General features: G+C 37.6%; 38 protein-coding genes (1 of these 38 running past the window's edge). 24 read left to right on the top strand and 14 right to left on the bottom strand.

What is annotated here, in order from left to right; all coding sequences use genetic code 11:
- On the bottom strand, positions 1–72 hold the beginning of the coding sequence (locus tag BZG01_RS06555; protein WP_101309035.1) for a CHASE domain-containing protein. Its footprint begins 3693 nt before the window's first position; 72 of the gene's 3765 nt are visible here — the first part of the coding sequence; it begins with the start codon at positions 70–72; its stop codon lies off the left edge, out of view.
- Between the two features lie 655 nt (positions 73–727).
- Between BZG01_RS06555 and BZG01_RS06545 the strand changes: the two genes are divergently transcribed.
- Positions 728–3202 (top strand): TonB-dependent receptor, encoded by a 2475-nt coding sequence (locus tag BZG01_RS06545; RefSeq protein ID WP_101309033.1) that lies wholly within the window; start codon positions 728–730, stop codon positions 3200–3202.
- Positions 3203–3342: 140 nt separating this feature from the next.
- Complete coding sequence (locus BZG01_RS06540) at positions 3343–4122, top strand: 4Fe-4S binding protein (RefSeq protein WP_101309032.1); 780 nt, start codon at positions 3343–3345, stop codon at positions 4120–4122.
- A gap of 477 nt (positions 4123–4599) precedes the next feature.
- Here the strand turns inward: BZG01_RS06540 and BZG01_RS06535 are convergent, their stop codons facing one another.
- Together BZG01_RS06535 and BZG01_RS06530 are read right to left on the bottom strand one after the other, a co-directional pair.
- Entirely contained in the window at positions 4600–4935 is a 336-nt protein-coding gene (locus BZG01_RS06535) for a hypothetical protein (protein ID WP_101309031.1), read from the bottom strand.
- Positions 4936–4969: 34 nt separating this feature from the next.
- On the bottom strand, positions 4970–5350 hold the full coding sequence (locus tag BZG01_RS06530; protein WP_101309030.1) for a hypothetical protein: 381 nt from the start codon (positions 5348–5350) through the stop codon (positions 4970–4972).
- A 341-nt stretch (positions 5351–5691) separates the two neighbouring features.
- On the opposite strand from BZG01_RS06530, the gene aqpZ reads away from it, so the two are divergent.
- From aqpZ to BZG01_RS06490, 8 genes are all read left to right on the top strand, one after another.
- On the top strand, positions 5692–6378 hold the full coding sequence (gene aqpZ / locus BZG01_RS06525; protein ID WP_101309029.1) for an aquaporin Z: 687 nt from the start codon (positions 5692–5694) through the stop codon (positions 6376–6378).
- 250 nt (positions 6379–6628) lie between these two features.
- Positions 6629–7582: a calcium/sodium antiporter gene (locus BZG01_RS06520; protein WP_101309028.1), complete on the top strand. Its 954-nt coding sequence runs from the start codon at positions 6629–6631 to the stop codon at positions 7580–7582.
- 99 nt (positions 7583–7681) lie between these two features.
- Positions 7682–8266, top strand: coding sequence for a DUF1287 domain-containing protein (locus BZG01_RS06515; protein ID WP_101309096.1), 585 nt, complete (start codon positions 7682–7684; stop codon positions 8264–8266).
- A 221-nt stretch (positions 8267–8487) separates the two neighbouring features.
- Positions 8488–9066 carry a TetR/AcrR family transcriptional regulator gene (locus BZG01_RS06510; protein WP_101309027.1) on the top strand — a complete coding sequence of 193 codons (579 nt, stop codon included), beginning with the start codon at positions 8488–8490 and terminating at the stop codon, positions 9064–9066.
- 7 nt (positions 9067–9073) lie between these two features.
- Positions 9074–9736 carry an NAD(P)H-binding protein gene (locus BZG01_RS06505; RefSeq protein ID WP_101309026.1) on the top strand — a complete coding sequence of 221 codons (663 nt, stop codon included), beginning with the start codon at positions 9074–9076 and terminating at the stop codon, positions 9734–9736.
- A gap of 70 nt (positions 9737–9806) precedes the next feature.
- Positions 9807–10799 (top strand): NADP-dependent oxidoreductase, encoded by a 993-nt coding sequence (locus tag BZG01_RS06500; RefSeq protein ID WP_101309025.1) that lies wholly within the window; start codon positions 9807–9809, stop codon positions 10797–10799.
- Between the two features lie 36 nt (positions 10800–10835).
- Complete coding sequence (locus BZG01_RS06495; protein WP_101309024.1) at positions 10836–11540, top strand: type 1 glutamine amidotransferase domain-containing protein; 705 nt, start codon at positions 10836–10838, stop codon at positions 11538–11540.
- Positions 11541–11676: 136 nt separating this feature from the next.
- Positions 11677–11919, top strand: coding sequence for a hypothetical protein (locus BZG01_RS06490; protein ID WP_101309023.1), 243 nt, complete (start codon positions 11677–11679; stop codon positions 11917–11919).
- 73 nt (positions 11920–11992) lie between these two features.
- On the opposite strand, the gene BZG01_RS06485 is transcribed toward BZG01_RS06490, so the two are convergent.
- From BZG01_RS06485 to BZG01_RS06470, 4 genes are all read right to left on the bottom strand, one after another.
- Positions 11993–13246, bottom strand: coding sequence for a S41 family peptidase (locus tag BZG01_RS06485; RefSeq protein WP_180327239.1), 1254 nt, complete (start codon positions 13244–13246; stop codon positions 11993–11995).
- Positions 13247–13478: 232 nt separating this feature from the next.
- Positions 13479–14504, bottom strand: a complete 1026-nt coding sequence (locus BZG01_RS06480; RefSeq protein WP_101309021.1) for a hypothetical protein — start codon at positions 14502–14504, stop codon at positions 13479–13481.
- Positions 14505–14542: 38 nt separating this feature from the next.
- Positions 14543–15259, bottom strand: a complete 717-nt coding sequence (locus BZG01_RS06475; protein ID WP_101309020.1) for a hypothetical protein — start codon at positions 15257–15259, stop codon at positions 14543–14545.
- On the bottom strand, positions 15243–15785 hold the full coding sequence (locus BZG01_RS06470) for an RNA polymerase sigma factor (RefSeq protein WP_101309019.1): 543 nt from the start codon (positions 15783–15785) through the stop codon (positions 15243–15245). Before BZG01_RS06470 ends, BZG01_RS06475 begins: the two co-directional genes overlap by 17 nt.
- A 337-nt stretch (positions 15786–16122) precedes the next feature.
- Here BZG01_RS06470 and BZG01_RS06465 point away from each other — a divergent pair, with 337 nt between their 5' ends.
- The 13 genes from BZG01_RS06465 to BZG01_RS06400 all read left to right on the top strand — a co-directional run bounded on the left by BZG01_RS06465 (position 16123) and on the right by BZG01_RS06400 (position 40713).
- Positions 16123–17490: a DEAD/DEAH box helicase gene (locus BZG01_RS06465; protein WP_101309018.1), complete on the top strand. Its 1368-nt coding sequence runs from the start codon at positions 16123–16125 to the stop codon at positions 17488–17490.
- A gap of 181 nt (positions 17491–17671) precedes the next feature.
- Positions 17672–23236 carry an alpha-2-macroglobulin family protein gene (locus BZG01_RS06460; RefSeq protein WP_101309017.1) on the top strand — a complete coding sequence of 1855 codons (5565 nt, stop codon included), beginning with the start codon at positions 17672–17674 and terminating at the stop codon, positions 23234–23236.
- 429 nt (positions 23237–23665) lie between these two features.
- Positions 23666–26002 (top strand): penicillin-binding protein 1C, encoded by a 2337-nt coding sequence (pbpC, locus tag BZG01_RS06455; RefSeq protein ID WP_218973028.1) that lies wholly within the window; start codon positions 23666–23668, stop codon positions 26000–26002.
- Between the two features lie 112 nt (positions 26003–26114).
- The gene (locus BZG01_RS06450; protein ID WP_101309015.1) at positions 26115–27446 is read left to right on the top strand and encodes a hybrid sensor histidine kinase/response regulator; all 1332 of its coding nucleotides are present in this window, start codon (positions 26115–26117) and stop codon (positions 27444–27446) included.
- 265 nt (positions 27447–27711) lie between these two features.
- Entirely contained in the window at positions 27712–28626 is a 915-nt protein-coding gene (locus tag BZG01_RS06445) for a glutaminase (RefSeq protein ID WP_101309014.1), read from the top strand.
- 3 nt (positions 28627–28629) lie between these two features.
- Positions 28630–29475: a sulfurtransferase gene (locus tag BZG01_RS06440; protein ID WP_101309013.1), complete on the top strand. Its 846-nt coding sequence runs from the start codon at positions 28630–28632 to the stop codon at positions 29473–29475.
- Positions 29476–29593: 118 nt separating this feature from the next.
- Positions 29594–30133, top strand: a complete 540-nt coding sequence (locus tag BZG01_RS06435; RefSeq protein ID WP_101309012.1) for a carbonic anhydrase — start codon at positions 29594–29596, stop codon at positions 30131–30133.
- A gap of 632 nt (positions 30134–30765) precedes the next feature.
- Positions 30766–33123, top strand: coding sequence for a TonB-dependent siderophore receptor (locus BZG01_RS06430; RefSeq protein WP_101309011.1), 2358 nt, complete (start codon positions 30766–30768; stop codon positions 33121–33123).
- A 111-nt stretch (positions 33124–33234) separates the two neighbouring features.
- Positions 33235–34383: a PepSY-associated TM helix domain-containing protein gene (locus BZG01_RS06425; protein ID WP_101309095.1), complete on the top strand. Its 1149-nt coding sequence runs from the start codon at positions 33235–33237 to the stop codon at positions 34381–34383.
- A 19-nt stretch (positions 34384–34402) separates the two neighbouring features.
- Complete coding sequence (locus tag BZG01_RS06420) at positions 34403–36025, top strand: diflavin oxidoreductase (protein WP_101309010.1); 1623 nt, start codon at positions 34403–34405, stop codon at positions 36023–36025.
- Positions 36026–36236: 211 nt separating this feature from the next.
- Positions 36237–36962: a 23S rRNA pseudouridine(2604) synthase RluF gene (gene rluF, locus BZG01_RS06415; RefSeq protein ID WP_101309009.1), complete on the top strand. Its 726-nt coding sequence runs from the start codon at positions 36237–36239 to the stop codon at positions 36960–36962.
- 124 nt (positions 36963–37086) lie between these two features.
- Positions 37087–39945 carry a helix-turn-helix and ligand-binding sensor domain-containing protein gene (locus tag BZG01_RS06410; protein WP_101309008.1) on the top strand — a complete coding sequence of 953 codons (2859 nt, stop codon included), beginning with the start codon at positions 37087–37089 and terminating at the stop codon, positions 39943–39945.
- Between the two features lie 459 nt (positions 39946–40404).
- A complete protein-coding gene (locus BZG01_RS06400) occupies positions 40405–40713 on the top strand; it encodes a helix-turn-helix domain-containing protein (RefSeq protein ID WP_101309006.1) in 309 nt (102 codons plus the stop codon).
- Positions 40714–40846: 133 nt separating this feature from the next.
- Here BZG01_RS06400 and bglX read toward each other — a convergent pair whose 3' ends face one another.
- From bglX to BZG01_RS06365, 7 genes are all read right to left on the bottom strand, one after another.
- Positions 40847–43114, bottom strand: coding sequence for a beta-glucosidase BglX (gene bglX / locus BZG01_RS06395; RefSeq protein WP_101309094.1), 2268 nt, complete (start codon positions 43112–43114; stop codon positions 40847–40849).
- A gap of 56 nt (positions 43115–43170) precedes the next feature.
- Positions 43171–43959 (bottom strand): carboxylesterase family protein, encoded by a 789-nt coding sequence (locus BZG01_RS06390; protein ID WP_101309005.1) that lies wholly within the window; start codon positions 43957–43959, stop codon positions 43171–43173.
- 41 nt (positions 43960–44000) lie between these two features.
- On the bottom strand, positions 44001–45434 hold the full coding sequence (locus BZG01_RS06385; protein ID WP_101309004.1) for a glucoamylase family protein: 1434 nt from the start codon (positions 45432–45434) through the stop codon (positions 44001–44003).
- Between the two features lie 11 nt (positions 45435–45445).
- The gene (locus BZG01_RS06380) at positions 45446–47152 is read right to left on the bottom strand and encodes a family 43 glycosylhydrolase (protein WP_101309003.1); all 1707 of its coding nucleotides are present in this window, start codon (positions 47150–47152) and stop codon (positions 45446–45448) included.
- Positions 47153–47239: 87 nt separating this feature from the next.
- Entirely contained in the window at positions 47240–48955 is a 1716-nt protein-coding gene (locus BZG01_RS06375; RefSeq protein ID WP_101309002.1) for a LamG domain-containing protein, read from the bottom strand.
- Positions 48956–49070: 115 nt separating this feature from the next.
- On the bottom strand, positions 49071–50606 hold the full coding sequence (locus BZG01_RS06370) for a RagB/SusD family nutrient uptake outer membrane protein (protein WP_101309093.1): 1536 nt from the start codon (positions 50604–50606) through the stop codon (positions 49071–49073).
- Between the two features lie 19 nt (positions 50607–50625).
- Positions 50626–53637, bottom strand: a complete 3012-nt coding sequence (locus BZG01_RS06365; RefSeq protein ID WP_101309001.1) for a SusC/RagA family TonB-linked outer membrane protein — start codon at positions 53635–53637, stop codon at positions 50626–50628.
- A gap of 613 nt (positions 53638–54250) precedes the next feature.
- On the opposite strand from BZG01_RS06365, the gene BZG01_RS06360 reads away from it, so the two are divergent.
- On the top strand, positions 54251–57671 hold a 3421-nt coding region (locus BZG01_RS06360), incomplete at its 3' end, for a hypothetical protein (protein WP_143470848.1).

Below are 57671 nucleotides of genomic sequence, written 5' to 3'. Positions count from 1 at the left end.
TGAAGCAAATATTGTGAATAGTAATGTTAATATAAATAACAAGTTTGCTTTCAAGTTGTTAACATTCTTCATTCTATTCGGTGTATTAATTTAAAACTATCTTCAATTCAATAAGCGGTATTTAATAAAAACACTTATGATTTTTAATGCCTTATATATCCGTTTCTCTGCAAATACAAACTAGCTTAACTGCTGCAGATGCATGACAGAATCATAATTTCAAGATCTACATCAACTAGAATCCCATCAACAATTATAATAAAGCAACATCCTGCCAAACTTAACACAATAGTTAATGTACGTCTTTTGAAAAAAAAGGTTAATAAAGTATCGTTTTTACTTGGAATTAAATTGTTTGCAAAAGTCCCTAATACCGATTGAATTGGGGACCTTTGAGAGATTGCATTTACAGTGCCTTGCCTTTGTGCTTCCCTGTTATTTTTAAAATTAAAGTCGCAATCGTACAATTTGTGTTCGTTATCGCACATTTTATTTTAAAGCTAAGTTAGGTTCTTTGTGTTGGATGTAAGTCTGTTACCTTTTTCGGCATCATATGTGATAAGACAAGCCAGATATGTGTTATAATAGAGTTTTATGTCATTTTGCCGGGGGCTTTAACTTAAGTCCAATGTAGTAGTTCAGAACAATTGTAAAAATCTATTTGTAACCATTCAGTTTTTATTGTAGTCTAATTAACCACAGAACAAACCAAGTAAATAAACTAATTATGAGAGAAAGAATATTGATAATCATATTAATGATATGCAGTATTTCCAGTTACGCACAAGCTGATATGGGAGTGGAAATTAAGAATGGATCGTTAACTGGTATTATTATAGATGTTAAGACCAAGTTGCCATTACCATATGTAAATGTGGTGATAAGAGATGCCAATAATAAAATAATTACCGGAGGTATTACAGATGACAAAGGAGAGTTCATTATTAAGAAAATTACCGAAGGAAAAAACACAATTGAGATTCAATACATGGGCTACAAGTCATATGTTAGAAAGTTGGATTTCTCATCTAAAGTATCAGCGTATAAATTGGGAACTGTTGAACTTGAAGAGGATACTGAACTTCTTGGAGAAGTAACGGTAAGAGCAGAGCTGTCCAGCGTAACTCAGAAAGTGGATAGAAAGGTTATAAATGTTGGTAAAGATTTAACCGCTGCCGGAGCCACAGCTTCGGAGGTTTTAAACAATGTGCAATCGGTTAGTGTTGATAGTCAAACGGGAACAGTGAGCTTAAGAGGAAACGAGAATGTGAGAATATTGGTGGATGGCAAGCCTACTAATATTAGTGCAGCTCAATTGTTGCAGCAGATTCCTTCTACATCAATTAAAAGTATTGAGTTGATTACCAATCCATCAGCAAAATACAACCCTGAAGGGATGAGTGGGATTATAAATATTGTATTGAATAAGAACGCAAATATTGGCTTTAATGGTAATGTGAATTTGGGCGTAACACGTGGCGTGAACACACGTGCTAATGGATCGATAGATTTAAATTACAAAACCGGAGCCGTTAATTTCTTTTTAAACTTTGGAGCAAATGGCGGAAAAAGAAATAATTATGGTAAAGTTTTAAGACATTCAGAAAGTGGAGATGGAGAAATTATTTTAGCTGATGACATTCTTCAAAAATTTGAATTTAACAGCGACAATAACTCTCAGTTATTAAAAGTTGGAGCTGATATTTATTTAAATGAAAAAAATACACTTTCATTTTATACGACACAGAATTTCTCTGACAATTTAATGAATGGAGATACCAAAATATTTAGAGGAAGCGCCCTGGATAATCACAATTTAATGAAATCGGAATCTGACAATACTGCAGGAACTTATAACTTAAATTATAAAATCGATTTCGAGAAAAAGGGGCATAGTTTAGAGTTTGAAGCAACCTACAGTGAGAGTGATTCGCCTGAGGATGCTGCATACACTGAATTATTAAATTCGACTGATTTGACATCTAATTATTTTGATGATGTAAAAAATGATTATACCAACAGTCTTTTGAATTTAGATTATACAAATCCATTATCAGAAAATACAAAATTAGAAATGGGTTTGGAGCTTAGGATTAACGATACGGAAAATTCAAAAGCAAGTAATCAGCACGAGTTTGTATATGATAATTTGGGAAATAGAATTCCCGATGGCGACTGGTATGAAACTGTTCTAAAACCCAATTCAGCATTTACATACGATAGAAACATTTATTCCGGATATGTGAATTTAAATCAAAAAATGAATAAATTTTCTATGCAGCTGGGTGCTAGAATAGAGCAGTACGAAGTAGATGGAAAATTTAGTAAAGGAGATGAAAGTGCTAAGTATACAGATAGTAAATTTACAGTTTATCCATCCGTATTTTTCACCTTTACACCCAGCGAAAAAAACCAATTGCAGTTAAGTTACAGTCGAAGGGTTGACAGGCCTTCTATACAGCAGGTTAACCCAATTAGAGAATGGAGTACGCCTCTAATTAGTTCTTTTGGTAATCCCAATTTAAATCCTCAGTTTACAAATTCATTCGAATTCAATTATACAAAAGGATTGGCGAAAGGTTCCGTTACTTTAGGAACATTTTATAGACGTGTTACTGATAATATTTCCAGAGTTTTAAATAAGGATCCTTTGGATGTTGAAAAGGTTGAGCTATCTTATTATAATACTGATAGCAATGATCGTTATGGAATAGAATTGTCAGCAAATTATCAATTCTTTAAATGGTGGTCGATGAATGCAAGTTCCGATTTGTATGTTCAGAAAGAAACCGGTGTTTCGAATGGTGAGAATCTTGAAATTACCAATAGTTCCTTTAATGCCCGGGTATCCAATAGCTTTACGGCTACTAAAAAATTGAAATTTCAGTTGTTCGCAATGTACCGCGGAGGTGGTGAAGATTTACAATTTAAAGTGGATCCAATGTGGATGATCAATACAGGAGCAAGTTATACGGTGCTGAAAGGAAAAGGAACACTAACCTTTAGAGTAAACGATATTTTTGAAGGAATGAAGTTTAAGTTTGATTCAAAAGTACCTTACAACCAGGAAGGTGAATTTCATTGGGAGAGTAGGACAGCATATCTTGGCTTTTCGTACCGGTTTGGCAGCGGTAAAAACAAAGCCAAAAGAAGAAAGCAAAGAGATAGTCAGGAAACGCAAGGTGGTGGTGGATTTATTTAAACCCTTAGATCAATAATACACATTTATTTAAGTTGAAAATCTCCCTTTCTATTTTGGATAGGGAGATTTTTTGTTCTGATAAATTAAAATTATAGCAAGACTTCTTACCTTCGGACAGTAGTAAGAACAAATGATATTCTATGAATTTACCATCAGTAAATCTAATCTACTTTTCTCCAACAGGAACAAGCAGGAAAGTAGTTAAAGCCATTGGGCAGGGATTGGAAGCAAAACAAATCAATGAGTTTGACATTACACAAACCGATTTTGAGTGTAAGAATTTTGGTAATGAATTGACCATTATTGGTGTGCCTGTTTACAAAGGACGTTTGCCCGTTGAAGTAATTCCGCGATTGAAACATTTTAATGCTGAAAACACACCTGTGGTTTTAGTAGCTGTTTATGGAAACAGAGATTACGATGACGCTCTGCTTGAGTTAAAAGATGTAAGTACAGCATTAGGTTTTACACCTGTAGCCGCAGCCACTTTTATCGGAGAGCATTCTTATTCAACAGAAAGTAAACCCATAGCAAAAAATCGTCCTGATGAGGCCGATCTTCTTAAAGCAAAACAATTTGCAGGAGCGATTTTAACTAAATTGGAGAAAAACGATGGTCTGGAGCTAAACGTTTCGGGTAACTATCCATACAAAGAATTGCCGAATGCCCCGGTAATGTCGCCAGGAACCATTGCCGCGAAATGTACGCTGTGTGGTGTTTGTGCCGATGCTTGTCCCGTTGATGTTATTGAGGTAAACAAAACAGTAATTACAAATGCAAAGGCTTGTATTTGGTGTTGTGCATGTGTTAAAGCCTGCCCGGAGGATGCCCGGATTTTTGATGCACCGCTTATCAATCAGATCACAAATAATCTCTTCGAAAACTGTTCTGAACGCAAAGAACCTGGGTTTTTTATCTAAAAGAGTTCAGAAAAGAATAGAAAGGACAGCAGATTTGCTGTCCTTTTTTTATTCGTTTGTCCCTCGGGATTAGAATTTTTACCTCTGAAATTTTATTTGGATTACAAATCTGTAGTTGTCCCGGGTTGTTTTCCCTTTTAAGTTACGAATTGCAGAACGATTGCTGATTTTATTACTATATCAGAAGATAAAATGATATAGTTTGCGTAAAAAACAATATCGTCAGATGAATAAACCACATTGACTGCTGATAATTTTATTACTTCAGATGAATATTTAATACCATCAGATGACAGCTGATTTATTCATTTTGTTATCTGATATAATCATTTATTCATCTGATGATGTTATTTAATAAAATGAACACATAATATTCTCAGCAGAGAAATCTAATTAGTAAGCGTTAGCAAATAATTATTAGGCTGGATGTATAAAAATGGAATAAGATCAGACTTTTTTTGTATGGTAAGTATTCATTTAACTCTGAGAGCTGTTGTTTTTCTTGTTGTTATAGTATTCAGCATTGCGTTTGCAGTGGTGTTCACTTTGGTAAGCCTTTACGATCCCGGGCTTATCCCGAAAAACAAATTTACCATAGCGTCGGATTTCATCAACCACTTGTTTAAGTAGAGTGAAGGCCTTGTTTCGGATTAGCAGCATCTCGTCGGGAATGTACATTTTGCTGTCTTTTATAGCCAGTAAATTACTTATTCGTTCATATTCTTCGGTGGCTTTATCGCACAGACTTAAATCGAAGTTGATGGCTTGCAGGGCTTCAACATTACTTTTTCCCAGTCGGGCCAATAAAGCCAAATCGAAAATGATACTGGCCAGCGAATTGCCTTTTTTAATATCTCTGATTTTTTTTCAGCAGATCTTTATCATTTCTAAAAGCAAACTGCATGTTGTCAATCAGGTATTTGCGCAGTTTTAGCAGGGTGGGGGTTTCGGCTTTAAGGTTGGTCATTGCCTGTTTCTTTTCACCTGTCAGTTCAACCCAGTTTAGCTGTGCACGGCTCAGTGCCTTGGTGCGGACATGCAGTTTATCGATTAAACCGACCGGCATATTTACGGCAGAAAGTTTCGACAGATCTTCTGTTGCACGTGTGTGCAGCCGTTCGGCTTCATAGATGTAAATTTCGAATGGCATGTCGCAATGCTTTATGTTTTTATTTTCTATGGCATTGATTTCATCCATGAGGATTTCTAAATCTGATTGATCTGACATTGTATGGTAGAATATGAGGTTTTATATCTAAAAAAACAGCTTGAATTTAGCAATAATTTTGAGATTCCTCCAATGTTTATCTGAAAATTATGTTGCTTGAATCAATGCTGTTGCTCCAATCCCAGCTGGGTTTAGAATTTTCTATTTCATTTTGGAGGAAATATACGTATAGAACCACTGGTTTGTAACTTAGGAACTTGACTAGTCAATTATTAGAATCCACTGATAAATACATAGCCGTAAAAAAAGAATTTATTATATTTATTGTTCGGTAAGATGAAAAGTATCTGTTTACAATCAAACCTTGTTTATTTTACTTTAAACCTTAAAAATATGAACGTATGAAAAAATTAGTCGCAGAATTTATAGGAACCCTATGGTTGGTTCTGGGTGGATGTGGAAGTGCTGTTTTGGCGGCCGCATATCCCGAATTGGGAATTGGATTTGTTGGTGTGGCAATTGCTTTTGGATTAACTGTGCTTACTATGGTCTATGCAATTGGGCATATTTCTGGTTGTCACCTGAATCCGGCTGTTTCTATCGGTCTTTGGGCTGGCGGACGTTTTGAACTGAAAGATCTGGGGCCTTATATTGTGGCTCAGGTATTGGGAGGAATTGCAGGTGCAGGAATCTTGTATTTGATTGCAAGTGGTAAAGCTGGTTTTGATATGGGAGGTTTTGCTGCGAACGGATATGGCGAGCACTCGCCTGGTGGATATGGCATGCTGGCAGCTTTGGTGAGCGAAGTGGTAATGACTTTTATGTTTTTACTGATTATTTTAGGAGCAACACACTCAAAAGCACCGGCTGGTTTTGCCGGATTGGCAATTGGTCTGGGGTTGACTCTGATTCATTTAATCAGCATACCGGTCACAAATACATCTGTGAATCCGGCGCGAAGCACAAGTCAGGCACTTTTTGTTGGCGATTGGGCTTTGGATCAATTGTGGTTGTTTTGGCTGGCTCCTATTGCAGGTGCAATTTTGGCCGGGTTGGTATATAAGTACATGTCTCCTGAGAAAGAGTAATGGATGAAAATGATAACAGACAGCATGTTCCGGTGATTTAAATTTGCTTAGGATGTGCTGTCTTTGTATGAACTTATGATATTATAAGATTGAAATATACCGCGCAGCGCATACATGATTGTATAAAGTAAGGAGCCGGAAAATATTCCCGTAGGAAATACATTTGGATATTGAAAAAATGATAACTTCGATCGAGAATAATGAGAAGTGAATTGTAAAAAGGAATGGTCTTAGTTTACTAGTTAAAAATATGATTGTATCAATTCTATTAATTTTACTGGGTTTTGTATTGCTGATTAAAGGGGCTGACTGGATGGTTAGCGGGTCTTCAGCATTGGCTAAAAAGAATAATATTTCGAATATCGCTATTGGCCTTACCATTGTCGCTTTTGGAACGTCGGCACCTGAATTGGTAGTGAATTCGTTCGCCTCATTTCACGGGTATTCCGATATTGTGTTTGGTAATGTAATTGGAAGCAACAATTTTAATTTGTTCATTATTTTGGGAATTGCAGGACTTATTTCTCCAATTGTTGTTCAGTCGAATACTGTTTGGAAGGAGCTTCCGCTCTCTCTTTTTGCGGTTGTAATTTTATATCTGCTTTGCAATAGTTTTTTTCAGGATACTGCGGTGCTTACGCGGGTGGATGGACTTATACTACTTGTGATGTTTGGGCTTTTCCTGTTTTACGTTTACAAACAATTAAAAACAGAAACTCTTGTGCCCGAAATCGAAATAATACCAATGTCAGTTCTTAAAATATGGAGTCTTATTCTTATTGGTTTCTCAGGATTGATTATGGGAGGTAAACTGGTTGTGGATAATGCTGTTGAAGTAGCCTCAGGCATGGGGGTAAGTGAAAAGATTATAGGATTAACAATTGTTGCTGTCGGAACATCATTACCCGAACTGGTAACCTCGGTTGTGGCTGTGCTGCGTAAGAATAATGATATTGCGATAGGGAATATTATCGGTTCAAATATTTTCAACATTTTCTTAATTCTGTCTGTCAGTTCTTTTATCAGACCCATCGAATTTAAACCTTTGTTCAATATCGATCTTTATATTTTGGCAGGCGGCACAATATTTTTATTTATTGCCATGTTTACAGGAGTAAAGAAGAAGCTGGACAGATGGGAAGCGGCTCTTCTTTTGGTAAGTTATCTGGCTTACACGGTTTATTTAATTGGCAAAGAGGTATAAGCCTGCATGCAATATTTCATTGATCTGCGGCGGTCTGGTTATAATGTAAAATTACTTGCCGGCCGGCAGTCCCGAAATAGAAACCTGATACATTCACAAATGAGACTACTTTTTTATGTACTGATTTTTTGTCTTCTCTCAATTACATGTAAGGCGCAAATTTTTTCGGAGCGCTTATCAGATGAAGCAATAAAGTTAACCGAACAGAGAGTAATCTACGATGCTTCTTACTTTTCAATAGCTTATCCCAACGGAGATATTCCTGCGGATAGAGGCGTTTGCACTGATGTTGTAATTCGTGCTTACCGAAAATTGGGAATCGATTTGCAGAAGGAGGTTCATGAGGATATGAAAGCTAATTTTAGTTTGTATCCGGCAATTTGGGGTTTGAAACATGCCGATACCAATATTGATCACCGAAGAGTACCCAACCTGATGAAATTTTTTGAGCGAAACGGACAGGAGAAACCATTAAGTCAAAATTCCATTGATTATTCTCCGGGCGATATTGTTTGCTGGAATTTAGGTGGTGCTATAACACACATTGGTATCGTAATTAATAAAAAATCCAGAGATGGTAAACGCTTCTTAATAGTGCACAACATTGGCGCTGGTCAGGTAATTGAGGATTGTTTATTTGAGTTTCCGATTATTGGGCATTACACCTACTCCGATACAAACTAATTGCCTGTTGTTTTCCTTGTTTAGTCTTAGAAGTGGAGATTACAAGCTTCTTTTTATTCTGTATATTAATTTTCCTGCATAGAATACTTCTGAAATCCTCTGATACCGGGTTTTTATATTTTAAATGTTAAAATAAGTGAACGTTCATTCACTTTGCGGATTATTTATTTTATATTTGTTTCATCAAAATCAAAAAAGACTATCAAATCAGAATTTCCAATATGGCAATCAGAGAAAAAAGTAAGGAGAAACGGAATGCGTTGTTAAAAGCTACCTTGAATTTGGTGAATAATAACGGCTTTCATGATGCTCCAATGTCTAAAATAGCCAAGATGGCCAATGTGTCACCGGCAACTATTTACATTTATTTCGAAAACAAACAGGATCTGATCAATCAGTTGTATCTGGAACTGAAAATATCATATACCAAGCAGGCATTTAAAGATTATTCTGAAAATATGCCCGTAAAAAAAGCCTTTGAATTTATCTGGTACAATATTGCTGATTATAAGTTGAAACAGGTTGAGGAAGCATGGTTTTTATCGCAGTGCGATAACACAACGATGATCGATGAGGTCAGCGTACAGGAAGGGTTGAAGCATTTACAGCCCTTGCTGGATTTATGGGAAAGGGGACAGAAGGAAGGTATCATTAAAGATGTTTCGCCATATATTCTCTATGCTTATGCCATCAATCCATTGGCCTTTTTAATGAATATGCAAAAACGCGGCCTTTACCAGATAAATCAAGAAAGTTTGGAACAGGCATTTCAGTCCGCCTGGGATAGCATTCGAATATAATACACTTATGGGAAAGACAGCAATCATATTGGGAGCAAGCGGATTAACAGGGAAGCTTCTGTTGAACCGGCTTTTGGAAGATGAAGCCTATACGAGAGTGAAAATTTTTACCCGCCGAGGTTTAGATTTGGTTCATCCCAAGTTAAAAGAGTTTATTGGAGACCTGCTTAGTTTAGAAGAATTTAAGAAGGATTTCACCGGCGATGAAGTATTTTGCTGCATTGGAACTACTGCTAAGAAAACGAAGGATAAAACCATTTACAGGAAGATTGATTTTGGTATTCCTGCGACAGCTGCAAGTTTGGCTAAGGCAAATGGAATTAAAAGTTTCCTTGTAATTTCAGCCTTAGGTGCAGATGCCGGGAGCAATATCTTCTACAACAAAACAAAAGGAGAAATGGAGCAGGCTGTTTTAAGTCAGGAGATTGCAAATACCTATATTTTAAGGCCTTCTTTAATTAACGGGAAAAGAGATGAAGATCGATTGGGTGAAAAAATTGGATCGATTATCATGAAAGTGCTAAGTCCGTTTTTATTGGGAAAATGGAAAAAATACCGGGCAATTGAGGCAGAGACAATTGCAAATGCATTACACGCTTTGGCGCAGGCAAAACCAGATTATAAAATAATTGAATCAGACAAAATACAAGAGATTGGTGCTTATCTGTAGAGTTCATAGGTAAGGCTTTTTTTATCCTCGAAAGAGAATGAACATTCATTAATATAAAAAACAAAATAAGATGCAAACAATACAATTAAAAAGCAGACCGGTAGGCGTACCAAAATTATCCGATTTTAAATTTGTGACTGAAGAACAGCCACAAATTGCAGAAGGAGAAATACTTTTAAAAGCAACACATATTTCTGTTGATCCCTACTTAAGGGGAAGAATGATGGAAGGTAAATCGTATATCGAGCCATTCGAGTTAAATAAAGCAATTAGCTCGGGTATGATTGCTGAAGTTGTTGAATCAAAATTGACTGGCTTCAGTAAAGGTGATTTTGTATCAGGCTTACTGGAATGGAAAGAGGTTCAGGTATCTAAAGGCGAAGGCTTGTTAAAGGTAGATGCAAAGAAAGCTTCATTATCTTCTTACTTAGGTGTGTTGGGAATGACAGGTTTAACTGCTTATTTCGGATTGTTGGAAATTGGCAGGCCTAAAGCAGGAGAGACCGTTGTAGTTTCGGGAGCTGCAGGTGCTGTGGGAAGCATTGTGGGACAAATTGCAAAGTTGAAGGGCTGTCGCGTGATTGGGATTGCCGGCAGCGACGAGAAAGTGGAACAACTGGTTTCTGAATCTGGTTTCGATGCTGCAATTAATTACAATACAGCCGGGAACATGAGTCAGGCAATTGCAGAAGCTTGTCCTAATGGAGTAGATGTTTATTTCGATAATGTAGGCGGAGAAATTTCAGATGGTGTGATGATGAATTTGAATCGTTTTGCACGAATCATTGTTTGCGGAGCAATTTCGATGTATAATGCGACCAGCGTACCAATGGGACCCAGAGTTCAGCCCATACTGATTAAGAATTCGGTACTGATGCAAGGATTTGTAGTATCCAATTATATGGAAAAATGGGGAGAAGCAATTCCTCAATTGGCAAAATGGCTGCAGGAAGGAAAATTAAAATCTACCGAAACAATTGTTGAAGGATTTGAAAATACGCCACAGGCTTTTCTTGATCTTTTCGAAGGAAAGAACAAGGGAAAAATGATTGTGAAAATATAATTTTAAGAAAAATAAACAGGTTTAAATTTAATAGATATGACGATAACAACAGGAGCTTTGAAAATATTATTCGTGCTGACTTCTCATTCTCAAATGGGAGATACAGGTCACAAAACAGGATTTTGGGTAGAAGAATTTGCCAATCCTTACTATACATTAGTTGATCAGGGGGTTGATATAACAATTGCAACTCCAAAGGGAGGTGTTGCACCAATCGATCCAACTTCGGATTTGCCGCAGAATGCGACCGAAGATACCAAGCGTTTTAACGAAGATGCGGCAGTTCAGAAAAAGATTAATGAAACCATTGCTTTGGCAGATATCAATTTTGAAGATTACGATGCTGTATTCTATCCTGGCGGACATGGTCCTCTTTGGGATTTGGCGGAAGATGCAACTTCTGCAAAATTGATTGAGGATTTTAATGCGGCTAAGAAACCAATTGCCTTTGTTTGCCATGCACCGGCAGCCTTGCGACATGTGAAAAATGCACAAGGTGAATTCCTGGTGAAAGGCAAAAAAGTGACCGGATTTACCAATGAAGAAGAGGAAGCTGTTCAGTTGACTAAGGTTGTTCCTTTTTTGGTAGAAGACATGTTGAAGGAAAATGGAGGTATTTACAGCAAAGGTGATAATTGGGCTGCTTATGCCGTTCAGGATGGTAATTTAATTACCGGTCAGAATCCGGCATCATCAGCACTTGTAGCTGAAATGCTGTTAAAGATGCTTCAAAAGAAGTAAACTGATTGTTTTATCGGTTTTAAATAAATCAAGAGCCATTGAGTGAATTCATTTCATTTGGTGGCTCTTTCTCTTCAAAATAGATTCTTCTGACTATCTTTGTGCTAAAGACAATACCATCAAACAATTTAAAACCATGGACCAGGACGATTTCGATACCATCAAGAAGATTAAAAAAGAAAATAAGCAGGCCTATAATCCTTGGTCAAGAAAGGATGATGATGAATTGATTAATCTGTTTTTTGATGGTGTTCCTGTTGGTGAAATGGCTATTAAATTAAAACGTACCAAGGGAGCCATTCGCGCACGAATCCGCAAAATGGAACTGATACATATTAAGAAAAAGGCTTCTCCTTCATCCGATTCTTCGAAGAAATAGAAGCAAAATAAAATAATAAATCCCCAGAGAGTACAACAACTCAAGGGGGATTTTGTTTTGTATACATTTGAGGTTACTTGTAACTTAAAGATTTATTTGGGGTGATATATTCCAAACATTTTTCCAAAACAGGATCGCCACCGTTTTTATATTCTTCAGCTCTATATGGAATAAACACATCAGGCATAATAATGCCATTTTTTTGATTACTGTATTCGTCTATTTCTACAGTAGAAATAACAAGTAAGGAATTATTAAAGGCAGAAGTTGTAATCTCTCCATATCTAAGAGCATTATGAGCCAATGGTTCTCCTACTAATGTGGCAAATTTATTGTACTGCATGATATTGGCAAAGGTTGATGCCATCGAAGCAGTATATTCACTTACCAACACATAATAATTCATCTTTCCAGCATACTTTGATTTATCCAGAGGACAAGATTTTATAATATTTGCTTCGGGCATGTTGCAAACTTTTCCAATTGAGTCTTCAGAAAAGCCATAATCAAGTGTTGCTTTTGAGACCATAACTTGTGATCCGCTTTGGTAGCCGATGCTATCCTTGTCGGTAAAAAGGGATATTAATTCATCAAAACGATCTCCATTTCCTCCCGGATTATCTCTAACATCAATAATGATATTAGTATAACCTTTGGATTGAACTTTTGTTATGAATTTTGCCAGCTGTTTAATCATGAATTTGTTGTTGTCGAAGTTCTTAATGCCAAAATAGCCTGTTTCGTAATCGCTATAGATTGTTTCTGGATAGTATTTTTCTTTAAAATTATACTTGTTCAAAGGAACTCCGGGTATCTTAATTTTGTGTTTTTGGCCTTTTCTTAGGAATTGAATCTTGTAGTTTGGCGCAAAGCAAAAATGATTTTGGGCTTGTGTAAAAGGAGAATCGAGAAAACGATGATGATAGGTGTATTTCACAATCTCTTTTGCAGATCTTTCATTGATAGAAATAATTTGATCTCCTTTTTGTAATTCGGGAGAGATTGATTGGTCTATTATAAGAGTATCATTGATACATAGCATTTTAAATGGCCAAACTCTAATGTGTTTGCCCTTGAGTTTGTATTCTGGATATCTTCTTAGTTGAGGCAATATTAGAAAATGAGGATCTCCATTAGTGATTTTATCAAAAGCTTTTCGATACTGGTAGATGTATTCTGTCTCGGGAATAAAATCAGTCGGAAAAGATTTAGAGATTTCATCTATTAAGGAATCAAATTTAGCTTCGGATATTGAATTAAATGGATTGGGATGATACTTTTTTATCAACTCTTTTGTGTGTAGAAGACTATCTTTTGTGATGATCATCTTATCATTTTTTAAATAAGTTGAGTAGTCAGTACTTTCGGTAATTTTGATAGATTGGCAACTAGATACGCTTATTGCAACCAGTATGATAAAATATAATTTGTTCATTTGTTCTGATTCGAATTTGTATGATTTTGGGGATCAAGGGTTCGGAAATGGCTCATCAAACGAAGAGCCATCTCTTGAAATTATAGATTTAAAATAACTTAGCTAATTTATGTGTTCTTATAGCCTACAAGTGAATCTTGATTTTAAAACCAGGATACGGATTCTTGAAAAAATCGTTAAAATAGATTTGAGGAACAATACTTATATTTTCGGTTACTTTCTTTTCTATACCCAAGCGAAAAGAGTCTTTTTCAAATAAATCTCCATTTTGTTTAGCTAAATACCCTAAATTTAACCCGTACCAGTCTCCTTTATTCGGATTTTTAGAAAAATTACGTTGATACCCCAAATCTACCCAATGATTGATGTTTTCTTTACCTGATGAGAAATCGTACATCCATTCATAGCCTAGAGAAAAAGCTTGTTTGGCTAAGTTTTTGTTCCCTAGTTGTACTGTCATACGGGTATAAAAACTACCATTCCAAGTTCCTTTAACATTTTCAAGAGAAGTGCCTGCACTCAGAATAATTTGATCGTTTGTAGTTGCCATCGTATTTATTTGGTGAAGCAGTTTTGCGGAATTGTCTTCGTTTACTTTTACCCAAGCAACAAAAGGAGAAGCTTTAAGGTACCAATCACTTTTCTTTTTTAATTGTTGGTCTGTATTTTTTAGAATTTGCGAGAAGTCATATTTTGTAAGTTCTTCTAATTGCTTCATCGTGTTAAAATAAATGGCAACTTTCGAGTTTAATTCAAGTTTATTGTTGCCTTTTATTACCAATGCAATAGCCGTATCTGTAGGAAAAGAAATGCTCATGGTTGAGGCAATCTCTTCTATTGTGATTGTGTGTAGGATATCTTTATCATACTCCTTTATTGTAGAACATTTAATAAGAATGGCTTTGTTCGCTTCTAGTTCTGCAATGTTTAAAACAGCCCAGCGTGTAAGGAAAACATTTAGAAGATCTTTGATTTCTAGATTCCCTGCCAAATCATGTTTGCCATCATAAGTGCTTCTGCTTTCAATGGTGGTTTCATTGGGCATCTGCATGCGAATGGTATCAGAATGAAATTTGTTTTCATTGGCAGCAAATATCTTTATCGAAAATAGAAATAGAAGTCCGCTAAGTAGTATGATTTTATTTGTCATGTGTTTTCTTTTAAGAAGTGAATGAACCGAGTTTATGATTATTTCATCGTGAGGTCTTTAAACAATGGTGCCGATGTTTCAGATTCACGTGAGTTATTTTTAAATGTGATTTTAAACTTCCTGTTTGGATTCTTTGTTGTGGTTTTAAGTTTTGAATTGTTTTTAGATAAAGCCATTAAAGCTTCTTCATTAATATCAATCGATAGCCCTTTTACTTGGTTTTTATTTTCACTGTTTTTTAATTGTTGAGCATACCATTTGTTCGTTTCGTCTAAATAATTTTTCAGACTAATAATGCTGTCATTTAACGAATTGTTTACAAGTTGCTGTTCGTTTAATTGTTTTATTAAGACTGTGTTGTTAGAAGTAATACTTTCCAGTTTTTCAGATAGATTAGTCAAGGCTGTTTTCGCCTGTTCTGATTCAACTGTTTTGATCTGTGTTTTATAAATGATCTTTGTCTCAACTTCTTTTTGTGCAACTTGAGGTATACGTGCTTTTGCCTGATTCAATTCAATTCTTAATTGATCTTGGCTTATTTGTAAGCATTGATTTACTCGGTAAGAATAGCTCAAACCCCCCATTAAGATTAGGATAATAGCAATCGATGCAACCCTAAACCAGGCAAAGGTCTTGTTTTTGTGGGGCATTTGTATGGAACTCCACAGAGCAGTTTTGTCGAAACCAACGAAATTATTTTTATTATCCCAAGATTCGAATGCATTCTTTATTTTTTTCTCAACGGATTGCTTCATATCTCACCTCTGTTTTTGAAATCATTTCCTTTAATAATTTTCTAGCCTTGCTCAATTGCGATTTTGATGTTCCAACGGCAATGTTAAGCTTTTGTGCAATCTCTTCATGTTTATAGCCTTCAATTGCGTACAGGCTGAAAACAGTTCGGTAACCATCAGGCAGATTCAATACCATCTGTATTAAATCGTCTTCCAGTAATTTTTCATCACTTGTTAGTTCTGATTCTTCTATATCTTCAATCAATTCTAAAGTGTCCGAAAACCGAATGTTCTTTCTTATTTCCATGAGAGATTGATTAATCACGATCTTTTTCATCCAGGCCTTTAGTAGATTCTCTTCTTGAATGTTGGTCTTTCCAATGCTATTAAAAATGCTTAAAAAACTCTGGGAAAGTACGTCTTGACATAAGTCTCGATTGTTTAGATATCGATAGCAAATACGATACAAGTAATCAGCATACTGTTTGAATAGCTGTTCCTGAGCTTTTGGGTTTTTATTTTTAAGAGCTTTTATTAATTTTTTCACAAGTAGAGATCATAATTGTTTCCTACAAACTTAATAATGCAGATTCATTTCAAAAGGTTGCCTGAGAAAAATAATTTTTAATTTGAGGAAGGATCGTTGCATTAAAACTATTTGAAGAAAACCTTTGTTACTTAGATCAAATCTAACGAGTCATATAAATCATGGAATGGTTTAGAATGTTAAAAATATAGATTGCAGCAACCTAGATTTGTTTTAGTATCAGTAAAATAAAAACGAATAATTGATATTTAATTTCGTTGATAATCAGCTATTTTACTCTGCTTGCTGTTAATCCAAACTATTAGACTATCTTTGCCGTTCAATTTTAAGTACATTTATGACATTTGACAAATTAGAGATTATAGATCCCATTCTTAAAGCGATTGGGGAAAAAGGTTATACACATCCCACTCCAATTCAAGAAAAATCAATACCCATTTTACTTCGCAAAAGAGATTTATTAGGTTGTGCACAAACAGGAACGGGTAAAACTGCAGCATTTGCAATTCCAATTTTACAGCATATTTACAATGATGCAACACCAGAAAAAGGTCGTCGCAAAATTAAGGCTTTGGTGGTAACTCCAACCCGCGAATTGGCTATTCAGATTAAGGATAGTTTTTCAGAGTACGGAAAGTATACAGGAATTCTGAATACAGTTATTTTTGGGGGAGTGAAACAAGGCGCACAAACACAGGCTTTAAACCGAGGTGTTGATGTGTTGGTTGCCACTCCGGGTCGATTGCTGGATTTAATACAGCAAGGGTATATTTCATTAAGAGACATTAAGTATTTTGTTTTGGATGAGGCAGACCAGATGCTCGACATGGGGTTCATTCATGACATTCGTCGAATTATTGATCTTTTGCCAAAAAGAAGACAATCCTTGTTTTTTTCTGCAACCATGCCGGCAAGCATCGTAAGCTTGGCTGGTAAAATTTTAGGTAATCCTGATAGAGTAACGGTAAAGCCGGAGCAGACTACAGCCGAAAAAGTAGGGCAATCGCTTTATTATGTGAGTAAAAAAGCAAAGCCAAAATTGCTGATTTTTCTTTTAAAAACCGAAGAAACTGATTCTACTTTGGTGTTTTCGAGAACAAAGCACGGTGCTGATAAGGTAGTTAAGGGCTTGCAAAAGGCTGGTATTTCGGCCGAAGCAATTCATGGGAATAAATCTCAAAATGCCAGACAGCTTGCTTTAAGCAATTTTAAAAATGGAAGTACAAAGGTACTTGTTGCAACAGATATTGCAGCCAGAGGGATTGATGTGTCGGAATTGTCTTTGGTTGTAAATTACGATTTGCCAAATATTCCTGAAACGTATGTTCACCGTATCGGACGAACAGGTCGTGCAAGTGCGAGCGGCAATGCAATTTCATTCTGTGATACAGAAGAAAAACCATATCTTAAAGATATCCAGAAGTTAATAAGACAAGATATTGACGTGGTTAAGGATCATCCTTTTCTTCCGGGTGGAGTAGAGGATAATGCTGTAGAGGAAGTGAAGTCGGATAGAAGAAGGCAACAGCCCAGGTCATCTAAATCTTCAAAACCATCAAATTCATCCAGATCGTCCAGTTCAAGATCATCGAATTCTTCAAAGTCTTCAGGTTCTTCGAGAACGCCAAATTCTTCGAAACCGTCATATTCAGGAAATAAAGAATGGAGACGTGGCAATTCTGCGTCCAAGAAACGAGCTGAGTAAGAAACCGAAATAGAAGTTAATTCTAAAATATATGCAAAGCCGAAGAGGAGATCCTTTTCGGCTTTTTTTTAATTCGGTTATTATTGAAAAATAGTATGGATTATGATCGTTTGTAAACTTTGATAAATCATTTCTTATCCTTAATATTATGCTGATTTAATTAATCCGCATAATTTACAAAATGAGAAAAAAATTCTACCTCCTGATTTCGTTGTCAATATTGATCCTTGCGACGTTTTCCTGTAAAGACAAACAGAGTGTAAAACAAAAAGTTGATCCTGGTTTTGGACAATATATTTCGGCTTTTACTTCCGGAGTTGTTTCTGTCGAGTCGGTGATTCAAATAAGACTGGTAAATGATTACGATCAAAAGATTGAATCTGGTCAGGAATTGGAAGAGGGGATTGTGAGTATTGCTCCTTCGGTAAAGGGAAAAGCATATTGGAAAGATCCTCGTTGTATTGAATTCCGACCAGAAATCAGAATGGAATCGGGAAAAGAATATAAAGTGAATGTGAAGCTATCGAAATTGATGGAGGTTCCTGCGAAATATGCCGATCTGAAATTCAATTTTCAAACCATAAAACAAAGTTTTGCCTTTACTGGAGAAGGACTGCAATCTTACGATAAAACAGATATGCTTTATCAGAAATACAAAGGATACATCACAACTGCTGATGTAATTGTTGATGATGAGATTGAATCGGTTTTGGCTGCCACAATTAATTCTCAGAAAAAAAATATTGAGTGGATGCATTCTGCTGATGGAAAACAGCATCATTTTGTTGTGGATAGCTTGAAAAGAGAAGAAGACAAAGGAGAATTGAATTTGGTGTGGAACGGGGCAGCCATTGGAGTGGATGAAAAAGGGGAGAAAGAAATTGAGATTCCTGCATTAAATGTTTTTAAAGTGATGAGTGCAAAGGTGATTCAGCAACCAGAGCAATATGTGTCGGTTCGTTTTTCTGATCCACTGAAAAAGAATCAAAATCTGAATGGTTTAATTCGTATTGACGGAGTATCTTCTTTGAAATTTATTGTAGAAGGAAATGAAGTCAGGGCTTATCCCGGCTATCGGTTATCTGGAATCAAAACAATAAGTTTTGAAGAAGGAATTAGAAATGCAATGGAATACGCTTTGATGAAAAGCACTAAGATGGAACTCACTTTTGAGGACATTAAACCTGCAGTCCGGTTAATCGGAAAAGGAGTTATTTCTCCTTCATCGCAAGGATTGATTTTGCCATTCGAGGCTGTTAGTTTGAATGCTGTTGATGTAAGAGTTGTAGAAATATTCGAGAACAATGTACATCAGTTTTTGCAGGATAACCGAATGGGCGAATCGGGTAATATTCGAAGAGTAGCCCGTTTAATTTTGCAAAAACGAATCGATTTGGGAACCAATCGTGCTGTTGATCTTCGTAAGTGGAATGCATACACCTTGGATATTTCGAATTACATTGATGTGAAACCAGGATCTATTTACCGAATTGAATTGCGCTTTAGAAAAGAGTATTCATTGTATGCCTGCGGAGCAGAACAGGAAAGCGGGGATCAGTTAAATAGTCTGGATGATATAGTTGCAGAGCAACAGTTAGAGGAAGAAATGCAGGATTGGGATCGGCCGGGATGGTATGAGTCTTACTATTATCCTGCCGGATACACATGGAGAGAAGAAGAGAATCCTTGTCATGTATCCTATTATAACGGAGAACGGTTTGTTAGCCGGAATTTATTTGCTTCCGATTTGGGGATTATTGCAAAAGGGGGAACTGATAAATCGATCACTTTTGCAGTTTCCAATCTGATTACAGCAGAGCCGGAAGCTAATGTTGAACTGGAAGTGTACAATTATCAAAAACAGCTGATGGCCCGAAGTAAAACCGATAAAGATGGTTTGGCTAAAGTGCAGTTGGACAGGCAGCCTTTCCTTTTGGTTGCAAAAAAAGGAACTCAGCGGGGGTATTTACGTTTGGATGATGGATCATCTCTTTCGCTTAGTAATTTTGATGTTGGCGGACAAGTAGTTCAAAAGGGGATAAAAGGATATTTGTACGGAGAACGTGGTGTTTGGCGTCCGGGAGATAATTTATACCTGACTTTTGTTTTAGAGGATTCTGATGATGTGTTACCAGATAATCATCCGGTTGTTTTTGAGTTGATAAATCCTCAGGGACAAGCTGTTACTCATAAAATAAGCACAGGTGGAACCAATGGATTTTATTCATTCACCTGCTCAACAGATGCTGATGCACCAACAGGAACCTGGTCTGCCAGAATACAAGTAGGAGGTGCATCTTTTACAAAAACGATAAAAATAGAAACAGTTAAACCAAACAGGTTAAAAATAAAGCTCGAATTTGAATCTGAAGTTTTAAAATCTGCGGCAGCGAATCAAAAAGCTAATCTGGATGTTAAATGGCTGCACGGAGCGATTGCCCGCGATTTACAATCAAATATCAGCCTGCGGCTGACTCCAGCTAAAACCTCATTTGATAAATATCCCCGCTATATTTTTGATGATCCGTCGAAAGAATTTTATGCCGACGAACAAGTAATTTTTGATGGAAAAGTAGATCAGAATGGAAAAGCAGTTGTGGATTTGGATTTAAAAGGAAACAAATCTGCTCCCGGAATGTTGAATGCCAATTTTATAACCCGTGTATTTGAAAAAGGCGGTGATTTTAGTATTGATATGCAAAGAGTGAAGTTTGCTCCTTATCAGTCATTTGTTGGGGTAAAAATGCCGGAATCGGAGAGAGGATGGTATTTAACGGACACAGATCATGAAATTCAAATTGCCACAGTAAATTCCGACGGAGCTCCTGTTGACCGGAAAGATTTGGAGGTGAAAGTTTACAAGATTGACTGGCGTTGGTGGTGGGATGCAGGCGAGGAAAATCTGGCTTCGTACATTAGCCGCTCATCAACCCGGATTGTTTCGCATCAAAGGGTAAGCATCAAAGGGGGAAAAGCGAAATTTAAGCTGAATATAAAATACAACGATTGGAACGATTACGGACGTTATTTAATTCGGGTGACTGATCCGGTAAGTGGACATTCAACCGGCGAAACAGCTTATTTTTCGAAATGGTATGGCCGGACTCCTGAAGGAATGCCAGGCAATGCCGCAATGCTTTCTTTTACTTCTGATAAAGACAAATACAGCGTTGGCGAAAAAGCTGCAGTAACAATTCCTTCTTCAAAATTGGGTAAGGCTTTGGTAAGTATCGAAACCGGAGCAAAAGTTTTACAAGCATTTTGGATTGATACAAAAACCAATGAATCTGAGTTTTCATTTGAGATAACTTCGGAAATGTCACCCAATGCATATGTTAGTGTAAGTTTGGTTCAGCCTCATGCTCAAACCGAGAACGATTTGCCAATTCGGATGTATGGTGTGATTCCAATTTTGGTGGAAGATCCAAATACCCGATTGAATCCGGAAATTAAAATGCCTGATGTGTTGGAGCCGGAGAAAGAATTTGAGGTGACAGTTTTGGAGAAGGATGGAAAGGCAATGACGTATACTTTAGCTGTTGTTGATGATGGTTTACTTGATTTAACACGCTTTAAAACACCAAATCCCTGGAATACATTTTATGCCCGCGAAGCTCTTGGAGTGAAAACCTGGGACATGTACGATTTGGTGATGGGGGCATTTGGTGCCAGATTGGAAAAAGCATTTGCCATTGGAGGTGATGAAGATTTGGGTGAAAAGAAGCAAGCCAAGGCAAATCGGTTTAAACCTGTGGTAATGTTTTATGGCCCTTACACATTACATGCCGGTGATAGTAAATTGCATAAAATTACCATGCCTAACTATGTTGGCTCTGTTCGTACTATGGTAGTTGCAGGAAATAAGGGAGCTTATGGTTCTGCCGAGAAAACGATTCAGGTCCGCAAGCCTTTAATGATACTGGCAACCTTGCCTAGAGTGGTTGGTCCTGCCGAATCAGTAAAATTACCCGTTACTGTTTTTGCTATGGATCCTAAAATTAAGAATGTAAAAGTTAGAATTGAACCCAATGAATTTCTTATCAGCGAAGGCGGTCTTGAAAAGAGCGTGGTTTTTGAAAAAACGGGAGAGCAGGTAATTGATTTTGATTTGAAAGTGGTTTCTAAATTGGGGGTTGCCAAAGTAAAAGTTTTTGCAGAAAGTGGAAATGTAAAAACAACATATGATATTGAATTGGATGTGCGTAATCCGAATCCACGTGTGGTAAATGTTAGTGACACTTTGTTAAAAGCAGGTGAAAGCTGGGCTAATATATTGAAACTACCCGGAATGGAAGGAACCAACAAAGGGATTTTGGAATTGTCGAATATTCCACCTATCGATTTTGGCCGTCGTTTAGAATACCTTATCGGATATCCTCATGGATGCATTGAACAAACAACTTCGTCGGTTTTTCCTCAGTTATTTTTAGATAAGGTAGTGACTCTGGATTCAGAACAAAAAGCCCGGATTTCTAAAAACGTTCAGGCAGGATTGAATCGCTTGTTGAGTTTTCAAATGCCAAACGGCGGTTTTAGCTACTGGCCGGGAGGAGATTACGAAAGTGATTGGGGAACCAGTTATGCAGGGCATTTTATGCTGAAGGCTCAGGAGATGGGCTATACTTTACCAATTGGCTTGAAATCTGCCTGGTTACGATATCAAAAATCTGCAGCTAAAAGCTGGGAGAATGCTTCTTACCGCGGTGGTGTTTACTATTCCCGTCATGATTTACTGCAGGCATACCGCTTATATACTCTTGCCGAAGCTGAAACGCCTGACTTGGCTTCAATGAACAGAATGAGAGAACAAACAAAACTTTCATCAGCTGCAAAATGGAGATTGGCGGCAGCTTATCGTTTAATAGGACAAACAGAAGTTGCAGAGAATCTGATTGAAAATCTGGGAACGGAAGTGGAAGCTTATCGTGAAAATTCAGGTTCTTTTGGGTCTGATACCCGTGACAGAGCGATGATTCTGGAAACTTTAAGTTTGCTTGATAAAAAAACTAAGGCTTTTCCTTTGGTACAGAAATTATCAGCAGAATTATCAAGTAAGTCCTGGATGAGTACACAAACAACCGCCTTTTGTTTAATTGGGATGGCAGAATTTGCAGGGCGTGGAGAATCAAAGCAATTGAATATTTCCTATTCCCTAAATGGTGGTGAAATGCAGGAATTAAAGAGCAATAATCCGCTTATTCAAATTCCTTTGGATTTAAAAACAGGAAAACCAAGTGTAAAAGTCAACAACCTATCCGATGGAGTTCTTTATGCACGGGTAAGTATGAGTGGAATTCCTGCAACGGGTGACCAGACCTCTGCCGAGGAGAATCTGAAAATGAAGATTTCTTACAAAGATATGCAGGGAAATCCGATTGATGTGAAAAACCTGCATCAGGGAACTGATTTTAAAGTAGAAGTTCGGATTGAAAACCCGGGTGTGATGGACAATTATGAGCAAATGGCTTTGACTCAGATATTCCCATCGGGTTGGGAGATTGTTAATACTCGTTTCGGAGATGTTGATGAACTTGTAAAATCTGATGTTCCCACTTATCAGGATATTCGTGACGATCGTGTGTATACTTATTTTGACTTGGATAGAAACAAGAGCAAAACCTTCTCGATTACTATGAATGTCGCTTACGTTGGAAAATATTACCTGCCAACAGTAAATTGTGAAGCTATGTACGATGATCGTATTCATGCCCGCAATCCGGGTCAATGGGTCGAAGTTGTAAAGTAAAATATAAAGGTTAACCTGACAGAGTGCGAAGCACCTGTCAGATTTATTTAGGTAATAAATGAGAAGGTATGGAGCCGGTAGAGTCTGGAAATTATTATCATATTTATAATCGTGGGATAAATTCTTGCGATTTATTTTCTGAAGAAGGTGATTATGAGAGATTCCTTGAACTCTTTGAAAAGTATCTTAATTCTATTGCCGAGGTTTATGCATGGTGTTTAATGCCTAATCATTTTCATTAGTCGTTAAACTCTGACGGGTCCAAGGACTCCGTCAGGTTTCAAACAATTACAACAGGTCAGTCAGAGTCTGAAAGACCTGACAGCGTTTTTTTAAATGGAAAATAATAAATTCAAAAAGGAAGCTTTCTTTTAGTAAATGAAAATACCAAAAATAAAATATTGCCAATCTAAAAAATGCCGCATTTTAATGTTGGCATTTTTGCTGTTGTGCGTAAGTTTCTGGTTTTCTCTGCCATCAAAATTATTTCACGATCCCACATCAACTATTCTTTATAGCAGAGAAGGAAAGTTACTTGGAGCCAGAATTGCTGCTGACGGACAATGGCGGTTTCCGGAATCGGAACAAATACCGGACAAGTTTGAGCAATCGCTTTTGGCATTCGAGGATCAGTATTTTTATTACCATCCGGGAGTGAATCCGGTTTCGTTAGGACGAGCTTTAATTCAAAATATAAAGGCTGGCCATGTGGTGAGCGGCGGAAGTACGTTAAGCATGCAGTTGGTTCGTATTTCCCGCAAAGGCAAGAGCAGAAACCTCTATCAGAAACTGGTTGAGATGATAAAATCGATTCGCTTAGAGTTGGGATATTCTAAAAAGGAGATTCTTGCCTTGTACGCATCTCATGCTCCATTTGGAGGAAATGTAGTTGGATTGGAAGCTGCTTCGTGGCGTTTTTTTGCACGAAATGCCAAAGATTTATCATGGGCAGAAGCTGCTGCTTTAGCAGTATTGCCAAATGCTCCCTCATTAATTTATCCGGGAAGAAACAGCAGGAAACTTCATGATAAACGCAATCGCCTTTTGGATCGGTTGGTGGAAAGAGGAGTTATTGATTCCATCACTTGTAAATTGGCAAAATTAGAAGAAATACCTTCTAAAATTCATTCATTGCCAATGTTGGCTCCTCATTTATTGGATCAGGCAAATGTTGAACATACAGGCGAACGAATTACAAGCTCTTTAAACTATCGGCTTCAATTGCAGGTAAATGAGTTGGTTCGAAAATATCAGCGGAATTTAGAGGCCAATCAAATTCACAATATGGCTGTTTTGGTTTTAGATGTGGAAACTGGTCAAAGCATAGCTTATGTTGGAAATACTGATAAATTGGATGAGGAAAATCATGGAAATCAGGTAGATGTTATTCGTGCTGCGAGAAGTACAGGTAGTGTTTTAAAGCCATTTTTATTTGCCGGTATGCTGAATAGCGGAGAAATTCTTCCCAATACGCTCATTCCTGATATTCCAACTCAGATAGCAGGATACTCGCCTAAGAATTTTAATCTTCGCTACGATGGTGCCGTTCCTGCTCAAAAGGCGCTGTCACGGTCTTTAAATGTGCCTGCAGTTCGTATGCTTCGCAATTACGGTGTAGAGCGGTTTCACCACCTATTGAAGATATTGGGAATGAGTACGCTTAATCGTCCGGCAGGGCATTATGGATTGTCTTTAATTTTGGGAGGGGCAGAAGGTACATTGTGGGATTTATGCGGGATGTATTCCGGACTGGCAAGAAGCTTAAATCATTACAATCAATACAATAAAACTTATTATCCGAATGATATTCGTGAACCAGTTTACCGACTTCAGGATTCTGTAAAAAAAGGGAATCCTGAAATCCAATCAAGACTAAGTGCTGCTTCCGTTTATCAAACATTTGAAGCCTTGCTGGAAGTCAACAGACCGGATGGTGAAAATGGGTGGAAATCTTTTTCTTCATCACGTAAAGTGGCCTGGAAAACCGGAACCAGTTTTGGTTTTCGCGATGCCTGGGCAATTGGGACTACACCTGATTTTGTAGTTGGGGTTTGGGTTGGCAACGCTGATGGAGAAGGCCGGCCGGGCTTAACAGGTGTAAGTTCAGCAGCGCCTGTCATGTTCGATGTATTTAATTTACTTCCTTCAGGTTCTTGGTTTGATATTCCGTTTGAGGAGATGGAAGAGATTCCTGTATGCAGGCAAAGTGGATACAGAGCAGGAAGGTGGTGCGAGACTGTTGATACAATGTTGGTTTGTGAGACAGGTTTGAAGACCAATTCCTGTCCTTATCACAGACTTGTACATTTGGATGCAGGCAAGAGGTATCAGGTGAATTCTGAATGCGAGAAAGTGACTAATATGCAACATGTAAACTGGTTTGTTTTGCCGCCGGCAATGGAATGGTACTATAAAAAAAGAAATGCGTTGTACCGACCTTTGCCCCCCTTTCGGGATGATTGTTCCGGAGCCCGGAATCATGAAGTGATGGAGCTGATTTATCCGAAAGGAAACGATCAGATTTTTGTTCCCATCGATTTGGATGGAATTCGTGGGAAAGTTGTTTTCGAGATGGCTCACCACGATCCGGAAGCTGAAGTTTTTTGGCACTTGGATGGTGAATTTATTGGGGCAACGGTTCATCTGCATCAGATGGAATTAAGTCCGGATGAAGGAGAGCATCTGCTTAGTTTGGTTGACAATCATGGCAACACTTTGTACAAGAAATTTACCGTAGTGGGAAAAAATGATAACGAAATAAACTGATAAGCTAAAAAAAGAATTGCAATTGATCTTGTTGTTTTTTTTGCAAAAAGCTCAACTTTAATGTTTTGCCTGCGTACTATTGTTGGCATTTCAGATATTAGGAAGACTAGATATGGTAAAAGTAAAATTTGAATATAAAATTCTTATTTCATACTTATTGATAGGAGGATTATGGATCACATTCTCTGATCAATTAGCGAAAAAGATAATCTCTGATCCCAATTATCTGACAGAAATACAAACTTATAAAGGTTGGTTTTATGTTTTGGTGACTGGAATTTTGTTTTACTTCTTACTAAAGAAGCATTTGATTAAAATTCGAAATGCAGAAAAGAAAGCCAGAGAGAGCGATCAGTTGAAAACTGCTTTTTTGCAGAACATATCGCATGAAATAAGAACTCCTATGAATGGGATTGTAGGTTTTGCAGGCCTTCTAAAAGAAAATGATCTGACCAAAGATCAAAAGGAAATGTACCTTGATATTATTACTAAAAGTTCGGATCAATTGCTTAATGTAGTTAATGATGTATTGGATGTTTCACTAATAGATTCGGGAAATGTGATCATTAATAAAACTCAGTTTAATCTTAATGAATTTTTGGAACAGATTTATTCAGTTCACGGAACAATTTTAAGGAAAAATATTTCTCTTCGGTTAAATAATACTCTTTCCGGTTCAGATCACATTGTTTTTTCCGACAGAGTAAAGTTGGGACAAATTCTGGATAATCTCATTAGTAATGCAATAAAGTATACCCCAAAAGGAGAGGTTGAATTGGGGTGTGAGACGAAGGAAGATCGATTGCTGTTTTATGTAAAGGATTCAGGAATTGGGATTGCTCCGGAATATCATGAGAAAATTTTTGATCGTTTTCACAGGGCAGAGATTGAAACAACAAAAACGATTGGTGGAGCAGGCTTAGGTTTAGCCATTTGCAGGGGTAATGTGAATTTATTAGGTGGGGATATTTGGGTAGAATCCAATCTTGGAATTGGTTCCAAATTCTATTTTACAATTCCTGGTGATTTCGTTGTTCAGAAACCTACAGTAGAGGAAAAAGCAGATTTGAATAGTGTTTTAAGGCCTGGCTGTGTACTTGTTGCAGAAGATGAAGAATATAATTTTCTTTACATATCAAGAATATTAAACGATGCGGGAATCGATTTTTTAAGAGCAAAAAATGGACAGGAAGCAGTGGACATTTGTCGGAAGAACGCAAATTTAGGATTGATTTTGATGGATATTAAAATGCCGGTTTTAAATGGTTACGAAGCTGTTAAGATAATTCGGGGGCTTCACAATAAAATTCCCATTATTGCTCAAACTGCTTTTGCCATTGGAAACGAAAAAAAGAAGGCTTTGAATGTTGGTTGCAACGATTACATCGCAAAGCCTTTTAAGAGAGAAGAACTGTTGAATAAGATCAGGGAAAATACAAGGTGATTACTGACCTTTGACTAAAAAGAGGAACATAATTTTCGGTTGTTTGATAGCTTTTCAGCATTTTTCCAATAATAATCAATTTAAGAAAGCCGGAAATTGCATTATGACTCTCAATCACCACAAAATACAAACTGGAAGAGAGTTAGATCAAAATCCTTATTGTCTTTGTATTGCATATGGGAAATAGAGTATTGTACACTCATTTTAATCTATTAGGATTTTACAGTTCAAAATGTAACTTTAAGCCAACTTAATAAGCTGGTTTATGGAATACCAAGAGATATTTACGGAGATTTTAAAAAAGATGGACGATTATAAGGATTCCGGGAGTCCTGCGTCGTATATTCCGGAACTTCGTGATGTTGATCCAAGTAAATTTGGAGTTCATTTGATCACGAATACGAACGAAAATTACAGCATTGGAGATTCAGAAGAAAAGTTCTCCATACAAAGTATTTCAAAAGTTTTGTCCTTGGTAATGGCATACAAGTTGGAAGATGAGGATTTATGGAAGAGAGTGGGGGTTGAACCATCCGGTACTCCTTTCAATTCCTTGGTTCAGTTGGAATACGATCAGGGAATTCCGCGTAATCCATTTATAAATGCAGGAGCATTGGTTGTTTGTGATGTTTTGGTGGAGCATCTGGAAAATCCGAAGGAAGAATTTCTGAATTTTGTGAGAAGTCTATCGGGTAATTCTGCGCTTGAATATTGTTCCCGTATTGCAGAATCTGAAAAATCAACAGGTTATCGAAATGCTTCTCTAATCAATTTGATGAAGGATTTAGGGAATATCCGTAACGACATTGATACAGTTTTGGACTTTTATTTTAATTTGTGCTCCATAGAAATGACTTGTAGTGAGCTGGCCAGAACATTCCTTTTTCTGGCTTCGTATGGGAAAGATCCTATAACTAATGAGAAATTTTTAAGTTCCAGTAAATCGAAAAGAATTAATGCTGTGATGCAATTGTGTGGTTTTTACGATGAAGCTGGTGAATTCTCGTTTAAAGTTGGTTTGCCAGGGAAAAGTGGTGTTGGCGGTGGTATTGTTGCCATTCTTCCTAATCAATACAGCATTGCAGTATGGAGTCCAAGGTTGAATAAAAAGGGAAATTCGAGTAAGGGAATGAAATTTTTGGAACTGTTTACCAGCGAAACTGAATCTTCAATTTTTTAATTCATGTTAAAAACTCAAACCAAATTGCAACCGGTAGTCTCAGCCAAATGGCTTTCTCAGCATTTGCATGATCCTAATCTGCTTATTCTTGATGCTAGTCTAAAGGATAATAAGGCCGGGTTAAAATCAGAATACGAAGGTGTTCAAATTGTAAATGCGCGTTTTTTCGATTTGAAAAATACATTTTGTGATCCTGACAATCCAATTTCAAATATGATTCCAAGTCCGGATCGTTTTACCGCAGAGTGCCGTAAACTGGGAATTAATAAGAATAGTAAAATAGTTGTTTACGATAATTTAGGTACCTATTCAAGCCCAAGGGTTTGGTGGTTGTTTAAAGCAATGGGGCATAATGATGTTGCTGTTTTGAATGGTGGTTTGCCGGTTTGGAGTAAAGAAAATTTTGACGTTGAGACCCAGAAATCCATCGAATTGGAACCGGGCGATTTTCAAGCTGATTTTAATCTGGAATCAGTCTTGAATTCGGAACAAATTCTCGAAAATATCAATAGTGAGCAGAGCCTTGTAATTGATGTTCGTTCAGAAGACCGGTTTTTGGGCAGAGTTCCCGAACCCAGGGAAAATTTGAAAAGTGGTCACATTCCAAAATCCATTAATCTTCCTTTTAGCCGCGTTTTGGCTAAAGGAATGTTTCTGCCGAAAAATGAATTAAATGAGATTTTTGAACGCTTATCCGTAAAGAATAAACCCTTGGTTTTTTGCTGCGGATCGGGAGTAAGTGCTTGCATTGTTTTGCTGGCCTGCGAGCTGGTGCGAACCAACAGCAAATATCTTTATGATGGTTCGTGGGCGGAATGGGGACAGTTGGAAAATTATCCGGTCGAATAATTCTTCTTTGTATTTCTGATTTGCACAGAAGAATCATTTGGCTATCTTTAGAATCATTCTAAACCATACCACTGTAAAATGATGATTTTTTAGTGGAAATGAAATATCTATCGTAATCATGAATCGACTGCTACCTGTTAATTGTATTGAGGATATTTTACCGGAATACCGACATACACCCATTGGATTGCTGCTGGAGTTCCATAACTTAAAACGGCCTTTTGCCACTTATACCGAAGCCCAGCTTTTGGTTGGTATGTGTATGGATAATCGCAAACATCTGCACATTCCAGAAAACTTTTCATACATTATTCGGTCGGGAGGAGCTAACCTTCGTTACAGCGAATTTAAAGTTTCATACGCAATTTCGGTAGGAGGAATTAAGCATATTGCATTGATAGGTCACAACAATTGTGGCATGGTTAATCTGCATTCCCGAAAGGATGAATTTATAAGTGGTTTGGTTGGTACTGCCGGCTGGACTCCTGAAAGAGCCGAAGAACATTTTACCAATTTTGCTCCCATGTTCGAAATAGGAAATGAAATAGAATTTGTAGTGACTGAAGCCAAGCGATTGCGTGTGAAATATCCGAAAATTACAGTTGCTCCTTTGTTTTATCATGTGGAAACCAACCGTTTGTCGATTGTGGAAGAATAAAAATACAGTCGATGGGTGAACGGGTAATAATACAGCCGGCTGAGGCTTAAAATACTTTCAAAATAAAAATACTTTCATTGCAATGTCACACAAAAGATTAATGTGTGTAAAATAAAGTTTTTAAAGCTTGCTTTACAGTTTCGCTTTCCATTAAAAGTGTCCTGAAAGTCTGTTTTTCGAGGTCATCAAAATTCGCATACGATTTTTTACTGTTCAGGAAGTTGATAGCTCATCCTTACAGTAACTATAATTTATTTATTTCCTTCCAGGTCAAAGTTCAAAATTTCACAATTATTTATTCCAAATGCTTTTGTGATTTTTGTAATGAGTGAAATTCTCCCAAATATATTTTAAGAGTAGCTGTATTTAGTGATATGTATGAACTGTTCGCAGAATGATTTTTTTTCTGTTAAAATCAAATGAACTTGAATTTGGCTTGTAAATTAATTTGCTGTTAGTCAATCTTGTGTCTGTGTTTGTCATGGCTTTTTACTTGTGTCATAATCGGGTAATTTAAGTATCGGATTGCTCGCCGCCTGTTTATTGTAAATCACTATTTATTGGGATTGATAGCTGTTTAAGTAACTAATAGATTTGCTATCTAAAATAAATCCTAATTAAAATAGTAAAAAATGAAGAAGTTAATTTTTTTGATAGTATGTATTACTATTACAACAATATTACACGCTCAAACCGGAACAATTTCAGGAAAGGTGAACATTCCTGATGATAATGAAGGTGTTTTGGTAAATATTGGACTAAACGGAACAAATAAGGGAACAATTATAGATGAAAAAGGAAATTACATTATTTCTAAAGTTGACGAAGGATCATATCTTCTCGAAGCTTCATCTATTGGTTTAAAAACACAAAAAATAAACGTTAGTGTGATTGCCGGACAGGAAACAGTTGTGCCGGCTTTCAATATGGAAAAAACAGACGAAAAGATTGGCGAAGTTTTAATTATGGGGAATCGATACTCAAGCTACATTGCCGATAAATCATCACAAAGTTTGCGTTTTAATACACCTTTGCTCGAAGCGGCTCAAAACATTCAGGTAGTCACGAAAGATCTTTTGGATGATCAGCAACTGGTCGATATGCGTGAAAGCATAACCAGGAATATCAGTGGGGCACAAATGATTGAACATTGGGGTAGTTTTGCCAGGATCAATATGCGGGGATTTAAAATTCCTGCCTTTCGGAATGGAATGAATGTAGATTTACCATGGGGACCACTTACCGAGGATATGTCTATTGTGGAACGTATTGAGTTTGTAAAAGGACCTGCCGGTTTTATGCTGTCTTCAGGTGAACCGGGTGGTTTTTATAATGTGGTTACCAAAAAGGCCGAAGCTGATCAAACCAATGAAATCTCATTGATGATGGGTTCCTTTAATACGTTAAGAACGGCTGTTGATTTGGGGGGTAAATTAAGCAAAGATGAGCGTTTGTTATTTCGTTTAAACTTAATGGGCTCTACAAAAGATTCTCACCGCGATTATGAGTTTAATGATCGTTACACCATAGCACCATCAATTAAATTTCTGATTGATGAAAAAACGACACTAACAGCAGAATATATTTATCAGCATTCTAAAATGTCTAATATTGGGTCGGCCTATGTTTTTTCTCCAAATGGCTTTGGCGATTTGCCACGTGATTTTACTTTACTGGAGCCTAATATAGACCCTACCAACATCAGTGAACACAATGCTTTTGTTAATTTGGAGCACAAACTAAACGAAAACTGGACATTTACTGCCCAGTTAGGATATGTAAATTACGAACAGATTGGTTCGTCATTATGGGCTGACTCTGTATCAACCGAAGGTCTTGTTTATCGCAACATAAGTATTGGTGATGCTGTTAGCACTGCGAAATTGGGACAAGCTTTTGTAAATGGCGAAATTCAAACAGGGGCAATCAACCATCGCATTCTGGCGGGAGTTGACATCGGTGACAAAGAGTATTATGCAGACTGGTTTCAGGGAGGTTCTCTGGGCGGAGTAGATAATCCTATTGATATTTACAATCCGGTTCACAGTGTACACACATCGGCTATGCCTGTTTTTGACCGAAGTATGAGTATTCGCCAGCGTGCTTATAATGGAAGTTATCCGGCATCACAAATGACCCGCTATTCATCTTTATATGTACAAGATGAATTGGGTTTCTTTGATAATCATTTAAGATTAACCCTGGCGGGGAGATATACTTCTTACAAAACGGACGTTTATGGTGCATCTACTGATGATGAGGTGGTAACTCCACGTGTTGGAATCAGCTATTCTATTGATGAAAATACGTCGGTTTATGCCTTGTCCGATCAATCTTTCCTGCCACAATCGGGAAGCGATAAAAATGGAAAAGCCTTTGATCCGGTTGAAGGTCATGACCTGGAAGCCGGGATTAAACGCAAATGGGCTAATGGACGATGGAATTCATCTCTTACCTTTTATAAAATCACCAAAGAAAATGTACTGACAAGTGATCCGGAAGACGTGAATTACAGCATTCAATTGGGTGAGGCAGAATCAAAAGGTTTTGAGTTTGACATCCAGGGAGAGATTGTAAGCGGTTTGAACCTGATTTTGAACTATGCAAATACTAATGTAAAGGTTTCAAAAGACAGCGATCCAACCAAAGTTGGCACCCGCATGGCCGGACATGCCAAACACATGACAAATGGTTGGTTAAAATATCAATTTAAATCTCGGGGATTAAAAGGCTTGGGTCTGGGACTTGGTTATCAATATCAGGTTGATCGGTCATCGTGGGCCTGGGGGTCCGGCAACGAATCTATTTTGCCCGATTATTTTAGACTTGACGGTGCCGTTTCGTGGAAAAACGAAGATTTTTCAGTTGGCTTAAACATTAATAATTTACTGGATAAATATTTGTATTCAGGAAGTGGATATTCGGGATTCTATTATTGGCAAACAGAGCCGGGAACCAACTTCCGCTTAAATGTCAGCTATAAATTTTAAGACTTTATAAATTTTGTATGATCTAATCTCCTTTCTGCTTAAAGCGGAAAGGAGATTTGCAATAACTATTTCTAACAGATGAATGTTTTCTGTTTATTTAAATTGATTATCATGATAAAAAATGCAATTGCTAAAATTCATCTTTGGTTAGGCTTAACTTCAGGAGTTATCGTTTTGATTGTTTCTCTTACTGGATGTATTTATGCTTTTAGTAAAGAAATTACGGAATGGAGACGGCTGGATGCAAGTTATGTGGAAAAACAGGCTGACAGCACAATTCCAGTAAGTAAATTGTGGGAAAAGGCAGAGGAAGAGTTTGGTACTGAGAAAAAAATAAGTTGGGTGAATATTTATAATGATCCTAAAAAAACATGGATGTTTTATACTTATAAGCCTAATCCCGGAGGATTGACCTATTTTAGTTCCATCGAGCATTATGAGTCTTTATTTATTGATCCTTACAAAGGGGAAATAAAAGCTGTTTACAACGAAAAGTTAGATTTTTTCAATATTGTGAAATATTTGCATTGGAGTTTGTTGTTGAAAACAGAAATAGGGCAGCCCATAGTAGGTTGGAGTACATTTATTTTTGTGATTTTGCTAATTTCCGGATTGGTTTTATGGTGGCCGAAAAGTTTTAAAACAGCTCAAAACAGATTCAAAATAAAATGGAAGAAACCAACAAAATTGTACCGGAAATTATACGATCTGCATAATGTATTTGGTTTTTACAGCATTGTTTTTGCCTTACTAATTTCCCTTACCGGGATGGTTTGGGCATTCAGGTGGTTTCAGACTACAGTTTATGTCGTGGCCGCAGGAACAACGAGTCCTCCTGATGTAAGCATGGAAAAATCATCGCCCGAAAATTACATTGTGACAAACCCGGTTGATGAGGCGTATAGTCAAACCCGAAAAAAATATGCTGATGCAAATGCCTTTCGTATTTCGTTTCCGACCGATAGTCTTGGAGTGATAAATGTTTACGTGCAGCAAAAAGAAGGCATGTATTACATTAGTCACCAACTGCAATTTGATCAGTATTCAGGAAAACTGCTTAAGGAACGCAAACATTCCGATAAAAATTTTGGTGAAAAGCTGATAACAGCCAATTACGACATTCATGTGGGTGCTATTTTGGGGATTCCTGGCAAAATACTCGCTTTCTTAGTTAGCCTGATTTGTGCTTCATTACCTGTCACCGGGTTTTTGATGTGGTGGAAACGCCGCAGGAATCGTCAGCAAATCTCTCTTTTCTAATTCTTTTCAAGTGATAAAAATGATAAAGTCTGCTATTCGAAAATTATTTTTTTGGAGATCTGATTCAGGAAAAAGTGACATTACAATTCTTTACGGAGGAAAATCAGGTAATGCTGCTTTTGTTGCCAAAGAGGCCGGAAAACAATTTGTAAAACACGGATTGGCAGCAAGAGTTGTCAACATGTCAAGCTATCCGGTTCATTTAGTAAAGAATGAAAAAATGCTTCTGATTGTTGCAAGCACACATGGCGAAGGAGATCCTCCGCCATCAGTTATTCGTTTTTACAATTATTTGTTTTCTCAGGAAGAATACTTGGGAAATCTGCAATATTCGGTATGTGCTTTGGGCGATTCAAGTTATGAGTTCTTTTGTAAAACAGGTAAAGATATTGATGAACGTTTAAACGAACTTGGAGCCAGCCGTTTTTACCCACGGGCTGACTGCGATGCGGAGTTTGGACCGAATGCAGTCAGTTGGATTACCGGAATTCTGAATCAGCACCTTTCAACCTCAGCAACAGAGGAAATCACAATCAAAACTGATCAAGAGGTTCACTATCACAATGCTTTGATCAAAGAAAAATACCGTTTGAATGAAGGTTCTTCTGACGGGATATATCATCTTGTTTTGGGCATTGATTCATTGCAGGTGTCTTATCAACCAGGCGATTCTATTGGTGTTATTCCCCAAAATCCTTGCGAATTGGTCACTGAAATTCTCAAAACGGTTCACTGGTCAAGAGAGCAATCGGTTATTTTCGACAAAGCTGAATTTCAGCTGGGGCATCTTTTGCAAAACAAACTGGAAATAACAACTCTACGTAAGAGTGTAATCTGTAAATATCAGCAATTTGCTCAACACAAGCAGTTGGAAGAGCTAATCTCAGCAGAGGATCAATTGAATGCATATCTTGGTGAACATGATTTGTTGGATTTGTTGATCGACTTTCCTTGTGAGATGAATGCTCAGGAATTTGTTTCGGTATTGCCGGGAATTCTTCCCAGGTATTATTCAATTGCATCCAGTCAGCAATGCAATCCTGCAGAAATTCACCTAACTGTAAAACAAGTGCAATTTAATGTAAGGGAAAGAACAAGGAAAGGTTCATGTTCAACTTACTTGAATCAATGCTTACAAGTAGGCACACAAGTGCAGTTTAAATTGATGTCAGGCAATTCGTTTCGTCTTCCTGAAAAATCAGATGTACCGGTTATTTTAATTGCGTCAGGTACTGGGATTGCTCCTTTCAGGGCTTTTTTACAGGAAAAGGAATTGCAAAAAAGCGGTGATAATTGGTTGATATTTGGCGAGAAACATCAGGAATCTGATTTTCTTTATCAAAAAGAAATAAAAAAATGGTTGAATCACCGTGTTCTTACCCGTTTTGATCCGGCTTTTTCAAGAGATGATGAAAACAAGATTTATGTGCAGGATAAAATTCATGAGAATGCTGATGAAATTTATCAATGGCTAAACAAAGGCGCTTGCATTTATGTTTGCGGATCTTTAAAAATGGGAATGGGCGTTCGTCAGACAATCCTTAAATTGTATGAGAAGAAACATAAGGGGGAATCGGAAGTACCAGGTTTTTATCTTGATCGCCTGATTGGTGCTGGTCGGTACCGTGAAGATTTGTATTAATTTCCCTATTCGGCAAAATACAACTTTTGTTTCTTCCTTATTTTTAGCCTCATAATAATAAAATACACCTCAACCTTTCGGGTTGAGGTGTTGTTTTTAGGAACAGCCTCGGCATTTTTAAATAGGTTTTTTCAAAGAAAAGCTTCTTCTTTTCAGATAATTAATTAATTACTGTAGTTTTGCATTTCAATTGGATGGAAGTAGAGAAAAAATGGAATTAAAACGACTAAATAAGGCAATTGCCGAAACAGGATATTGTTCACGAAGAGAGGCTGATAAGCTGATTGAAAGTGGGAGAGTTAAGGTGAACGGAACAACAGCCGATTTAGGTGTTAAGGTTACCAGCGAGGATACGATCAAGGTAAAAGGACAAACCATTACCAGGCAAGTAGGAAATATTTATTTGGCATTTAACAAACCAGTTGGCATCACCTGCACTACAGATACTCATATAAAAGGGAATATCATAACTTACCTTAATTATCCGGAGCGGATTTTCCCAATCGGGCGATTGGATAAACCGAGTGAAGGACTTATTTTTCTCACCAATGATGGCGATATCGTGAATAAAATACTTCGCTCACGAAACAATCACGAAAAGGAATATCTTGTTCGGGTAAACAAAAGAATTACATCCGATTTTATAAAAAAAATGGGAAATGGTGTTCCTATATTAGATACCGTAACTAAGAAATGTAAAGTTTGGAGAGTTGATGATTTTACATTTAAAATAATTCTGACTCAGGGATTAAACAGACAAATTCGCAGAATGTGCGAATATCTGGATTACAATGTGAAAACCCTGCAGCGGCTTCGGATTATGAACATCTCCTTAGGCAGCTTAAAAGTTGGAAAGTACCGTTCATTTACTAAAACTGAATTACAAACCTTGCTTAATTTGTGCGAGGATTCCGCTAAAACCTTCGATGAGATTTAAAATAGTAATATTCTTAAATTTTTAATTCCTTTTTTCTTTACTATGTTGTTGCAAGATCAATTAAATCAGGTAATATCGTCTCTGATTTTTTTATATTTGTAGGAAACCAGATCGAATTGCAACTATGAAACCTGCCAATTTAATTCTTCTTTTATTTTTACTCTTTCAGACGACTTTTATATCCGCAATCGAAAAGCCGTTTGGGATTTTTGTCATTAATCACGATCGAAGTGAGTATCAGGCAATGAGCCAGAACTGGGCTGTAGCATTTGATGAGCTTGGGAGGGCTTATTTTGGGAACAGCGGCGGTGTACTTGAATACAACGGGAAAGATTGGGTTTTGCATCAGCACAGATCTAAATCGGCAATTCGATCTCTGCTGTTTGATGAGCAGAGCCAAAGATTGTATTCCGGTTGTTATGAAGATTTTGGATATTGGAAGAGGGACAGTTTAGGCGTATTAAATTATTATTCATTAGCCGAAAAATTAAACGATTACAAGTTTTCCAGTGAGAGAATCTGGTCCATTGTTAAGAGCGGAAAAGAAATTCTTTTTCAGTCATTCCCAACACTTTTTATATACAATACGGAAACCGAAGAGGTAAAATCAGCAGCGCCGGGAGGTGAACTGATGTTTTTAGGAAAGGTAAATGATACAGTCTATTCAAGAATCAGCGGTCGGGGAATTTGTAAAATAGAAGCCGGAGAGATTAAAGTTATTGCTGATTCCGATTTTGCAAAAAATGCAACCATCCGTTTTTATTTGCCCAACGAGCGGGGTATTATTGTTGGCGATGGGAAATCAGGACTTCATATTTTAAAGGATGGAAAAACTAAGAAATGGAATTGTGAAGCCAATGAGGTATTGTCTTCAAAAGATGTAAATTCTGCCGTTTCCATTGGTGATACTGCATATGCAATAGGAACTTTATTGGGTGGTTTATACATTATTAATCATGATGGTAAAATCCTTAGTCACATCGACCGGCAGTCTAAACTGGAAAACAATACTGTTTTGGGAATGGCTCTCGATCATTCAGGAGATTTATGGCTGGGAATGGATAATGGATTGTCTTATGTCGACTTAAATTCGACCATTGAGTATAAAATAGATATGGATAATGCTCCGTCAGCAATTTATTCTGTCATAAAACACAATGGATACATTTATATTGGAACAAATAACGGGGTTCTTTGCTCAAAATTTGATAAGGATTATGCAGACCTGGATTTTAGGGAATTATCCCTTTTAGAGGGAATTACCGGGCACATTTGGAAATTGGAAATTTTGAGGGGCGAACTCTTGTGTGGCAGCAATAATGGTATCTTCAAACTGGATCAGGGAAATGCTTATCCATTGTCAACAGCAATCGGAGGTACTGATTTTGAAATTATTGAAAAAAACGGGCAGGAATGGTTAATAGAGTCTACCTACTTTAAGATTAGAATGTTTAAAAGAGAAAATAACCAGTGGGTTTTTTCTCATTTTGTTGATGGATTTGAAGGTGCATGTCGGTTTATTGAGGTTGATCATGCAGGTTATGTTTGGATCAGTCATGAAATAAAAGGCTTGAATCGTTTGACGCTGTCTGGTGATTTTAGAAAGGTAGTATCCAACAAGTATTTTGGATTGGAATCAGGCTTGCCTACAGAATATCAGCTGAATGTTTTTACAGTTAACAACCGGGTGGTTGTAACAACAGGAGAGGAGATTTACACTTATGATGATCTCACGGACAGAATGCTGCCTTTTAACAAGTTGAATAACACTTTGGGACGTTTTAAAAAGGCTGTAAATATTGTAAATGCCGATCAAAACCATTTTTGGGTTATCACCGATAATGAGGCGGTTTACATGAAAAACACAGCAGATTCGATGAGTTTTGTAAGTGCTTTCACCTTGGATAAACAATTTTCATTTCCCGATAAGTATCAGAATATTTCAATTAACAAAGATGCCAGTGTTTTATGTTTGGAGAATGGTTTTGCTATCCTTCCCAATGAATCGAATGATGTATACAAGCATCAGCCATTGGTCATCACCCAAGTTGTAAAGGGGAAAAAAGGTGTCGGTAATAAGGGAATTTTACTGCCTTTGCACAACAACAAGGTTTTGGAACTTAAGAACAGAGATAATTCTCTGGAATTTACTATTAATTCGGTTAACTATGGTCCTAACGATGTGACCTATCAATACCGTATTGTAAATCTTTACGATGATTGGATTGAAGGAGAAACTGAAAGTGTAAATACAATAAATGATATCCCGCACGGAGAATATGTATATCAGGCCAGAGCTGTATTTTCCGACGGCAGCAGATCAAATGTGGTAGAATACCCATTCGTAATTTTGCCTCCTTGGTTTGCTTCAAAAACAGGCGTTGTTGTTATCATTTTATCGCTGGTGGTTTGTGTTGGTTTACTGATTGTTTTTAACAAACGCATTTTGGAGAAACAGACCAATATCATTGAGAAAAAACATACCGATCAACACAAAAAAAACGAATCGACAATAGAGCAGCTTCAGAATGATGTTTTACAGAAAGAACTGGAGAATCTGCAGGGAAAATTAACGGTTTCAGCCAATGCTCTGGTTGAGAAGGACAGATCGTTAAATACAATAAAACGCGAATTGGATATCATGTTCCACAAATTGGAAGGGCGTTTTCCTCACCGCGATTACGATAAGATTTTGAAAGTAATAAACGGACAGCTGACTCAGAAAAAGGACATGCTCGATTTTGAGCGGCATTTTGCCGCATCTCAAAGTGGGTTTTACGATGGGTTGAGACAGAATTATCCAAATTTAACTCCTGCGGATCTGCGATTGTGTTCTCTCTTGAAAATGAATATGAATTCGAAAGAAATTTCGATGCTTTTGGGAATTACAGTTCGAAGTGTGGAGGTGAGCAGATACAGACTACGAAAAAAAATGGAGCTGGAACCCGATGAAAATCTCACCAAAGTGATTATGAGGTATTAATTGACTTGTCAGCTAATATTCTCACTGCAATCAAGCCGTCTATGCCAGGGGATGACTTGAATCTAAAAGAAACATTTTGGCATAGGTTTGTTGGTGATTTACTATTATTACTGCAGATCTGTATGTTTCCACCATAGGAATGTAACTTACTACTGCGGAAATGCAATATGTTACCATAGGAATGCAACTTGCTACCAAGGGACTATATGATACCACCTCGGGACAGTGTGATGCTACCAAGAGACTATATGATATCACCTCGGGACGGTGTGATGCTACCAAGGGACTATACGATACCACCTCGGGACAGTATGATGCAACCACGGGAATATGTATTATTGCAAAAATAATGTATGTTAATACTATTTTTCCGTGATTAATTATCTTATTACTGGAATAAATTACCATTTAAGTTGATTGATTATTGCAAAATGTAAATTATTATCACTATTTTTAAGCATGACTTCGAATAAAACGATTCCCATCAACGAGCTGATCTTATCAGAAATGAAAAAGCAGGAAGTGAGCATAGCTGCAATGGCTAAAAAGCTTGGCTTAAGTTTAAATGCCACTTACAACATCCTAAAAAAGCCAGACATTCAAATCGATCGTCTGGCTAAGATTAGTGAGATACTTCAGGTTAATTTTTTTAAGATACTCGCCGGAGAGCTCAATATCGAAAACCCTGTCAATCCGCAAATAGAGAAGCTTACCACTGAAAATGAAATTCTGAAAGAGGTAATCCGCCTTTTGGGCGGCAACAAATAATACTATTGATATTAATTTGGTATTCTTTTTAACTTGTGAGAATCTTATTTGTTGTTGGCTGTAAAGCAAAAAAAAACAGCGGTACAATTAAGAAACTGTACCGCTGTAACTAATAAAACCAACTATTGATAAACTAATGCTTAAAGTTAAATGAACGTTCGTTCGATTCGTCGGATGAGCTGGTACTTACCCAAAGTTTAAAATCACCATCCTCGGCAACGAAATTCATGTTAATATCGAAGAATTTCAAATCATCTTCCGAAATTGTAAATTGTATTTCTTTACTTTCTCCCGGCTCTAATCCTACTTTTTCGAATCCTTTTAATTCTTTCACCGGACGGGTTACGCTTCCGTATAAATCCTGAACATACAATTGCACCACTTCTTCTCCGTAAACATTACCAGTATTGCTTAACGTGGCATTTACCGTTAATTGCTCTCCTGATTTAAGAGTATTTGCATTTAATTTCACATCTTTTATCGAAAATGTGGTATAACTTAAACCATATCCAAAAGGATAAAGAGGAGAGTTTTCAACATCGATATAAGTGGATTTGTAATCTGCATCAGGATCATTTTTAGGGATTGGGCGACCTGTGTTTTTCGCATTGTAATAAATTGGAACCTGACCAATGTTGCGGGGGAAAGATAAGGTTAGCTTTCCGGAAGGATTGTAATCTCCGGAAATAACATCGGCAAGAGCATCTCCTGCTGTTGTACCCAAATACCAGGCTTCTACAATGGCATCCACATTCTCATTTTCCCACGATAAATCCAACGGACGACCGTTCATAAGTACTAAACCTGTTGGTTTATTTAGTTTTTTAAGCTCTTTTAGAAAATCCTGCTGAACGCCTGGCAGCTGAATATTTGTTCTGCAGGCAGCTTCGCCTGACCAATTAAAATCTTCTCCCATGGCAACAAGAACAAGATCAGCTTTGCCTGCAACACTTAGTGCCGGTTTAAATCCTGATTTATCATTTCCCGTTAAATCACATGCTTGAGCATAGGTAAATTGAATATTTGAACCTTTGTATTTTTCTTGTAATCCATCAAACAGTGAAATGCTTTGATTTCTGTCTCCACGGCCAGCCCATTCTCCGTTTAAACTGCTCTGATTTTTAATCATCGGACCAATTAAAGCGATCGTTTTCTTTGAAGATTTATCGATTGGAAATATGTTTTCGTTTTTTAGTAAAACAACAGAACGTTTCGCAATATTTTTTGCTGATGCCAGAAATGCCGGTTTCATTCGGGTTGATTCTTGTCTGGCTTCATCCATGTAACGATACGGATCGTCGAAAAGGCCAAGTAAAAACTTCATTTCCAGAATTCGACTTACCGCGATATCTATGCTTTCCACACTTACTTTTCCGGCTTCAACCTGAGCTTTTAGGTTCTCCAGATAAACACCACCTGTCATGTCCATATCGATTCCGGCATTTGCTGCCAGTTCTGCAGCCTGAGCTTCATCTTTTGCAATGCCATGTTCTACCAATTCGTTAATTGCAGTATAGTCGGTAACTACGAAACCTCTAAAGTCCCATCGGTCTCTAAGAATATCTTTGTATAAATATTTGCTGGCAGAACATGGCACGCCGCCAATTTCGTTAAAAGCAGTCATGAAGGTTGCAACACCGGCTTCTTTTGCAGCCAGAAAAGGAGGAAGATAGATTTCATTTAGTGTGCGTTCCGAAACTTCAGCTGTATTGTAGTCACGACCAGCTTCTGCCGCTCCGTAGGCAGCAAAATGCTTGGCACAGGCCAGCACCGTATTGGTCGATTTTAAATCTTTCCAAGCTTCGCCCTGAAAACCTTTAACTCTTGCTGTGGCAACCAGTTTTCCAAGATAAACGTCTTCTCCGGCACCTTCCATTACGCGTCCCCAGCGAGCATCTCTGGCAATGTCAACCATTGGTGCAAAAGTCCATGAAATGCCCTCGGCGGCAGCTTCTGTTGCAGCTATCCGGGCACTTTCTTTTATTAAATCAAGATCCCAGGAACATGATTCTGCAAGCGACATAGGAAATATGGTTCTAAAGCCGTGAATGACGTCGTATCCGAAAAGCACAGGAATTTTTAGTCTTGATTCTGCCAATGCAGCCTCCTGAAGCGGCCGGACTTTTTCAACAGTTGCTTCGTTAAACATACTTCCTACCAAACCTTTTTTAAGATAGGGCATTACCTCATTTTGCATTTCCGGTCCTGTAATATCACCTCTTCCGGAGAACTGAGTCATTTGTCCAATTTTTTCCTCTAATGTCATTAAAGAGAGAACAGAATCAACTTTTCGTTCAATTTCGGCATCGCCGCTATAACTCTTGTATTTCGGTTTGGATGTATTGCATGAAAACATTGCAATGGATACCAATATGCTGAATAGTGTAAGCTTTGTTTTCATTTTTCTAATCATTTTCATAGTAATCTGTAATCGCTTTATTGTTTATTTGTAATTAATTATTTGCTCTTGCTAAAGAGCCACTTTACTAAATCAGGTTCTGCAAATGCCTGATCCCAGCTATTGTGATTGGCTTCCGGATAAAGTGTGTATTTTGATTCAGCATTGTATTTTTTTTGCTCATCGTAGACTAGTTTAGAATACTTTCCGGGTACAACATCATCTTTGCCACCATGAAAAAACCAAATTGGAACATGGGAATATTTTGTGACCAATTTCGGGTTGTGTCCGCCGCAAATCACAGCAGCAGCCGTATACTTATCCGGCCAACGGTACAAAAACTCAAGTGTTCCTATTCCTCCCATTGATAAGCCCATGATGTAAATTCTCTTCGGGTCAATATTTCCTTCCTCTACTATTTTATTTACTAACTGATCGGCCATGTAAGCTGGTTTTGTGGGGCCTGATTCCGTAGGAAATTTAAAAATCCAGTCTCCTTCTGCTGATTTTTCTTTTAATCGATGTGTCCATTTAATATCTGGGGGACACTGGGGAAAAACAACAATAGCAGGATACTCTTTTCTGTTTGTTTGATCCAGAAAAAGCTTCGCTCCATGAGTCAGCTGCTTTTGGTTGTCAGTCCCTCTTTCACCGGAACCATGAAGAAATAATACCAATGGATATGTCTTTCCTTTTTCCATGTTTTCAGGATAAAGGATTCGATATTTTAAAGTGTCCTGTCCAAGAATAAAATTGGCTTTCTGATACTGGTTTAAGTCTTGAGCATAAGTATGCCCTAAACTCAAAAAAAGGATCAGTCCGAGACATATAGTGTTAATTTTTTTCATTGTGAATGTTTCTTAGATAATGTTTGATCACGATTTATAACTTACTGTTGAATAGTAAATTCCAGTTTGTTTAATCCTTCTTTTACTTCCGGACAGTTCATGAACAAATTCCAAAGCAAACCAGTTCTGTAGTTTTCAATCATGCATACAATCGGCCCCTGATCGATGGCTAAATAACTTCTCGGATACCAATTGTGTTCAACACTAAAAGCATCGTATGGGCCATATTTACCAAAGGTTTTGTCTCCCAGATTGAAGTAAATATTTTTTGCCACCTTCATACATTCTTCCGGCGCATAAGGAAAAGAGGACAGAGCTGCGGTGGGAGCGATGATTCCATAGTCTTTATCGGGATTATGAGCAGCATAACCCAAATAGAGATCATTTGCAACCAAATCATTTCGTTCTCTTCCGCCTCCTTGTTCCCATTCGCTGTACCCTTTTATGGAATAGCTGGCTGTTAATCCCCACAGATTTTCGCCGTATCCATCAAATTTTTTAGGATTTTGAATGCAATAGGCCCGGTTCATCATTGTATGAGCAACATTAATATCCCAATAGTTGGCATATTTATCAGAACTGATACTTGGATTAAAACCTAAATAGGAATAGTGTGCCCAAAACAAAGGGCCTCCGGCAGATGGATTGCCATTGTGTTTTAGATTTAATGTATATCCGTATTTTGAACTTGGCTGAACAATGTCTCCATTTCGTGCCCAGCCTTTGTGGTATGAATCGGCTTTGATGGAATAGTTTGGCGATGAGGCTCCTGTGATGTACGTAATTAAGCACTCATTATAGCCTTCCAGAGGGAAATTCATTTCCCAGGCATAATTTGGGGACCAATGCCAGTAAAGGACATCGCTGCCGTCTTTCTCGTACCAATTAAATTCAATGCCGTGCCAAAGATTTTTAATTCTTTCGCTCAGTTGTTTTTCTTTTTCCGATCCGGTTTTAAAGTATTCCTGAACACAGATCAAGCCTTGCGCAAGAAAGGATGTTTCAACCAAATCGCCGCCGTTGTCTTTTTGTCCAAAGGGAACTACTTTCCCTGTTTTTCCATCCATCCAATGTGGCCAGGCGCCATGAAAACGATCTGCTTCTTCCAAAAAACCGGCTATCTTTTCGAATCGCTGCACGCCTTCTTCGCGCGAAATAAAACCTCTGTCGATACCAACAAGTACAGCCATAAGCCCGAAACCCGAACCTCCGGTTGTTACAACATGCTGATCGTTTTGCGGATAAATACCTGACAGGTTAATTCGCTCAGGAGCCAAACCCGAATTGGGTTCTGCACCATCCCAGAAATACTGAAAAGTATAATATTGAATGGTATCCAATAACATTTCATCGGATAATCCCTGATAAATTTTTGGGCCATTATTGCCGGTTTCCTCTTCGGGAATGTTTACCTCTTTATCTTTACCACATGATGAAAGGAGCATGAAAAGAGATAGTAAAATTGTATAGTTCATAACTTGTTGTCTTATTTTACTTCAATAACCTGAGAGGTTTTCGAAATGCCATTTTCGTTAAATGCTTCAATTGTGATGTAGTAGGTTTTGTCAGAGTCAAGTGATTTAAGCAAATGTTCATTTTTACCATAAATCATCCATGAATTATATAGCTTGTCCGGAGCTATTCCCCAAATGATATTATATCCCTGGCAGTCTTCCATTTGTTTCCAGCTGATCTTTGCATCGCGTCGGTCTTTTAAGCGTTCAACGCTAAAGTTCTTTACTGTTGATGGTGCTTTGACTGAAGCATTTCCAAATATTCGAATATCAGATATTGCAAGCGATGGAGTAGGAACCTCAATATTGGTATACTTTATAAATCTGGCCTTATAAGCATGATCCAGTTCAACGTAATCGTTGGGAGTGTCTTTAAAGCTTTTGGATTTGTCAATTAATGATTTCCAATTTGATCCGTCAACAGAGTATTCAATCAGATACCGATGTTTCAAATTTTTATATCTGCCGTACATATTCGATTTGTAATCGTGAAAATTGATTTGAACTGCTTTTACATCCATTGGTTTTTCCAGATCGATTGTAAACCATTCTCCTCCAGTATTGGTTTTTGACAACCAGAATGTTTTTACATTTTCATCCGTAAGGTTTTCAATTCCTTCGGGAGATGAACTTTTAATCGGTTTATTGTAAGACAGAAGCATCCATCCACGAAATTCGCCGGTTTTTTCTTTCGAATTTGGGGCATAATGTGGGTAATCTCCAAATCGGGTATTGCTGTACATCAGTCCATCTTCGTCAAAGAAAACAGGATGCATACAAAGTCTTCGTTCCCAGATTTCGTTGACAGAAAGAGCCATCGATCCAAAATGCCAGTAAGCACCTAAGGTTGTTTTTACGATGCTTCCATGTCCGGCTCCGTTCATGAATCCACCAGGTTTGTACACTACCGGATTATGAGCTTGGTAAGTATAGGGTCCCATTGGACTTTTCGCTGTGTAAACACCATCAGCATAAACATTGAACTCCGTGCCCGGTGCAGCATACATCATGTAATAGGTTTCATTGTGCTTTGTTAGCCAAGCACCTTCCATATATCCTTTAAGCAGGGTATCGGAATGGTTTTCTCCAAATCGTTCCCATCCGTGAATTTTCTGGTTAAGGCTGAATAATTCAGTGGTATTTTTTTCTGCAATGAATCTTTTGTTTTTATCTAACTTCCTGCCTCTGATCGGAAACAGGTTGGAAGAGCCCCAAAAAATATAAGCCTGATCGTCATCATCAATAAACAGATCAGGATCCTGAAGATTATTGAGAATGGCAGGGACAATTTTCCAATCTCCTTTTTTCGGATTATCGGTATATAAGACACTCATTTGTCCCGAAGGATCTCCGGTCATGTAGAGAACTGAGTCTTTGTAGTTGTGTGCGGCAGGAGCATTGCATCCTTGAAAATACCATTTTTCGGGCTGAATAAAATCCCAGTTTAGCAAATCTGTAGAATGCCAGTAACCCAATGACCGTGTTACAAACAGGTAGTATTCGCCGCGAAATTCCACTACAGCAGGATCTGCTCCAGAGCGATAGGAAAGGTCGTTTTGGGAATTGTAAATCATGTAGGTGTAGTCAATATTCAGCGGATTGCAATAAGTTTCTGCTGTACGCTGAGAAAAAGCTGCAACACTTACAAAAGTTAAAAGGATGGTTAATAGTCTGAGCATTGGTTTTAATTCTGGTTGAGTAATATTGTATTCCAGAGGTTTCTGGTTGTGAGAAACCTCTGGAATTAAAAATTCTATACTGAGAGATTACTTCTCTGCATCATATATTGTTTGAATTTCTTCCTGCGAAAGAGCCGTATTAAAAATACGTAATTCATCAAGGAAGCTTGAATCTGACAAATGATTCCAGTAACTGAAAGTTTCACCTCCGGCACCAATCGTCATCGTGGTACATCCGGTCCAATCAATACCTTTCGAAAGATCTGAGGATAACATTTCCACACCGTTGAAATAAACTGTGCATTTTGTTAAGGAAACGGTGACTGCAATTTGCACCCACTCGCCGGCAGTTGCATCAATAACACCGCCATCATTCCATACTTCTGCTGTTTCGGTGCCAACATTTAATTTTATTCTTTGTTCGGTTGCACTTCCTTCCCGAAACAATCTAAAGCCCTGGCTGCGGTTTTCGGGAATGTTATTTCCAACTACAAGAATTCCTGCCCGGTCCGGACCAGGGTTTACTTTGTACCAAAATACAGTACTAAACTCTTCTCCAAACAGCCCTTCTGTAGGAAAAGTAAGGTATGAGTCAGCAGCTCCGGCAAAAGCATCACTTCCAAGTGCACTTTCGCCTGCAAAACCTGTTGTACCTACTACTGTGGCTTCATTGTAGCTGATTAAATCGGTATTGTTTCCATCGAAAGGCATATAGAATGTTTCACCATATTTTGGCTGGTACGGATTGGTAACATTAATCATATCTTGAATCTCGCCTGCAGTTAACGCTTTATTGAATAAACGTAATTCATCTATTGCGCTGTTATCCGAAAGATGATTCCAATAGCTGAATGTTTCGCCTCCGGCACCAATTGTCATTGTTTCGCAACCGGTCCAATCAACAGCAGCAGTCAAAGGGGAAGATCTCATTTCAACACCATTAAAGAATATTGTACACTGTGTTTGTGAAATGGTAAAAGCGACGTGTACCCATTCTCCGGCAGCTACGTCAATAACATCGCCATCATTCCAAACCTCTGCAGTACCAATACCTACATTAAGCTTAATTCTTTGCTCGGCACCATTTCCTTCACGGAATAATCTGAATCCCTGATTACGATCAGTTTCATCATCTCCCACAACAAGAATTCCTGCCCGATCCGGCGATGGATTCACCTTATACCAGAATGCAGCAGTAAATTCAGATGAAAGTAATGAGGCAATTGGGTAGGTTAGGTAAGAATTGGTAGTTCCCGAATAAGAATCAGTTCCGATTATACTTTCTCCTGCAAATCCTGGAGATCCAACCTTAGTTGCCTGTACTATATTTACCAATTCATAATAATCACCATCAAATGGCATATAGAACACTTCACCTTCAAATAGTGGTGTATAAGGAGGTTCTTTTGAGAAATTTACCGAGGAAGTAGTGCTTTTGCCTTCCAAATCGGTGGCTGTTACAGTCATAATGTGATTTCCTGTTGCTACATTGTCATAGGTAAATTTTTCAAGAGCTATCCGATAATCAGTAAAAGTATTAAAACCGGCTATCTCATTTCCATCCATTAGCACAGATATGCTTCCAATTTCAATATCATCGGTTACTTTAATATCAATGTCAATTGAGGTAACCAGATCAAGAACTTTTAAGATTGTTCCTTCGGTAGGGTAGTTTATTTTGATTACAGGGGCAGTTTCATCCACTCCTGGTTTCACTGCTGTAATTGGATCAATTCCTTCGTCGCATGCCGTAGCAAATACGAGAGCAATCATTGTGATTAGTATATTTTTAAATAATTTCATCTGTTTATATTTTTTATTTTATGATCAGATGGAACTCCCCAATTACACTCATTCTCTTGGGTGTAATTTTTTTTACATGGTCGTTTCATTTTCTTCATTTTAATGATCAAAATTATTAGTTGCTGCCTTTTAAGACTGGAAGTAAATCAACTTGATTTTGAGGATATGGTAAATAAATCAAATCGGCGTTAAAGGTTCTTCCTTCGTAGCTTAGCTCGTTGTATTTTTCAAGACGAACCATATCAAAAAAGCGTGTTCCCCATTCCATGGCTAACTCAGCAAATTTTTCATCCATAACCTGTTCATTTGTAACTCCTGAAATTGCTGTTAAACCAGCTCTTTCCCGAACTAAATTAACCGCAGCATCTGCAGATATTGAAGTGCTTGAAGCTCCTTGTGTTATAGCCTCGGCATGCATTAATAATATTTCAGCATAACGAATGCAGGTGAAGTTTTTGTTTGTGCCATATGTAGTACGTCCAGGTGTAAGCTGATCTGATGGTAAATAGTGCTTGCCGCTTGCAAAAAGTGCACGTGCATAATCATTAATTACATCTCCCGATCGGGTTGTGTTTGAAATCCACGAAGGTAGAGTTGTGTAGTTCGGATCTTTTTGAATTTCTGCAATGCCTCGGTCCGTAAAGAGTACGCTGGTTTCCAAACGAACAGTTTCACCTCTGTCAAGCATGAATTTGATGTATTTCAAACTAGGTTCCCAAAATCCCCAGCCACTGCCGGCTCCTTCAACTGCTGGAGTCCAACTTTGAGGGCCAAAGAATTCGAAAAGGTAACTTTTACTGTCGCCTGAACCTTGTCCGAAGTCAGAATATTGCATTTCTAACAAATTTTCATTGTTTAGCTTCCCGGGAATTTTAAACAGCTCGTAAAAATCAGCTTCCAAGCTAAATTTATTTGAACTGATAATTTGCGAAGTAGCATCAGCAACAGCCTGATAGTTTTTCAATTCCAAATTTGCAAGAGCTTTTATCGCAAGTGCGGTGTATTTGGTTACGCCGCCACGAATATCAGTTCTTTGATTCGGATTCATATCCGGTAAAAAAGGAATTGCCTCGTCCATTTGATCAGAGATGTGCTGCATTACATCATTTTTTGATGTGATATCTGCAACCAATAATTCTGTAGGATCTGAACTCGTTGGAACCAGAATATTTCCCCATGTTCGGGATATATTAAAGAGAATCCAGCTGCGAATTGTTTTTGCTTCTGCAATGTACTGGTCTCCTAAGTTTTGGTTTCCTGTTTTGTCGGCATACAATTGAATTTGCTCCATGGTACTGTGAGAGGTGATTACATCGCGGTATTCACCTTCCCAGGCCGAATTGTACATCCAGAAATCTTTGTTGTAATTGTATCGGTCAGTCTCGGCAAAATCTTGCTGATCACCTAAACCTCCTGCATTCACATCATCTCCCCGAACAGACATTAATGGATTTGTTTCCCAGCCTTTATTGTTGAATTCAGCATAAAGACCAAGTAAGGGTGAAATCATATTTTCAGCAATAGAATAATCAGTGCTGTCTGTAATGGCAATATTCTCGGCTGGTTCGTCTAATTTGTCATCGCAGGCCGTTGCAAATAGAATTGCAGCTGCTGCAAGGGTGATCTGTATAGAATATTTAAATAGTTTCATGATGAAATGTTTTTTCGAATTAAAAATTAACATTTAAGCCAAGTGTATATACTGCAGGAATAGGATAGGTTTGTGTATCAATTCCATTTTCTACTTCAGGATTAAATCCATTGTAGCTAAATACGGTTAAAGGACGATCTGCAGTGAATGAAATTCTAGCATCAGGAACTTTTACACCAAACACTACCTTTTGTCTTAGATTGTAAGCAACTTGAATGTTCTGAATTCTGAAGTAGGATCCATCTTCAACAAAATAATCACTCATCTTTTGGTTCCAGCCTTTTCTTAATCCTGCAGATGAAGGATATTTATTTGATGTTCCCTCACCATGCCAACGGTTTTTTGCAAGATCAGCATCCAGGTTGCCATCATTTGTCCAGATTAACTCACCGCGTTTACGATTGAGAATTTTGTTTCCGGTTTGTCCTAAAATGTTCATTGTGAATTCCCAGTTTTTGTAAGTTATGCCAAGATTTGCACCGTACATGAAATTTGGAAAATAAGAGCCTAAAACAACTCTGTCGTCATCATCAATTTTTCCATCCTTGTTTTGATCTTTGTATTTTAAATCCCCGGGAGCTAACCCATTTTCCACGGCAACAGGATCAGCGGCGACTTCAGCCTCATTTTGATAAACACCAACTACCTCACGTCCGAAAAATGCCAATAATGGTTCACCTACAATCGAACGTTGACGAAATTCTGCTTGTCCTCCGTCTATATATGGCTGACCAAACAAATCCCTTACTTCGTTTTTAAGAGTAGAAAAGTTTGCTCCAATTGAGTATTTTAAATCTTTCGTAATATTGTCACTCCAATTTAAAGCCAGCTCGAATCCCGAGTTTCTTATTTCTCCGGCATTTCTTCTTACAGTGCCTCCTATAAGAGGATTGGTAACATCTATAACTGCATTTTTTGTGTCGCGGATATAATAATCAGCATCTACAGATAATCTGTTGGCAAGAAGAGTTGTTGTAATACCAAAGTTTGTTTCTTCGGTAACTTCCCATTTAAGAGAAGAGTAGGTACTCGAGGTTGTTGTTCCGGAAACTAAAACACCATCAATTGCAGTTGTTACAACGTTGGTTGAATTTGCACCATCGCTGGCCGCGATTTTATTATTTCCCAGTTTACCCCAACTTGCGCGAAATTTTAAAAAATCAACAAGTTCTACATTCTTCATGAAGTTTTCTTCTGAAAGAACCCAACCAGCACCAACAGTTGGGAAATAACCCCATTTCTCCTGATACTTTGAGCTGCCATCAGCCCTCATTGTTCCATAAAGTAAATATTTGTTGTTGAAATTATAAGACATTCTTCCAAAATAGGACATCCCATACTGTTTTCTTCCGTCATCATTAACACTATCAGATGGTTTACTCTGTGATTTACTAATGTACCAGTTTTCTTCAAGTCCAGATGGGAAATTTAAACCGGTTGCACTAAGATAATTCCAGGTTTCATCTCTGTATGATGATCCAGCCATAAGGACAAGGTTGTGCCCTCCAAAGCTGTCGGCATAGGTTAAAATATTATCCCATGTTTGGTTTGTTGTGGTTTGAGAGTTTTTTTGAACCGAGTCATCAGTACGCTTAAAATTAGTGCTGACAAAATAGGCAAGATCAACAAAACGTCCTTCCTGTGAAGTGAAATCCTGACTGTAAGTGGTTTTGAAATTTAATTTTTTTGGTATTAGATCCAGTTTAGCATAGAAATTTGCAAGTACTTTTTTTGTTCTAATACGATTTTCACTTAAATCCATTGTTGGAAACGGGTTTTTACCTCCCCGATACCCTAAGTCTTCAGCACTCGCATATTTTGTTGGGCTTGCAGCAGTATTTAGTTCATCGTAAACAGGCATAATTGGTACCGCAAAATAAGCCACATTCCAAGCAGCCGATTCGGGTTCATATTTGGTCGAATTACTCAGTATTACATTTCCTCCAATTGTGAACCACTCATTTGCCTGAAAGTCAATTTTTGAACGAAGGTTAAAACGTTCATACTCATTCTTCATATTCAAAATACCTTCCTGGGTAAAGAAACTTGTTCCAATTGAGTAGGTCGTATTCTCGTTGCCTCCGGATACGCTTAAACTATGGTTTTGAATAGCTGCAGTGCGCATAATTTCGTCATACCAATCTGTATTTACGTTTGGTACATTTGGATTTATACGACTTCTGCCGTATCGCTGCATCGCATTTAATATGAATTGTTCATCTGCCGCCGATCCTGATTCTAAGGCCATATTCGTGTATTGTTCAGCATTTGCCATTTTCAATACATTCTGAGCCACTTGATATCCGTAATAGCCATTGTAATTAATTTTGGCTTTTTGATTTCGTTTACCGGATTTGGTTTCAATTAATACAACTCCATTTGCAGCCCGCACTCCATAAATTGCAGCCGCTGACGCATCTTTAAGTACTGAGGTTGATTCAACATCAGCCGTATTTAAAAAATCGATGTTGTCGTAAAATACTCCATCGACAACATACAAAGGCCCTTCATTGTCATGTCCGGGATAAGAACCAATACCACGAAGGCGTATGGTTGGTGATTTACCCGGTTCACCGGAACTAATAACCTGAAGTCCTGCAACTTTCCCTTGTAACGATTGCATAACGTTACCAGAAGGAGTTTTAACCAAGTCTTCTGATTTTACTGTTGTTATTGATGACGTTAGATCTTTTACGCTCATCTTTCCGTATCCAATAACAACTACTTCATCCAGACCTGTGGTAGATTCAAGTAAAGACACATTGATTAAGGTTTGATTATTTACAGGAATTTCCTGTGTTTTCATACCTATAAAACTGTAAACGAGTGTAGCATTGCTTAAAGCTTCAATGCTGTAGTTCCCATCAATATCTGTTACAGTTCCTGAAGTGGTTCCTTTAACAAATACGGTAACACCAATTAATGGCATTTCAGATTGGTCTGTAACTATACCTGTAATGTTAGTACTGCTTTGTGCAAATACAGATATAGAAAACAACAAAAGAATTAGGTTAGATAATAGTAATCTCATGCTCTTTTATTTTTGATTGTTAATAACCTCATAAAGGTCGGCTTATATAGGTGTTTGTTCCAAATTGATCGTGTTTATTAAACCTCAACAGAAATAAAAATTAACACAACATTGCCACTACGTATGGTTGTTAAGTGTCTTTTAATTAGATACTTTATCTATGTTTAAAAATGTGAAATATTTTGAGGTGATAATGTATTTAAACGATATTTTTATATTTGGGTAGTGAGTATGTTGGGGTGATAATTTGAATTTTAGTTCGGTTTAATAAATCATAATTAAATTATGGAGGGCTGAAAAGTATCATTTTACGAAATCGTTTTCGGATTTGTGGCTGTATTTAAGGTACTGAAAAAATAGGATTGTTCAGACTTATTAATCAACAAATCCAGCCGCATTTTTATTTAGTCTGTATTTTAATAAAAATTAAACAAACGAGCAATTTGTTCATATCCTGTTGGTTAGGTGTTTTTTTGAAGAGTAAAGCAAATCAAGTTACAAAAAGCCAAACTTTAATCGTTAAATTTGCGTAATTAAAGTAAAAAAAATAGCCTTTCATCAAAAGGCAGATGCTTGGAGGTTTGGAGTAGAAGGTTTTAACGAAAGAGTGAATATGAAAAGATTTCTACAGCTTATTGGTGTTACGATAGTTATAGGATTTAGTTATCATTCTGGAACAGCACAAATTGTGCGGCCAGTTAATGATACAACTATTTGTGTTGGTGAATCTGTTATTTTAGAAGCACAAACAGGTTCATACATGTACAATTGGAGTACAGGACAACTTTCATCTGCAATTAGTGTTTCTCCGGCAGTAACAACCACATACAATCTTCGTGTTTTTGTTCCGGATACAGGAACTGAGTTAATTTCCAATGGTGACTTTGATTTTGGAAACATTGGCTTTTATAGTGAATATATTTATTGTCCGGATCCAGTATTTTCTCTTGCCAATCCTTCAGCTAGTGAATCTTTATATCAAGAGGGACGATATGCTGTTGACAGTAATCCTCAGGCTTATCACCCCAATTTTTCCGCATGCTCTGGTCATACAGGAAATAATCCTGATAAAATGTTGATTGTTAATGGTGCTCCCGATGAAAACGTAGTTGTGTGGAGCCAGACCATTACGGTAAATCCGAATCAATATTATGCATTTTCTACTTGGGCTGCAAATGTTCATCCAACCAATCCGGCTCGATTGGAATTTATGATTGATGGAGTTTTAATGGGGGATTATATTGAACCTGGTGTTGGTTTAACTTGTAACTGGGAAGAGTTTTACTCTTTGTGGTATTCAGGTACAAAAACATCTATTGAAATATCAATTGTAAATAAAAATTTAATCCGAAGTGGTAACGATTATGCCTTAGATGGTATTTCTTTTAATCCTTTGGTTGAAGTGCCGGACAGCAGAACAGTTACAGTAATTGAACCTGCGGCTATTGATGCGGGTTCAGATATTACTATATGTGGTAATGAAACTGCAGGTTTGAGCGCAACAGTTTCCAACCAAACAGGTTTCTTGTGGTCAACTTCAGGTGATGGTACTTTTTCTAATCCTTCAAATGTTAATTCTAGTTATACTCCGGGAAGTAATGATGCAGCCGCTGGCAGTGTAATACTTACAGCAACAGCTAATTCGAATTCACCTTGCGGAGCTGTCTCTGATTTTTTAACTCTTAATCTGAATCCTGTTCCTGTTATTGGTTTTGGTGATAATCAGGCATCATGTGGTGGTGGAAATGTTATTTTAGATGCGGGGAATGCAGGTTCAGTTTATTCATGGAATACAGGGGAAACTTCCCAAACCATTGAAGTGTCAACAGCCGGAACCTATTCTGTTGAAGTGACAAATTCTTTTAATTGTGTTAAGACTGATAATGTTTATGTTGGTTTCTATGCAAATCTAACAATTGACTTGGGACCTGACCGCACAGTATGCTCCGGAAGTCCAGTGGTTTTAAATGCGGGAATTTCAGGAGCAACTTATCTTTGGAGTACAGGTGAAACAACACAAGAGATTATTGTATATGGTGATGGTAATTATTCCGTTACTGTCACAAATGCATATGGTTGTAATGCAACAGATGATATTAACGTGACTTTGGTTCCACCTCCGGTGGTTGATTTGGGGCCTGATCAGGTTTTGAACGCAGGTGACGTAATTCGATTGGATGCAGGAAGTCACTTCTTCTATATTTGGGATGATGGATCAAGAAACAGATATCTGGATGTTGATAAGCCAGGTTTGTACGCTGTTCGTGTTTATGATATGAATGGTTGTTCTGCTATGGATATGATTAATATAACCAGTGCAACCGGAAATATTCCTGATGTTACTCTAAATGATACCATTATTTGCAGAGACGAATCGGTTGAGCTTTATGCTGGAAATGATTTTCTGTTTAATTGGGATGTTGATGGTCTTTCTTCAAGGGTAGTTGTATCGCCGGATTCAACAACAACATATCATCTTCGTGTTTTTTATATTGATGAAACTCTAGAGTTGGTTGAGAATGGTGATTTTACTTTAGGGAATATAGGTTTTCAAAGTGACTACTACTATTGTTCAAGTACTTCAAGTTGGTCGTGTAGAAGCCGTTCAAGTAAATATACGGTTAGTAGTAATACTAGGACATTTGGATCAGATAAAAGCAGTTGTATAGGTGTTACTGGAAATTCTCCCGATAATGTAATGGTTGTTGAAGGTGGATCTGTAAATAATACAGTTTGGGAACAGAATATTACTGTAGATCCAGATAGCTATTACGTATTTGCATTGAATATTACAAATCTTAAAAATGATAGTTTTGATGATTTTGAGCTGGTTGTTAATGGTGTTGTAATCGAAAGCTTTAGTACCAATTCTCCTTGTAATTGGGATAAATATCAAAGACTGGTTTATTCTGACAGCTCAAGTTCTTTAAATGTTCAAATCAATAATACAAGTACAACAGGTGTTGACAATGCTTTTGCTTTGGATGGTATTAGTATGTATAAATTATCTGAGATTCCATTAGATGTAACGGTTGAAGTTATTCAGCATGTAACTGCTGATGCAGGTTCAGATCTTGCTATTTGTGAATCAGGGACAGCAAGTTTGAGCGGTGTTGTAAGCAATGAATCTTCATTTATCTGGAGAAGTCTAGGGGATGGTTTTTTTGACAATACCGGAATTTTGAATCCTACTTATACACCTGGTAGTGCTGATATTTTAAATGGATTTATTGATTTAGAGCTAAGTGCGCAACCAATTGTTCCTTGTGTAAATCCTGCATTGGATACTGTGAGGGTCGATATTAATAGTAACCTGAATTTGAATTTAGGCTCTGATCAGGAGATCTGTCAGGGAAATACAATTAGTTTGGATGCTGGTTATGTTGGTGCGAGTTATTTATGGAATACAGGCGAAACCACTCAGACAATTACGGTTTCAACTTCTGGGAATTACAGCGTAACAGTAACTGATGCCAACGGCTGTTCAGGAACTGATGATATAAATATTACCGTTCATCCAAATCCAATTGTTGATTTGGGTGCAGACCAAGAGGAGTGTAATGGAAATAATATCATGTTTGACGCAGGCCATCCAGGATCTACATATTTGTGGAGCACAGGAGAAACCTTGCAAGGAATTTTGGTGACCACTTCCGGGAATTATTCTGTTGTGATGACTGACGCCAACGGCTGTTCCGCAACAGACGATGCCAATGCAACCATTCATGCCAACCCAACAGTTAATTTGGGGGCAGATCAACAAACCTGTTCGGGCAACAGCATCACATTTGATGCCGGCAACGCAGGATCAACTTATTTATGGAGTACCGGAGAAATTACTCAAAGCATTACAGTTTCTACTTCAGGCAATTACAGCGTAACAGTAACAGATACCAACGGCTGTTCCGCAACAGACGATGCCAATGCAACGATTCATGCCAACCCAACAGTTAATTTGGGGGCAGATCAGCAGACTTGCTCAGGAAATACGATCACTTTTGACGCCGGCAACGCAGGATCAACTTATTTATGGA

Origin of the sequence: Labilibaculum manganireducens, from assembly GCF_002843385.1 — a bacterium.
GTDB classification, from domain to species: domain Bacteria; phylum Bacteroidota; class Bacteroidia; order Bacteroidales; family Marinifilaceae; genus Labilibaculum; species Labilibaculum manganireducens.
The sequence above is the reverse complement of the archived record's forward strand: the minus strand, read 5'-3'. Positions and strand labels throughout refer to the sequence as shown.

Excerpts from the sequence above, each read along its gene's own strand:
- BZG01_RS06400 (WP_101309006.1), top strand. The coding sequence starts at position 40,405 with ATGACTTCGAATAAAACGATTCCCATCAACGAGCTGATCTTATCAGAA.
- BZG01_RS06390 (WP_101309005.1), bottom strand. The coding sequence starts at position 43,959 with ATGAAAAAAATTAACACTATATGTCTCGGACTGATCCTTTTTTTGAGT.
- BZG01_RS06495 (WP_101309024.1), top strand. The coding sequence starts at position 10,836 with ATGACGATAACAACAGGAGCTTTGAAAATATTATTCGTGCTGACTTCT.
- BZG01_RS06420 (WP_101309010.1), top strand. The coding sequence starts at position 34,403 with ATGATAAAGTCTGCTATTCGAAAATTATTTTTTTGGAGATCTGATTCA.
- BZG01_RS06545 (WP_101309033.1), top strand. The coding sequence starts at position 728 with ATGAGAGAAAGAATATTGATAATCATATTAATGATATGCAGTATTTCC.
- pbpC (WP_218973028.1), top strand. The coding sequence starts at position 23,666 with ATGTTGGCATTTTTGCTGTTGTGCGTAAGTTTCTGGTTTTCTCTGCCA.
- BZG01_RS06425 (WP_101309095.1), top strand. The coding sequence starts at position 33,235 with ATGATAAAAAATGCAATTGCTAAAATTCATCTTTGGTTAGGCTTAACT.
- aqpZ (WP_101309029.1), top strand. The coding sequence starts at position 5,692 with ATGAAAAAATTAGTCGCAGAATTTATAGGAACCCTATGGTTGGTTCTG.
- BZG01_RS06450 (WP_101309015.1), top strand. The coding sequence starts at position 26,115 with ATGGTAAAAGTAAAATTTGAATATAAAATTCTTATTTCATACTTATTG.
- BZG01_RS06440 (WP_101309013.1), top strand. The coding sequence starts at position 28,630 with ATGTTAAAAACTCAAACCAAATTGCAACCGGTAGTCTCAGCCAAATGG.
- BZG01_RS06445 (WP_101309014.1), top strand. The coding sequence starts at position 27,712 with ATGGAATACCAAGAGATATTTACGGAGATTTTAAAAAAGATGGACGAT.
- BZG01_RS06480 (WP_101309021.1), bottom strand. The coding sequence starts at position 14,504 with ATGACAAATAAAATCATACTACTTAGCGGACTTCTATTTCTATTTTCG.
- BZG01_RS06385 (WP_101309004.1), bottom strand. The coding sequence starts at position 45,434 with ATGAACTATACAATTTTACTATCTCTTTTCATGCTCCTTTCATCATGT.
- BZG01_RS06540 (WP_101309032.1), top strand. The coding sequence starts at position 3,343 with ATGAATTTACCATCAGTAAATCTAATCTACTTTTCTCCAACAGGAACA.
- BZG01_RS06485 (WP_180327239.1), bottom strand. The coding sequence starts at position 13,246 with ATGATCATCACAAAAGATAGTCTTCTACACACAAAAGAGTTGATAAAA.
- BZG01_RS06380 (WP_101309003.1), bottom strand. The coding sequence starts at position 47,152 with ATGCTCAGACTATTAACCATCCTTTTAACTTTTGTAAGTGTTGCAGCT.
- BZG01_RS06370 (WP_101309093.1), bottom strand. The coding sequence starts at position 50,606 with ATGAAACTATTTAAATATTCTATACAGATCACCCTTGCAGCAGCTGCA.
- BZG01_RS06475 (WP_101309020.1), bottom strand. The coding sequence starts at position 15,259 with ATGAAGCAATCCGTTGAGAAAAAAATAAAGAATGCATTCGAATCTTGG.
- BZG01_RS06465 (WP_101309018.1), top strand. The coding sequence starts at position 16,123 with ATGACATTTGACAAATTAGAGATTATAGATCCCATTCTTAAAGCGATT.
- BZG01_RS06365 (WP_101309001.1), bottom strand. The coding sequence starts at position 53,637 with ATGAGATTACTATTATCTAACCTAATTCTTTTGTTGTTTTCTATATCT.
- BZG01_RS06515 (WP_101309096.1), top strand. The coding sequence starts at position 7,682 with ATGAGACTACTTTTTTATGTACTGATTTTTTGTCTTCTCTCAATTACA.
- BZG01_RS06520 (WP_101309028.1), top strand. The coding sequence starts at position 6,629 with ATGATTGTATCAATTCTATTAATTTTACTGGGTTTTGTATTGCTGATT.
- BZG01_RS06460 (WP_101309017.1), top strand. The coding sequence starts at position 17,672 with ATGAGAAAAAAATTCTACCTCCTGATTTCGTTGTCAATATTGATCCTT.
- BZG01_RS06410 (WP_101309008.1), top strand. The coding sequence starts at position 37,087 with ATGAAACCTGCCAATTTAATTCTTCTTTTATTTTTACTCTTTCAGACG.
- bglX (WP_101309094.1), bottom strand. The coding sequence starts at position 43,114 with ATGAAAACAAAGCTTACACTATTCAGCATATTGGTATCCATTGCAATG.
- BZG01_RS06430 (WP_101309011.1), top strand. The coding sequence starts at position 30,766 with ATGAAGAAGTTAATTTTTTTGATAGTATGTATTACTATTACAACAATA.
- BZG01_RS06530 (WP_101309030.1), bottom strand. The coding sequence starts at position 5,350 with ATGTCAGATCAATCAGATTTAGAAATCCTCATGGATGAAATCAATGCC.
- BZG01_RS06505 (WP_101309026.1), top strand. The coding sequence starts at position 9,074 with ATGGGAAAGACAGCAATCATATTGGGAGCAAGCGGATTAACAGGGAAG.
- BZG01_RS06500 (WP_101309025.1), top strand. The coding sequence starts at position 9,807 with ATGCAAACAATACAATTAAAAAGCAGACCGGTAGGCGTACCAAAATTA.
- rluF (WP_101309009.1), top strand. The coding sequence starts at position 36,237 with ATGGAATTAAAACGACTAAATAAGGCAATTGCCGAAACAGGATATTGT.
- BZG01_RS06435 (WP_101309012.1), top strand. The coding sequence starts at position 29,594 with ATGAATCGACTGCTACCTGTTAATTGTATTGAGGATATTTTACCGGAA.
- BZG01_RS06510 (WP_101309027.1), top strand. The coding sequence starts at position 8,488 with ATGGCAATCAGAGAAAAAAGTAAGGAGAAACGGAATGCGTTGTTAAAA.
- BZG01_RS06375 (WP_101309002.1), bottom strand. The coding sequence starts at position 48,955 with ATGAAATTATTTAAAAATATACTAATCACAATGATTGCTCTCGTATTT.
- BZG01_RS06490 (WP_101309023.1), top strand. The coding sequence starts at position 11,677 with ATGGACCAGGACGATTTCGATACCATCAAGAAGATTAAAAAAGAAAAT.